At 67.3% G+C, this 52,283-nt stretch carries 52 protein-coding genes and 1 pseudogene; 12 read left to right on the top strand and 41 right to left on the bottom strand.

All coding sequences use genetic code 11. The annotated features are described in order from the left end of the window. Positions 1 to 152: 152 nt before the first annotated feature. The 3 genes from ACIA76_RS41615 to ACIA76_RS41605 form a co-directional block, all read right to left on the bottom strand. Positions 153 to 659 carry a putative quinol monooxygenase gene (locus ACIA76_RS41615; protein WP_397160780.1) on the bottom strand — a complete coding sequence of 169 codons (507 nt, stop codon included), beginning with the start codon at positions 657 to 659 and terminating at the stop codon, positions 153 to 155. Positions 660 to 739: 80 nt separating this feature from the next. Next, positions 740 to 1,198: a nitroreductase family deazaflavin-dependent oxidoreductase gene (locus tag ACIA76_RS41610; RefSeq protein WP_397160779.1), complete on the bottom strand. Its 459-nt coding sequence runs from the start codon at positions 1,196 to 1,198 to the stop codon at positions 740 to 742. A 40-nt stretch (positions 1,199 to 1,238) separates the two neighbouring features. Continuing rightward, positions 1,239 to 1,457: a hypothetical protein gene (locus tag ACIA76_RS41605; protein WP_397160777.1), complete on the bottom strand. Its 219-nt coding sequence runs from the start codon at positions 1,455 to 1,457 to the stop codon at positions 1,239 to 1,241. A 483-nt stretch (positions 1,458 to 1,940) separates the two neighbouring features. Between ACIA76_RS41605 and ACIA76_RS41600 the strand changes: the two genes are divergently transcribed. Continuing rightward, complete coding sequence (locus tag ACIA76_RS41600) at positions 1,941 to 2,507, top strand: CAP family protein (RefSeq protein WP_397160776.1); 567 nt, start codon at positions 1,941 to 1,943, stop codon at positions 2,505 to 2,507. Between the two features lie 400 nt (positions 2,508 to 2,907). Here the strand turns inward: ACIA76_RS41600 and dprA are convergent, their stop codons facing one another. The 24 genes from dprA to ACIA76_RS41480 all read right to left on the bottom strand — a co-directional run bounded on the left by dprA (position 2,908) and on the right by ACIA76_RS41480 (position 27,998). Beyond that, positions 2,908 to 4,068, bottom strand: coding sequence for a DNA-processing protein DprA (dprA, locus tag ACIA76_RS41595; protein ID WP_397160774.1), 1,161 nt, complete (start codon positions 4,066 to 4,068; stop codon positions 2,908 to 2,910). A 265-nt stretch (positions 4,069 to 4,333) separates the two neighbouring features. Continuing rightward, positions 4,334 to 5,842: a YifB family Mg chelatase-like AAA ATPase gene (locus ACIA76_RS41590; protein ID WP_397160772.1), complete on the bottom strand. Its 1,509-nt coding sequence runs from the start codon at positions 5,840 to 5,842 to the stop codon at positions 4,334 to 4,336. After that, a complete protein-coding gene (locus ACIA76_RS41585) occupies positions 5,842 to 6,198 on the bottom strand; it encodes a YraN family protein (protein ID WP_397160770.1) in 357 nt (118 codons plus the stop codon). Before ACIA76_RS41585 ends, ACIA76_RS41590 begins: the two co-directional genes overlap by 1 nt. Before the next feature lie 96 nt (positions 6,199 to 6,294). Further along, positions 6,295 to 6,600, bottom strand: a complete 306-nt coding sequence (locus ACIA76_RS41580; protein WP_011210678.1) for a DUF2469 domain-containing protein — start codon at positions 6,598 to 6,600, stop codon at positions 6,295 to 6,297. 110 nt (positions 6,601 to 6,710) lie between these two features. Next, positions 6,711 to 7,406 carry a ribonuclease HII gene (locus ACIA76_RS41575; protein ID WP_397160784.1) on the bottom strand — a complete coding sequence of 232 codons (696 nt, stop codon included), beginning with the start codon at positions 7,404 to 7,406 and terminating at the stop codon, positions 6,711 to 6,713. A 124-nt stretch (positions 7,407 to 7,530) separates the two neighbouring features. After that, a complete protein-coding gene (gene lepB, locus ACIA76_RS41570) occupies positions 7,531 to 8,337 on the bottom strand; it encodes a signal peptidase I (protein WP_397160769.1) in 807 nt (268 codons plus the stop codon). Between the two features lie 221 nt (positions 8,338 to 8,558). After that, positions 8,559 to 8,900, bottom strand: a complete 342-nt coding sequence (gene rplS, locus ACIA76_RS41565) for a 50S ribosomal protein L19 (RefSeq protein WP_397160767.1) — start codon at positions 8,898 to 8,900, stop codon at positions 8,559 to 8,561. A 162-nt stretch (positions 8,901 to 9,062) separates the two neighbouring features. Continuing rightward, positions 9,063 to 10,724: an alpha-keto acid decarboxylase family protein gene (locus tag ACIA76_RS41560; protein WP_397160765.1), complete on the bottom strand. Its 1,662-nt coding sequence runs from the start codon at positions 10,722 to 10,724 to the stop codon at positions 9,063 to 9,065. Positions 10,725 to 10,742: 18 nt separating this feature from the next. Further along, the gene (locus ACIA76_RS41555) at positions 10,743 to 11,612 is read right to left on the bottom strand and encodes a hypothetical protein (protein ID WP_397160763.1); all 870 of its coding nucleotides are present in this window, start codon (positions 11,610 to 11,612) and stop codon (positions 10,743 to 10,745) included. A gap of 292 nt (positions 11,613 to 11,904) precedes the next feature. Beyond that, complete coding sequence (locus ACIA76_RS41550; RefSeq protein WP_397160761.1) at positions 11,905 to 14,349, bottom strand: Tex family protein; 2,445 nt, start codon at positions 14,347 to 14,349, stop codon at positions 11,905 to 11,907. Positions 14,350 to 14,457: 108 nt separating this feature from the next. After that, a complete protein-coding gene (trmD, locus tag ACIA76_RS41545) occupies positions 14,458 to 15,141 on the bottom strand; it encodes a tRNA (guanosine(37)-N1)-methyltransferase TrmD (RefSeq protein WP_397160782.1) in 684 nt (227 codons plus the stop codon). A gap of 21 nt (positions 15,142 to 15,162) precedes the next feature. Next, positions 15,163 to 15,687 carry a ribosome maturation factor RimM gene (gene rimM / locus ACIA76_RS41540; protein WP_397160759.1) on the bottom strand — a complete coding sequence of 175 codons (525 nt, stop codon included), beginning with the start codon at positions 15,685 to 15,687 and terminating at the stop codon, positions 15,163 to 15,165. Then, complete coding sequence (locus tag ACIA76_RS41535) at positions 15,688 to 15,930, bottom strand: RNA-binding protein (RefSeq protein ID WP_397160758.1); 243 nt, start codon at positions 15,928 to 15,930, stop codon at positions 15,688 to 15,690. Further along, positions 15,930 to 16,367, bottom strand: a complete 438-nt coding sequence (gene rpsP, locus ACIA76_RS41530; RefSeq protein WP_397160756.1) for a 30S ribosomal protein S16 — start codon at positions 16,365 to 16,367, stop codon at positions 15,930 to 15,932. The genes ACIA76_RS41535 and rpsP overlap by 1 nt, the downstream gene beginning before the upstream one ends. A gap of 192 nt (positions 16,368 to 16,559) precedes the next feature. Then, positions 16,560 to 17,144 (bottom strand): Uma2 family endonuclease, encoded by a 585-nt coding sequence (locus tag ACIA76_RS41525; protein WP_397160754.1) that lies wholly within the window; start codon positions 17,142 to 17,144, stop codon positions 16,560 to 16,562. 100 nt (positions 17,145 to 17,244) lie between these two features. After that, on the bottom strand, positions 17,245 to 17,988 hold the full coding sequence (locus ACIA76_RS41520) for a class I SAM-dependent methyltransferase (RefSeq protein ID WP_397160752.1): 744 nt from the start codon (positions 17,986 to 17,988) through the stop codon (positions 17,245 to 17,247). 189 nt (positions 17,989 to 18,177) lie between these two features. Then, positions 18,178 to 19,278, bottom strand: a complete 1,101-nt coding sequence (locus ACIA76_RS41515) for an amidohydrolase family protein (RefSeq protein WP_397160750.1) — start codon at positions 19,276 to 19,278, stop codon at positions 18,178 to 18,180. Positions 19,279 to 19,305: 27 nt separating this feature from the next. After that, positions 19,306 to 20,880, bottom strand: a complete 1,575-nt coding sequence (ffh, locus tag ACIA76_RS41510; RefSeq protein ID WP_397160748.1) for a signal recognition particle protein — start codon at positions 20,878 to 20,880, stop codon at positions 19,306 to 19,308. Between the two features lie 56 nt (positions 20,881 to 20,936). Beyond that, positions 20,937 to 21,251, bottom strand: coding sequence for a hypothetical protein (locus tag ACIA76_RS41505; RefSeq protein ID WP_397160747.1), 315 nt, complete (start codon positions 21,249 to 21,251; stop codon positions 20,937 to 20,939). A 163-nt stretch (positions 21,252 to 21,414) separates the two neighbouring features. After that, on the bottom strand, positions 21,415 to 23,859 hold the full coding sequence (locus tag ACIA76_RS41500) for a [protein-PII] uridylyltransferase (protein WP_397160745.1): 2,445 nt from the start codon (positions 23,857 to 23,859) through the stop codon (positions 21,415 to 21,417). Positions 23,860 to 23,951: 92 nt separating this feature from the next. Further along, positions 23,952 to 24,290: a P-II family nitrogen regulator gene (locus ACIA76_RS41495; RefSeq protein WP_397160743.1), complete on the bottom strand. Its 339-nt coding sequence runs from the start codon at positions 24,288 to 24,290 to the stop codon at positions 23,952 to 23,954. A 5-nt stretch (positions 24,291 to 24,295) separates the two neighbouring features. Next, complete coding sequence (locus ACIA76_RS41490; RefSeq protein ID WP_397160741.1) at positions 24,296 to 25,711, bottom strand: ammonium transporter; 1,416 nt, start codon at positions 25,709 to 25,711, stop codon at positions 24,296 to 24,298. A gap of 211 nt (positions 25,712 to 25,922) precedes the next feature. After that, positions 25,923 to 27,326, bottom strand: a complete 1,404-nt coding sequence (ftsY, locus tag ACIA76_RS41485; RefSeq protein ID WP_397160739.1) for a signal recognition particle-docking protein FtsY — start codon at positions 27,324 to 27,326, stop codon at positions 25,923 to 25,925. Positions 27,327 to 27,590: 264 nt separating this feature from the next. Next, positions 27,591 to 27,998 carry an RpiB/LacA/LacB family sugar-phosphate isomerase gene (locus tag ACIA76_RS41480; RefSeq protein WP_397160738.1) on the bottom strand — a complete coding sequence of 136 codons (408 nt, stop codon included), beginning with the start codon at positions 27,996 to 27,998 and terminating at the stop codon, positions 27,591 to 27,593. An 86-nt stretch (positions 27,999 to 28,084) separates the two neighbouring features. On the opposite strand from ACIA76_RS41480, the gene ACIA76_RS41475 reads away from it, so the two are divergent. Continuing rightward, positions 28,085 to 28,474, top strand: coding sequence for a DUF2237 family protein (locus ACIA76_RS41475; RefSeq protein ID WP_067998201.1), 390 nt, complete (start codon positions 28,085 to 28,087; stop codon positions 28,472 to 28,474). A gap of 219 nt (positions 28,475 to 28,693) precedes the next feature. Here the strand turns inward: ACIA76_RS41475 and ACIA76_RS41470 are convergent, their stop codons facing one another. After that, positions 28,694 to 29,143: a putative glycolipid-binding domain-containing protein gene (locus ACIA76_RS41470; RefSeq protein WP_397160736.1), complete on the bottom strand. Its 450-nt coding sequence runs from the start codon at positions 29,141 to 29,143 to the stop codon at positions 28,694 to 28,696. A gap of 434 nt (positions 29,144 to 29,577) precedes the next feature. Here ACIA76_RS41470 and ACIA76_RS41465 point away from each other — a divergent pair, with 434 nt between their 5' ends. Next, positions 29,578 to 30,411 (top strand): SAM-dependent methyltransferase, encoded by an 834-nt coding sequence (locus ACIA76_RS41465; RefSeq protein WP_397160734.1) that lies wholly within the window; start codon positions 29,578 to 29,580, stop codon positions 30,409 to 30,411. A 138-nt stretch (positions 30,412 to 30,549) separates the two neighbouring features. Then, positions 30,550 to 31,506, top strand: a complete 957-nt coding sequence (locus ACIA76_RS41460; protein ID WP_397160733.1) for a glycoside hydrolase — start codon at positions 30,550 to 30,552, stop codon at positions 31,504 to 31,506. Between the two features lie 12 nt (positions 31,507 to 31,518). Here the strand turns inward: ACIA76_RS41460 and smc are convergent, their stop codons facing one another. The 3 genes from smc to ACIA76_RS41445 all read right to left on the bottom strand — a co-directional run bounded on the left by smc (position 31,519) and on the right by ACIA76_RS41445 (position 36,133). Next, positions 31,519 to 35,130: a chromosome segregation protein SMC gene (smc, locus tag ACIA76_RS41455; RefSeq protein ID WP_397160731.1), complete on the bottom strand. Its 3,612-nt coding sequence runs from the start codon at positions 35,128 to 35,130 to the stop codon at positions 31,519 to 31,521. A gap of 76 nt (positions 35,131 to 35,206) precedes the next feature. Beyond that, complete coding sequence (locus ACIA76_RS41450; protein WP_397160729.1) at positions 35,207 to 35,644, bottom strand: hypothetical protein; 438 nt, start codon at positions 35,642 to 35,644, stop codon at positions 35,207 to 35,209. A 54-nt stretch (positions 35,645 to 35,698) separates the two neighbouring features. Then, positions 35,699 to 36,133 (bottom strand): DUF1707 domain-containing protein, encoded by a 435-nt coding sequence (locus ACIA76_RS41445; RefSeq protein WP_397160728.1) that lies wholly within the window; start codon positions 36,131 to 36,133, stop codon positions 35,699 to 35,701. Positions 36,134 to 36,290: 157 nt separating this feature from the next. Between ACIA76_RS41445 and ACIA76_RS41440 the strand changes: the two genes are divergently transcribed. From ACIA76_RS41440 to ACIA76_RS41430, 3 genes are read left to right on the top strand one after another with little or no spacing between them, the layout of a single operon-like run. Next, complete coding sequence (locus tag ACIA76_RS41440; protein WP_397160726.1) at positions 36,291 to 37,523, top strand: acyl-CoA dehydrogenase family protein; 1,233 nt, start codon at positions 36,291 to 36,293, stop codon at positions 37,521 to 37,523. A 1-nt stretch (position 37,524) separates the two neighbouring features. After that, complete coding sequence (locus tag ACIA76_RS41435; RefSeq protein ID WP_397160724.1) at positions 37,525 to 38,658, top strand: acyl-CoA dehydrogenase family protein; 1,134 nt, start codon at positions 37,525 to 37,527, stop codon at positions 38,656 to 38,658. A gap of 9 nt (positions 38,659 to 38,667) precedes the next feature. Continuing rightward, complete coding sequence (locus tag ACIA76_RS41430; protein WP_397160722.1) at positions 38,668 to 39,855, top strand: serine hydrolase domain-containing protein; 1,188 nt, start codon at positions 38,668 to 38,670, stop codon at positions 39,853 to 39,855. 45 nt (positions 39,856 to 39,900) lie between these two features. Here ACIA76_RS41430 and thpD read toward each other — a convergent pair whose 3' ends face one another. The 6 genes from thpD to ACIA76_RS41400 form a co-directional block, all read right to left on the bottom strand. Continuing rightward, positions 39,901 to 40,782, bottom strand: a complete 882-nt coding sequence (gene thpD, locus ACIA76_RS41425; protein WP_397160720.1) for an ectoine hydroxylase — start codon at positions 40,780 to 40,782, stop codon at positions 39,901 to 39,903. 20 nt (positions 40,783 to 40,802) lie between these two features. Next, positions 40,803 to 41,195 carry an ectoine synthase gene (locus ACIA76_RS41420; protein ID WP_397160718.1) on the bottom strand — a complete coding sequence of 131 codons (393 nt, stop codon included), beginning with the start codon at positions 41,193 to 41,195 and terminating at the stop codon, positions 40,803 to 40,805. 4 nt (positions 41,196 to 41,199) lie between these two features. Beyond that, complete coding sequence (gene ectB, locus ACIA76_RS41415) at positions 41,200 to 42,462, bottom strand: diaminobutyrate--2-oxoglutarate transaminase (RefSeq protein WP_397160716.1); 1,263 nt, start codon at positions 42,460 to 42,462, stop codon at positions 41,200 to 41,202. Then, the gene (gene ectA / locus ACIA76_RS41410) at positions 42,459 to 42,899 is read right to left on the bottom strand and encodes a diaminobutyrate acetyltransferase (RefSeq protein WP_397160714.1); all 441 of its coding nucleotides are present in this window, start codon (positions 42,897 to 42,899) and stop codon (positions 42,459 to 42,461) included. The genes ectB and ectA overlap by 4 nt, the downstream gene beginning before the upstream one ends. A 182-nt stretch (positions 42,900 to 43,081) precedes the next feature. After that, positions 43,082 to 44,107 carry an ATP-binding protein gene (locus ACIA76_RS41405; RefSeq protein WP_397160712.1) on the bottom strand — a complete coding sequence of 342 codons (1,026 nt, stop codon included), beginning with the start codon at positions 44,105 to 44,107 and terminating at the stop codon, positions 43,082 to 43,084. After that, positions 44,094 to 44,804: a response regulator transcription factor gene (locus tag ACIA76_RS41400; protein WP_397160710.1), complete on the bottom strand. Its 711-nt coding sequence runs from the start codon at positions 44,802 to 44,804 to the stop codon at positions 44,094 to 44,096. Before ACIA76_RS41400 ends, ACIA76_RS41405 begins: the two co-directional genes overlap by 14 nt. A gap of 187 nt (positions 44,805 to 44,991) precedes the next feature. Between ACIA76_RS41400 and ACIA76_RS41395 the strand changes: the two genes are divergently transcribed. Beyond that, the gene (locus tag ACIA76_RS41395) at positions 44,992 to 46,218 is read left to right on the top strand and encodes an Ig-like domain-containing protein (RefSeq protein ID WP_397160708.1); all 1,227 of its coding nucleotides are present in this window, start codon (positions 44,992 to 44,994) and stop codon (positions 46,216 to 46,218) included. 1 nt (position 46,219) lies between these two features. On the opposite strand, the gene ACIA76_RS41390 is transcribed toward ACIA76_RS41395, so the two are convergent. From ACIA76_RS41390 to ACIA76_RS41375, 4 genes are all read right to left on the bottom strand, one after another. Next, positions 46,220 to 46,702 (bottom strand): hypothetical protein, encoded by a 483-nt coding sequence (locus tag ACIA76_RS41390; protein ID WP_397160706.1) that lies wholly within the window; start codon positions 46,700 to 46,702, stop codon positions 46,220 to 46,222. A 1-nt stretch (position 46,703) separates the two neighbouring features. Further along, positions 46,704 to 47,237 carry a hypothetical protein gene (locus ACIA76_RS41385; RefSeq protein WP_397160704.1) on the bottom strand — a complete coding sequence of 178 codons (534 nt, stop codon included), beginning with the start codon at positions 47,235 to 47,237 and terminating at the stop codon, positions 46,704 to 46,706. Between the two features lie 38 nt (positions 47,238 to 47,275). Then, entirely contained in the window at positions 47,276 to 48,778 is a 1,503-nt protein-coding gene (locus tag ACIA76_RS41380; protein WP_397160702.1) for a CAP domain-containing protein, read from the bottom strand. A gap of 168 nt (positions 48,779 to 48,946) precedes the next feature. Beyond that, entirely contained in the window at positions 48,947 to 50,107 is a 1,161-nt protein-coding gene (locus ACIA76_RS41375) for a DUF5925 domain-containing protein (RefSeq protein ID WP_397160700.1), read from the bottom strand. Between the two features lie 270 nt (positions 50,108 to 50,377). Between ACIA76_RS41375 and ACIA76_RS41370 the strand changes: the two genes are divergently transcribed. The 4 genes and pseudogenes from ACIA76_RS41370 to ACIA76_RS41355 form a co-directional block, all read left to right on the top strand. After that, entirely contained in the window at positions 50,378 to 50,683 is a 306-nt protein-coding gene (locus tag ACIA76_RS41370) for a hypothetical protein (protein ID WP_397160698.1), read from the top strand. Positions 50,684 to 50,812: 129 nt separating this feature from the next. Continuing rightward, positions 50,813 to 51,268 (top strand): peptide-methionine (R)-S-oxide reductase MsrB, encoded by a 456-nt coding sequence (msrB, locus tag ACIA76_RS41365; protein ID WP_397160696.1) that lies wholly within the window; start codon positions 50,813 to 50,815, stop codon positions 51,266 to 51,268. Continuing rightward, positions 51,265 to 51,792 (top strand): peptide-methionine (S)-S-oxide reductase MsrA, encoded by a 528-nt coding sequence (gene msrA, locus ACIA76_RS41360; RefSeq protein ID WP_397160694.1) that lies wholly within the window; start codon positions 51,265 to 51,267, stop codon positions 51,790 to 51,792. Before msrB ends, msrA begins: the two co-directional genes overlap by 4 nt. A gap of 114 nt (positions 51,793 to 51,906) precedes the next feature. Further along, positions 51,907 to 52,212: pseudogene (locus ACIA76_RS41355) on the top strand (beta-class carbonic anhydrase); the annotation flags it as partial. Between the last annotated feature and the right edge of the window lie 71 nt (positions 52,213 to 52,283).

Here is a 52,283-nt window from a genome sequence, read left to right as displayed (position 1 = left end):
CTGGCGTCGCAGACACCAACACCGCGCCCGCACCAGCCACTACCAGCGACGATCAAACCAACTCACACGAACGTGAAGTCCGGCTGGAGTACTAGCGCGGCCGAGCAGTCACGGAGCGCACTCTGGATGCAACGCACCGAAGATCGCGGCACTCACCGGCGAAGCGGCACCGCTGCCAGCCAGTCGAATGCACCACGCGTCGCGGTAAAGGCCGCCCAGTTCAGGCTCGCGCCGGAAGCACATCCGCCCTCGGAGCAGTTCCGGCCCGGTAACCCGATCACGGCGCCGTCTCGGAATCCTTGGGGTGGAAGGTCTTTCGGCCGAATGAACTCGATCGAAGTCGCTCGCGAGTCAATCCTCGACGTACCCCCGGGCATCGACAATGCGGCCATAGGAACTCGCCAGTGGGCGGCGAGCAGCAGGCGGCGCGTCACCGCGCGGACCGGTTCGCTGTGGGTCGCATTGTCGTGAGCTGCCTTGTTGATCCACAGCTGGGTCGCCCAGAGGGCGTCCGGATTATCGAGGGACGTGCCGATGCTGTAGGCGAGCAGTCCGCTGGTTTCGGCCGCCGCGTCGCCAATCAGCCCGACGACCGCGTCACGCTGACCCGGCTGAGCCGTTGAGTGCACGTAGACGCCGAACCTGGCGTCGTCGGACATCGTCCCTCCGATGGTGGAACTTCCGAACCCCACTGTAATGCTATGAGGCGCACCATTATCCAGCTCGCAGTGCGCAACCATTATCGCGGAGTGAGCCGGACCACCGGATATTCCCGGTCCGATTTGGTTTGATACTTCCCGTAGCGAGGCTGGTCGGCGGCGATGTGCTGCCATGCCTGTTCGCGATCGGCGCCGTCGAGCCGATGCGGCGTGACCGGCACGGTGCCCCGGCCCGGCAATTCGATCGACGCCCGATCGGGGTGCGCCATCAGATTGATGTACCAGTCCGGATTTCGTTTCCCGCCGCCCGACGCGACGAGCAGCCACGCATCCTCACCATCGGCGAACCAGGTAACCGGCGTCTCCCGTGCCTGCCCGCTGCGGCGTCCCACGGTCTGCAGGATCAGCACGTCCATCCCCATGAACTTGCCGCCTCTACGCCGGATACGGGAACTCGTCCACGCATTCATCTTCCGCTGCACCCATCGCGACAGCGCCCCGGGCCCCTGTCGATTTCCGGCCTTCCGATTCTGTGCCATTCCTACCTCCAGTCATGCCCCCGTGACCGAGCCGAATTCCTCAGCCCTCGACGGTATCCCCAGCGATGACGCTAATCGCGGACCCTCGCCCGGCGCTTCTCCATTCCTGATCGTTGCGATGCTCCGGCTCGCCGCGACCGAATGCGGTCAGCGCCTCGGCGACGGTGGCTATCGCGTGGACCTGCACGCTCTCCGGCAGCCCAGCCAGCACCCGCCCAGCGTTCCGGACGGGTGTCGACAACCACCACTTCCTCCTCATCGCACGGACGGTGGGATCACACTTCTGGATCGGACCATTCGCGATGACGGTCGGGCGCGGAGCCATCCAGGACTGTCGAGAGTCCGAATAACACTCCGTGCGGTTGATCAGACTGACTGGTCTCCCCTGTGGCGCGGCGCCTCCCCGACTGGGGGCAGCAACGATATCCGCGGCTGCGTTATTTTGTCCTACTGATCACGCTTCAACCGACCCTACGACCTGACAATCTGCTGATCCGCACAGTGCGGATGCATCCCCGCGCGGATCGTCACACCGATCGAGATGGCATCGAAAAGGGCAGCAACCCACCGTTGCTGTCCCTTCCCCTTCCTCAGTTGGCTCACGATCAAGTCCTCGCTTCCCCTTCGTAACGCATCATCTGCAAGATGTCGAACCACCGCGACAGCTCGAGAACGGAGATGAACCATGGCTATATCTCGACCGGGTGTGCCGAACCGCCGCGTCGCGGCAGTGGCGGGAAGCATGATCGCGCTGGGCCTCGCGGTCGGACCTGCTGGCCCAGCCTGGGCCGACGATGTTCCCCCCGGCGCTACCCGTAATCCGCTCCCCGACCACACGGATACGGCCTTCGAGCGTGCGTGTCTCAACGCCCTCAATGCGGACCGCACGGTCCATCACGCGGCGCCGCTGCACATCAGTCCGAATCTCGTCACCTACGCCAAGCACCGCGCCGACTACATCAGCCGAGCAGCAGGTCTGAGCGCCGGGCACCATGGCCTCGATACGCATTATGGGGAAACCCTGTACTGGGCCGGCAGCAGTCAACCGAAGGCGGCCGCCTGCTCCGAAGCCGTACGCTCCTGGTACGCCGAAGGCAGCCAATACGATTACAACAACCCGGGCTTCTCCTCGGATACGGGTCACTTCACCCAAGTGGTCTGGGCCAGCACGACCGAGGTCGGATGCGCCCGGGCCGCTGGACAGGACTCGAACATCTACGAGACCTACGTAGTGTGCGTTTACTCTCCCGCCGGCAACATAACCGGCAAGTTCCCGCAGAACGTTGCTCCGAAGGAAATGCAGCCGTAATTCATTGGAGCGCAGGGCATCGGCAGCACGCGTCGATCAGGGTAGCGCCAGGGAACGTCGTCGACGTCGATGCCGCGTGACCGAGATGTTTTCGGCCATTCCTACACCCCAGCGGTGTCCCTGTCGCGAGTTATATGAGCCACAAGACCGCGGTGAAGGCGGCGGTCGATCTCGTGGACTCCGTTGGCCTGTAGAAGATTTCAGGCTTACGTGCCGTCGACAAGGTCTCACCGTCGGGCACCACGACGTTTGGGTCGCAGGAGACCCAGAGCGGCAAGTGTCCGCGCCACCTCCGGCTCGGCGAGGACGGCCGCCGCCGCGGGCAGCCCCCGTGCACATCCGATATCGCAGCGATCCTCGAACATCTCATGAGCTCGATCCTGTTCTGTCATAGGTGCTTTCACCGCGGTTTCCTGACGATGCGGAACCAGCCCGAGGCATCGCATCCGACCAGACCGGCCAGTTCCAGCGCGGGAAGGGTGGCTCGGACGGCGGGGAGGGGCAGGCCGGATTGGCCGGCCAGGTCGGCGGGCTGGCGGGAGCCGATCTTGGGGAGCGCCGCATAGACCAAAGCTTCGTCGCCGCACAGATTTTCGTCGTCGGATCGGGTCTCGGGCAGAGACAGGCGTAGCGGGCCCGCCTCGTCGAGGACCTCCTCGGCGCGGGTGACCAGCAGGGCCTCACCCTCGCGGATCATGCGATGGCAGCCGACCGAGGAGGCGGAGGTGACCGGACCGGGCACCGCCAGCGCCGGGCGGCCCAGGCGGCGCGCCCATTTCACCGTGTTGCGAGTGCCGCTGCGCAGGCCCGCCTCGACGACGAGGACACCATCGGCGAGGGCGGCCACGAGACGGTTGCGCGCCAGGAAATGGTGTTTGTGGGCGCTGGTGCCGGGCGGGTATTCGCTGACCACCAAACCGGTTTCGGCAATCTGCGTCAGCAGCCTGTCGTGCTGGGCGGGATAGGGGCGATCCACCCCGCAGGCCAGCACGGCGATCGTGGCGCCGCCGGTGGCGAGGGCGGCGCGATGCGCCGCACCGTCGATGCCGAAGGCCGCACCCGAAACGATCGTCCAGCCCCGTGCCGCCAGATCGCTCACGATCTCCCCCGTCACCCGCTCGCCGTACCCGCTGCTGCATCGCGCGCCCACCACGGCCACGGCCTGCTCGGTGGCGGCCAGCAGACACAGTGGTCCGCGCACCCACAACACCAGCGGCACGGCCGCGTCCGCGTCCCGCCCGGGATCCAGCTGACCCAATCCGAGCATCCGCCACGCGGGCCATTCGTCGTCGTCGGGTGTCACCACGCGCCCGCCCAGGCGGGTGATCGTGTCGAGATCCTCGTCCGGACAATATGTTCCGCGCCGTTTCTCGGTGGGCCCGCGCAACGACTCCGGCAGCTCGCGTTCCCGCACCGCTCGTGCCGCCTCCACCACTCCCACCTGCTCGATCAAGGCCGACAGCGCCGCACACGGTCCCGCCACTACCCGCGACAAGTACACCCACGCCAACCGCCGCTCGTCCGCGTCGAGCATCACCACATCCTCTGTACGCCCGAACATTTCGACCTCCCCTCCGGTCACCATCGACGTCCATCCGCTCCCCCGCCACGCGGTACCGCCGGGCTGCCCGCGCATCCCCCTCTCTATGCTTCCGGTACCGAAAACAGCGCGTTCCCAGGCGTATCCGCTCTCCGCCGCTCGCCCCACGCAGCGATACGGCCGCAATCGGCCAGCCCCGAAATCCGCACTCGCCCGGGCCGCCACAGCAGGTCTACGATGTCGCAGGCATCTCGCAGGCGCATCGGCCGACCTGCGCGGCCGGGCCTCATTGCGTCCCTCGCTGGCGAAAGTTCAACGCCTGCATGACATCCTGTGCGCTCGGCAGATCGCCGCCACGCAAGTCGCAGATCGTCCACGCGACTCGGATCGCGCGATCGGCTCCGCGCGCGGACATCCGTCCCTGACGGAGCGCGTTCTCCACCGGCGTGAGCGATTCCCGCGGCAGTCGGAAGCGCTGGCGCAGAACATGTCCCGGAACCTCGGCATTGGTGGCCCAGCCGTATTCCTGCCAACGCGCGGCCGCCGCACCGCGGGCGAGGGTGACCCGGCCGCGCACGGTCTCGCTGCTCTCGGTCTCGGTGGCGGCGAAGGCTCCGGAGGCCTGGCCGTGCATCTGGACCCAGATATCGATGCGGTCCATCAGCGGCCCGGACAACTTGCCGAGATAACGTCGCCGGGCCAGCGGTGCGCAGATGCAGTCCACATCGCGGGCCGGAGCACATGGACAGGGATTGGCCGCCAGGATCAGCTGGAAGCGCGCCGGATATCGAGCCACCCCATCGCGGCGGGCGATGCGAACCTCGCCCTCCTCCAAGGGAGTTCGCAGCGCCTCGAGCACCTTCGTGCCGATCTCGGCGCATTCGTCGAGGAACAACACGCCCCGATGCGCCCGGCTCACCGCGCCCGGGCGAGCCGAGCCCGAGCCGCCGCCCACGATGGCGCTGACCGATGTCGAATGATGCGGCGCCACGAACGGTGCGGCGGTGATCAACGGATGGTCGTCCGGCAGCGTTCCGGCCACCGAATGGATCGCCGTCACCTCCAGCGCCTCGCGCTCGGTCAACGGCGGCAACAGGCCCGGGAGCCGTTGTGCCAGCATGGTTTTGCCGATTCCGGGCGGACCGGTCAGCAAGAGGTGATGGCCGCCCGCGGCCGCCACCTCCAGCGCCCAGCGCGCCTCGTCCTGGCCCACCACCTCGTCGAGGTCACCGCAGGTGCGATCCGCCGGCGGCAGAAGACCGTCGGGAGAACGCAATTCGCCCTCGCCGCGCAGCCAGTCGATGAGCGCGCGCAGTGTATCGGCGCCCAGCACCCGGATGCCGTCGACCAGACCGGCCTCGGTCAGGCCCGATTCGGGCACCACCACCGTCGTGCGGCCCGCCTGCCGGGCGGCCAGCACCGCGGGCAGAATCCCTCGCACCCGCCGGATCCGGCCGTCGAGCGCGAGCTCGCCGAGCAGTACCGTGTCGGTCAGCCGCTCCCCCGGAATCGCATCGCCCGCATCGAGCACCGCTATCGCGAGGGCCAGGTCGTATACGCTGCCGACCTTGGGAAGGGTCGCCGGGGACAGCGCGAGGATCACCCGGCCGTCGGGCCATTTCTCGCCGGAATTGGTGACCGCCGCGCGCACCCTGTCGCGGGACTCCTGCAGGGTCGTATCGGGCAGGCCGACCAGATGTACCGACGGCAGCCCCTGCCCGACATCGGCCTCGATCTCGACGAGCTGGCCCTCCACACCGGTGACCGCCACCGAATACGCCCGTCCGAGCGCCATCAGAACACCGCCTCGAGATGTTCGATGACGGGCTCACGGTCGGGCAGCAGTAGCACCGACACCACATCGAATCGGATCCGTCGCCACGGCCCGGGGTGTTCCCTGAGCCACAGCACGGCCAGCTGTCTGATCCGTTGTTGTTTGATCCAGGTGACCGCCTCCGCGGGACGCCCGAACGACAATCCCGAGCGGGTCTTCACCTCTACGAACGCGGTCACCGCCGCGTCGCGGGCGATCAGATCCAGCTCACCGTAGCGGCAGCGCCAATTCCGATCGACGATCCGCATTCCGGCGTCACGCAGATATCGCGCCGCCAGTTCCTCACCGTGTGCGCCCAGCGCCAGATTGTCTGCCACCCGCCCAGCATGTCTCGGCGGATCGCGCGGGCCGGGGGGCCGACCTGGGGAAACAGATAGTCTGTGGACAATCGGAAAGCTGTGGACAACCTCGGATCACTCCGGCAGGCGCAGATCCGGTTTCTCCAGCTCCTCGATGTTCACATCCTTGAACGTGATGACCCGGACATGCTTGACGAAGCGGGCCGGCCGATACATGTCCCACACCCACGCGTCGGACATGCGCACCTCGAAGTACACCTCGCCGTCGGCGTTCTGCGGGCGCAGCTCGACGGAGTTGGCGAGGTAGAACCGACGCTCGGTCTCCACCACATACGAGAACTGGCCGACGATGTCCTTGTACTCGCGGTACAGCGAGAGTTCCATCTCGGTTTCGTACTTCTCGAGGTCCTCGGCGCTCATGCCTGTACCTCGCTAGCGCTAGGCTCCGGCATGACTGCCATGGTTCGCTCGCTCCGCTCGCTCATCGGGTGGAACGTCCTCCTTCTCGCCACTGATGCGGGTATCGACAATCATCCCGCATGCGCGGCATCGGCAGCCACTCGCGTCCCGTCCGGCATGTCCGGCTCGATCTCCACCGGGTCGATCGAATCGGTCAGCCGGACATTGCGCCAGGAACGGCGGTGCTCACTCGTGGGGCCGAGCTCCTTCAGCGCGGCCATATGTTCGGGCGTGTTGTAGCCCTTGTGCGCGGCGAATCCGTATCCGGGCAGCCGCCGGTCCATCTCGACCATCATGCGGTCGCGCGTCACCTTCGCCAGGATGCTCGCCGCGGCGATACAGGCGGCCGACGCATCCCCGCCGATCACCGGTAGCGACGGGACCGGGATGCCGGGCACGCGGAACCCGTCGGTCAGCACATATCCGGGTTCGGCGTCCAAACCCATGACCGCGCGACGCATTCCCTCGATATTGGCGACATGGATACCGATCCGATCGATCTCCCAGGCCGGAACGACGACCACCTTCCAGGCCAGTGCCCGGCGCTGGATCACCGGGAACAGCCGCTCCCGGGTCGCCTCGGTCAGTTTCTTGGAGTCGTCGAGTTCGGCCAGGGAGTCGTAGGCCTTGGGCGCCAGCAGGCAGGCAGCCACCACGAGCGGACCCGCGCAGCATCCGCGCCCGGCCTCGTCGACACCCGCCACTGGTCCGAGACCACCGCGGATCAGCGCCGCCTCGAGCGTGCGCAGACCACCGGCCCGCCGCATCACCACGCGCGGCGGCCAGTCGCCGCTGCGCGCGACGATGGTCGGAATCCGTGTGCCGCCCTTACCGTTCCGAGCGATGCGCTGCTGATTGCGCCCCACTGCACCCACCGTTCGATTATGCGATCTACTGCGGGTTCTGCGCGCGCACGGGTCCGATCCGGCTCGGCGGCCAGATCTTGAACACGGCCTTCCCGCGTACGTCCTTGATCGGAACCGTGCCCTGGTACTGGTCGTCCATATGAGCGCGGGAGTCGGCGGAACGGTTGCGGTTGTCACCCATGACCCAGAGATTGCCTTCGGGAACCTTCACCGGGCCGAACTCGCGGCCTGCCGCGTTCGAGCTGGCATAGGGGACTCCGGGGGTGTATTTGCCACCGTCATAAAGATATTGGGCGTACGGCTCGTCGAGCGGCTTGCCGTCGACCATGACCCGGCCCTGCGCATCGCAGCACTGCACGGTCTGGCCGCCAGTCGCGATCACCCGCTTGACCAGGTCGTTCTCATCCGGCGGGACGAGCCCGAAGAAGGAGAAGAATTCCTGGATGCCGCGCACCACGGTGTTGCTCGACCGGTTCGAGTGATAGGTCCGATTCCACGAATCGCTCGGCCCGACGAAGACCACCACGTCACCGGGCTTGGGATCGCCGAAGTCGTAGCTCAGCTTCTCGACGTAGATGCGATCGCCGGTGCAGCCGGTGCAGCCGTGCAGGGTCGGTTCCATCGACTCCGACGGGATCACATATGGGCGGCCGATGAAGTTCACCACCAGCGCCGCGATCACGGCGGCGATGACGATCAGGATCGGGAGCTCCTGCCAAAACGGGCGATTCTTCTTCTTATCGCCTCGGCCGCGTCGCCGCTTCGGCGAGGGATCGCCCGCGCGTTCGTCGCCAGGTTCCGGCACCGTCACCGACTCACTCTCCTCTGCCACGCCGAACAGACTAGCCCAGCGCACCCCCGACGGGCGTGCCACAGCCTGAGCGTATGCCATGAAAACCGCACGGTCGCATCCATGAAACGCTACGGAGCAAGCCTAGAGGCCCCTGGCCGGACAACACCGGAGACCCCCTGCGGCGCAGACAAAGAACCCCTACCCCGCACATCGAAGACCCCCGGCCGCCGGGCCGGGGGTCTTCGATCACAGTCTGACGCTCAGCGCTTTTCCTTGATCTTGGCGGCCTTGCCGCGCAGATCGCGCAGGTAGTACAGCTTGGCCCGGCGGACATCGCCGCGGGTCGCGACATCGATGTGGTCGATGTTCGGGCTGTGCACCGGGAAGGTGCGCTCGACGCCGACACCGAAGGAGACCTTGCGGACCGTGAAGGTCTCGCGGATGCCGCCACCCTGACGTCGGATGACGACGCCCTTGAAGACCTGGATGCGCTCCTTGTTACCTTCGATGACCTTCACGTGCACGTTGATCGTGTCGCCCGCGCGGAAGGCGGGGACATCGGTGCGCAGCGACTTTTCGTCGACGAAGTCGAGGGTGTTCATTTCCGTCCTTTGGAAGTTTCGCGTGAACAGAGGAACCTGGCGGCTCGAGACTCAACCGGTTCGTGCTCCGGATATGGGCGGTGCGCCGAGCCGTGAGCCCAGGGCAACTCGGCCATTCTGCCAGATCACGCGACCGCACCGTTAATCGGGCCCGGCTCGCGCTCACGACCTCGAATTCGCGGCGGTGATCGACGCGGATACCTCGATCATGAAGGGCGGATAGTCGAGGGTGTCGGTGAACACCTCGAGCAGCACCAGCCGGTCCCGGGCCGCCGCGGCGGCGCTCAGGCTATCGCGCAGCTCGGCGATCGTGCGGGCCCGCAGGACCGCGACCGCCTCCGGATCGGCGCCGAAGGCATGCGGCAGCGCATCCCAGCGCCAGGGCACGATGTCGTTGTAGGGGGCGTGCTCGCCGTGGATCGCGCGCTCGACGGCGTAGCCGTTGTTGTTGACCAGCACGATCACCCCGGGCACCCGCTCGCGGATCCAGACGCCGAGTTCCTGGATGGTCAGCTGCGCGGCACCGTCGCCGATCACCAGCACAGGCCGCCGATCCGGACAGGCCAGTCCGGCGCCCAGCGCCGCGGGCAGGGTGTATCCGATCGAACCCCACAGCGGCTGGCCGAGGAAGGTGATGCCCGAGGGCATCCGCTGGGTGGCCAGCCCGAAGAAGGCGGTGCCCTGTTCGGCGACCACGATGTTGTTGTCGCCCAGGGCATCCGCGACCAGCGGCCACAGCGCGGCCTGGGTCAGCGGGCCGTCGGCGGGCGGATACTCTCCCGCGGCCTGGGCGATCTCGATCGTCTCGGCGGGCGCGAATTCGCCCGCGATCTCGGTGAGCACCTGCAGCGCCGTGGGCAGTGACAGCGGGGCGTAGGCGTCGACCCCGCCGATGACGACCCGATCGGGGCCGATATCGATGGTGCGCCGCGGATCCACGCGCTGACTGAATCCGGCGGTGATGGTGTCGGTGTACTGCACGCCGACGGTCACGAGACGCTCGGCCTCCTCGACGGCGTGGCGCACACCGGCCTCGGAAGCCGCGCCGGAGTACACGCCCAGGAAGTTGGCCGCGGACTCGTCGACAACTGTCTTACCCCAGGCCAGCGTGGCATGCGGCAGGTTCGCGCCGGCCACCAGTGTGCGCAGCCGCTCGGTCGCGCCGACCCGGTCGACGAACACATCGGCCAGCACGGTGACCCGCTTGCCGCCTAGGAACTCTCGCGCGGCCTGTTCGAAGGCCGCCCGGGCGCCGGGACTGGAGAAGTCGGCCGGTGGGGCCAACGGTGCACTCGGCGGCGCGACCTCGACCTGGGCCACATCGGTGGCGAGCATGAGGTAGCCGGGCCGCCGATGTACGCGCACCGCGCGCAGCACGCGATCGATTTCGGCGCAGGCGTCGGCCGCGCCGAGATCGGCCTGCGCACAGGTGATCTCCGCGGCGATCCGGCGGAAGTGATGGAAGTCACCGTCACCGAGGGTGTGGTGGGTGATGCGGTGATTGACCTGGATGTCCTTGGCCGGGACGCCGACGATATGCACCACCGGCACCCGCTCGGCGTAGCTGCCCGCGATCGCGTTGGCCGCGCTCAGCTCGCCGACACCGTAGGTGGTCACCACCGCGCCGATGCCACGCAGCCGGGCGTATCCGTCGGCGGCGTATCCGGCGTTGAGTTCATTGGCGCCGCCGACCCATCGCACGCCCTCGTGGGCGACGACGTGATCGAGGAAGCGGAGATTGAAATCGCCCGGCACACCGAAGATTTCGGTGACACCCAATTCACGCAACCGATCGAGCAGATAATCCCCGACTACATAAACCATACTTCCACAGTGGCACCCCTATCCGGTGCCAGCAACGTGTCTGCTACCACGGTTTGGATGCGGCGGCGCCGGAGCGGGGACCACCGTCCTGGCCAATTCCTCCTCGGCGGCGCGATATATGTGCGCTACGTCCGGTTTGCCCGCTATCAGGTCTTGAACGAAGATCTTGGCGCGAATCACCGGTCGGCGATATCGCCGTTCGCGGCGGATCGCGCGCTGCATGAGCCGGGCTCGTCCCGCGTAGCGCCAGCGCGCCCAGGGCGCTCCCGGGCGACTCAACCGCAACGCGCCAACAATCAGCAACGGCAGGAAGAACATTCCGAACAGACCCGTCCAGATCTTGCCTTTGGCGATGACTACCGCGGCCAGCCCCAGATTCACGATCGCGAACGCGGTGACCAGGATTCGCCCCGGCACGCTGTCATCGTGGCGAATGTCATTGAAGTCCAGCAGCCACAACGGATGGAATCCGAGCAACAGCAGTCCGGTCACCGCGAGCGCGACGAACACCGCGTCGACCGAGGTGCGGCCCTGCTCCTCCCAATAGACGTCGCGCAGGTAATAGATGAGCGCGAACTCGTCGAGCACCAGCGCCGCCCCGACCCCGAAGGCCGCGGCCAGCACGCTGACCGTGCCGACGCCGCTCTGATACATCGTGACCAGCCCGATGCCCGACAGCAACACCATCACCACCCCGAACACCATGTGGTGGATGTGCACATTCCCCGCGCGCAGATTGCCCGGCCACCAGCGGACCCGCTTACGGATCAGCCGAACGCTGAGCCGAATCAGCAAGAACCCCACAATGAATCCGAGCAAGAAGCACATCAGCGGCAGCCGGCCCGCGGCCAGCACGGAATCGTCGAGCCACCGTCGAAAGTCCGCCATACTCCAGTCGTCTCCGCCTGTCCGGTGTCGGGATCGGTCCGCCCAGCCACATTGTGCAGCAAACACACCACCGCCGGCCGAACCCCACCCGTCAACCGCATGCCGATCAGCCGTCCGACCACCACCTTCGCACAGCCGGGCCGAACATCGACAGCGACGATCCCCGTCCGCGCGCGATGGTTGCCGTAGGGCATCCGCCCCCGGATCGGCTCGCGCCGTTGATGTTTCGCCTACACCAATCTAGTCGGTCGGCCGACCGGGAGAGCCCGGGCGGCCGATCCGAGGGGAGTTCTCAGCGGCCGAATCCCGCGCGACGCAGGGCATCGGCCATGGAGCCGGTGGGCTCGGGGGCGTTGCGGCGCTGGCCACCGCGGTTCTGGTTACCCCGGCCTTGACCCTGGCCCTGGCTCTGGTTGCCGCGACCCTGGCCTTGGCCCTGGTTTTGGTCCTGGGCGCGTTGGCGCTGGTTGCCGCCGCCGCGCTGGCCCTGGCCGCGGCCCTCGCCCTTCTCGGGCTTACCACCCGCGCCGGGCTCGTCGTCCAGGCGCAGGGACAGGCCGATGCGCTGGCGGGCCACGTCGACCTCGAGCACCTTGACCTTGACCACATCGCCGGACTTCACGACCTCGCGCGGATCGCGAACGAAGTTGTGGGACATGGCCGATACGTGCACCAGGCCGTCCTGGTGGACACCGATGTCGACGAACGCGCCGAAGGCGGCGACATTGGTGACCACACCCTCGAGCACCATGCCGGGCTCGAGGTCGGCGACCTTCTCGATGCCCGCGGCGAATTCGGCGGTCTTGAACTCCGGACGCGGGTCGCGGCCCGGCTTCTCGAGCTCGGCGATGATGTCGGTGACGGTCGGCACACCGAACTTCTCGTCGGTGAACTTGTCCGCACGCAGCGAACGCAGCACCGTGGTGTTACCGATGAGCTCGTGCACCCCGCGACCGGTGTCGTCGAGAATGCGCCGAACCACCGGATAGGCCTCCGGATGCACCGCCGAGGTGTCGAGCGGATCGTCACCGCCGCGGATGCGCAGGAAGCCCGCGCACTGCTCGAACGCCTTGGGCCCCAGCCGCGGAACGCTCAGCAGCGCCGTGCGGCTCTGGAACGGCCCGTTCTGATCGCGGTGCGCCACAATGGCTTCCGCCACCGAGGACGAGATACCCGACACTCGCGACAGCAGCGGCACCGAGGCGGTGTTCACATCGACGCCGACCGCGTTCACCGCATCCTCGACGACCGCGCCCAGCGAGCGGGCCAGCAGCGTCTCGGACACATCGTGCTGATACTGGCCGACGCCGATCGACTTCGGATCGATCTTCACCAGTTCGGCCAGCGGATCCTGCAGGCGGCGCGCGATCGACACCGCACCGCGCAGCGATACGTCCATCTCCGGCAGTTCGGCCGAGGCATAGGCCGAGGCCGAATACACCGACGCGCCCGCCTCCGACACCACGATCTTGGTCGGCTTGTTCTCCGGAATCCGCGAGATCAGCTCGGTGGCAAGGGCATCGGTCTCACGGGAGGCGGTGCCGTTGCCGATGGCGATGAGCTCGACGTTGAAGCGGGCGACCAGCGCGGCCAGCACGGCCAGCGACTTCTCGGTCTGGCCCTGCGGCTTGTGCGGGTAGATGACCTCGGTCGCGACGGCCTTACCGGTGCCGTCGACGACGGCGACCTTGACGCCGGTGCGGTAGCCCGGATCCAGGCCCATTGTCGCGCGGGTCCCGGCGGGGGCGGCCAGCAGCAGATCGCGCAGGTTGGTCGCGAAGACGTCGACGGCATCCTTCTCCGCGGACTGCCGCAGCCGCATCCGCACATCGATGCCCAGGCTCACCTGCAGCTTGGTACGCCAGGCCCAGCGCACGGTGTCCAGCAGCCAGGTGTCGGCGGTGCGGCCCTGTTCGGCGATGCCGAACTTCAACGCGATGCGGCCCTCGTAGATGGTGCGCTCGGTGGGCTCGGATACCGCCTCGGTATCGGGCTCGAGGTGCAGTGTGAGGATCTCTTCCTTCTCACCGCGCAGCAGGGCGAGGATGCGGTGCGAGGGGAGCTTGCTGAACGGCTCGTTGAATTCGAAGTAGTCGGCGAACTTGGCACCCGCCTCCTCCTTGCCGGCACGCACCCGCGAGGAGATCTGCCCGCGGTTCCACATCAGCTCACGCAGCTCGCCGACCAGGTCGGCGTCCTCGGCGAAGCGTTCCACCAGGATCGCGCGGGCGCCGTCGAGCTGTTCGGCGGTGTACTGGGCCGGATCGGTGGTCGGATCGCCGATCAGCGCGTCGGCGACCGGCTCGTGACCCGCCTCGCGGGCGATCTGGGCCTTGGTGCGGCGCTTGGGCTTATAGGGCAGGTAGATGTCCTCGAGGCGGGCCTTGGTCTCGGCGAGCATGATCTGCTGCTCCAGCGCGGTATCCAATTTGCCCTGGCCGCGGATGGATTCGAGGATCGACGTCCGGCGCTCGTCCAGTTCGCGCAGATAGTGCAGCCGCTCCTCCAGCTGCCGCAGCTGCGCGTCGTCGAGTCCGCCGGTGATCTCCTTGCGGTAGCGGGCGATGAACGGCACCGTCGACCCGCCGTCGAGCAGTTCGACGGCGGCGCGGACCTGTTCGTCGCGCACGCTCAGCTCGTCGGCGATGCGACGGCCGACACTGGCGAGGCGAACGGTGCCGGCGGGCTGCGCGGAATCAGCGGCTGCGGTGCTGACGGGTTCGGAGGCTGTCGTCACGCCCGCAGACACTACCGGCGACCCCTGACACTGGACCACAGCTGGACCCCTTTGCGGATGACGTGCCGCTCACACCTGGTGGAAGAACGCGCGAACGGATGCGCGAATTCACTGCGGCGGCAACAGATCCGGGCGGCGAGTGCGGGTGCGGTCCAGGGACTGCTCGCGACGCCACGCCTCGATCTTGGCGTGATTGCCCGAGAGCAGGATTTCGGGGACGTCCAGGCCGCGCCAACTGACCGGGCGGGTGTAGCTGGGGCCCTCGAGCAGGCCGTCGGAGAACGAATCCTGTTGATGGGACTGCTGATTGCCCAGAACGCCCGGAATGAGGCGTACGAGAGCCTCGGCCATCACCAGCACCGCGGCCTCGCCGCCGATGAGGACATAATCGCCGATGCTGACCTCTTCGACGCGCACCCGGCGCGCCGCATCGTCGAAGACGCGTTGATCGATACCTTCGTATCGGCCGCAGGCGAAGACCAGATGCCGCTCCGAAGACCAGCGCTGCGCGGTGTCCTGGGTGAACGGCACGCCCGCGGGCGTGGGCACGATCAGCAGCGCGTCGTCGGGGCACACCTCGTCCAGCGCGTCGCCCCAGACGGTCGGTCTCATCACCATGCCGGGGCCGCCGCCGTAGGGCGAATCGTCCACGGCCTGGTGCACATCATGGGTCCAGCGGCGCAGATTGTGCACGCCGACCTCGACGATGCCCTTATCGATCGCCTTGCCCAGCAACGCCGTTCGCAGCGGTTCGAGGTATTCGGGGAAGATCGTGATCACATCGATCCGCAGCGCGGAGTCGGTGCCCATCGTTCACTCCTCGTCGAGCAGGCCCTCGGGCGGATCGATGACGATCAGGCCCTCGGTGATCGATACGGTCGGCACGATCGCGGTGACGAACGGGATGAGAATCTCCCGCCCGTTATCGGCGGCGCGCACCGAAAGCAGTTCTCCCGCTGCCGAATGCAGCACCTCGGTGACCTCGCCGACCACGGTGCCGTCGCCGAGCCGAACGGTCAGGCCCTCGAGTTCGTGATCGTAGTATTCGTCCGGATCCCGCGAGGGCGGCAGTTCGGCGGTATCGATCAGAAAGATGGTGCCGCGCAACGCATCCGCGGCGCCGCGATCGGCGATACCGTCCAGGCGCACGAGAAGCCGGCCCGAGTGTTCCCGGGCCGACTCCACCGTGAATTGCTGTGTCGATGTCGAGCGGGGCGCGCGCCCGCGCAGGACGGCACCGGGCGCGAACCTCAGTTCGGGCTCGTCGGTGCGCACGTCGACCACGAGTTCGCCCCGCACACCATGGGATTTGGCGACCCGCCCGACAATCAGTTCCATCTACTGATCGGTATCGACCACGTCGACCCGGATGCCCCGGCCGCCGATACCGGCGACGAGGGTGCGCAGCGCGGTCGCGGTGCGACCGCCACGACCGATCACCTTGCCCAGATCCTCCGGGTGCACATGCACCTCGACGGTGCGCCCGCGCCGGCTGGTGATCAGCTCGACGCGGACGTCATCGGGATTGGCGACGATGCCGCGCACCAGGTGCTCGACGGCATCGGCGACGACGGCGGTCATTACGCGCCAGCCTCGGTCTCGGCAGCAGCCTCGGCCTCGTCGGCCTTCTTGGCGGCCTTCTTCTTCGGGGTGACCGCCTCGCCGGCCGGCTCGCTGTCCATGGCGGCCAGCGCGGCGTTGAACAGGTCCAGCTTGGACGGCTTGGCCGCCTTGACCTTCAGGGTGCCCTCGGCGCCCGGCAGACCCTTGAACTTCTGCCAGTCGCCGGTGACCTCCAGCAGGCGCTTGACCGGCTCGGTCGGCTGCGCGCCGACGCCCAGCCAGTACTGCACGCGCTCGGAGTCGACCTGGATCAGCGAGGGCTCTTCCTTCGGGTGGTACAGGCCGATCGACTCGATGGCCCGGCCGTCGCGGCGGGTCCGCGCGTCGGCGACGACGATGCGGTACTGCGGGTTGCGGATCTTGCCGAGCCGGGTGAGCTTGATCTTGACAGCCATGTGCTGTTGATGCCTTTCGGTATGTGGTCACGGTCGCAATTCAGCGACCCACGCGGCGTGCGGGCCCGGTTTTGCGTCAGGTGCTTGTGACCGCCGCGCGGTACGTGACCGGAGACGGGCTGACACCGTCCTCGACGAGGACGATCGACCATTCTGCCAGATGGGCAGCACCCGATGAAATCGGACCCGGGCTCAGCTCAGATCAGCGGTCGGCACATCGACCGGAATCGGCGACGGAGGCGTCACCACTTCCCCGGATTCGGCATAGACGACCTGGTCATAGCCCTTCTCACCGAGCCGATAGCCCCAGAATCTCACCGGTTTGCGGTCCGGCAACTCCACGAGCCAGAGATACGGAACGCCAGCACCCGCATAAGCGGCAGTTTTGGTGTCCCGCTCTGCCCGGCTGTTACCCGGCGACCACACTTCCACCGCAAGCACGATGTTCTCCGGAGCAAAGCTGGTCTGCTTGACATCGACGTCCACGACGACGATATCCGGGATGACCCCTGTACGGAATGCTGTGCTCAGCCGAACACCAACCCCGGGCAGAACATGGAGATCTCCACGACCAGCAGCTTTGAGCGCATCGTCGAGTCGGACCGCGAGCCTGAACGTGGCATGCTGATGCGAGCCCGTAGGCGGTGGTGTCATGTAGAGGTACCCCAGGATTAGCTCGAGTCGAGATCCATCGGCAGGCTGATCTTCGATCAGCCACTCTTCCACAGTCGTAGGCCCCAATGGGTGAATCGTCGAAACCTGGGCGCTCATCGTCATGTCCCGTCCGATCACGTCGGTGGTGAGTGCGCTGCTCCTCTAACAGAACCCATTCTGACATGCCCCGCTGTAAGTCAACTTTCGAAGCGGTACCGCGATCTCACGCCGCTGTGGCCGAGACCGCTTTCGTCGGCAGCCATGGACCACCCCACCACACGCGCCAGCCGAGCGAGCGGCTGGTCACGTCGTGCGCGCCCGCCTCGGCGAGGATCTCGCGGTATTCGCGGGCCTTGAAGATGTCGGCGAGGAGGAGGTGGCCGCCGGGGCGGAGGACTCGCAGGGATTCGCGGACGGCGGCGGCGCGGCCTTCGGGGGATTTGATGTTGTGGATCGCCAGGCTGGAGACGACCACGTCGAAGCTGTGGTCGGGGAAGGGGAGGGCGGTCATATCGCCGGTGTGCAGTTCGATGCGGTCGGCGACGGTCTCGGCGGCGGCGTTGGCCTCGGTGGCCTCCTGGGCGTTGCCGGACTGGTCGACCGAGCGCCACAGATCGACGCCGACGGCCCTGCCGCGCGGCAGGCGGCGGGCCGCGGCGAGGAGCACCGCGCCGCGGCCGCAACCCATGTCGAGCAGCCGTTCGTCACCGCGCAGGGACAGCCCGTCGAGCAGTTCCGCCCAGACCGCGAACTTGCCGCGCAGCGTGGCATGCAGGTACAGGGCGAACTGCGCGGCCATCGCCAGGCCGAGTGCCAGGAAGAACCAGCCCACCGCGGGGCTGAAGGCCGGGCCGATGATCGCGGCGAGCACCAGGTACAGCGCGGCGAATCCGCCGAGGGTCAGCACCGCGGGTGGCGCGTCCACGCCATAAGACCCCCGCCGCTCGACGGCCGAGACCGCACTCATGGGTTCCCCTCTCGTCGATCCCCGGGGGCGCGTTCGGAATCGTTGGACCGCAGCGATTACCGAACCGGCCACAGCCGGGACACCCCTCAACTATCTGCCCAACCCGCGCGGCAGTCCAGTAACCCCGATCGCCGAATCCTATCGACCGCGTCCGCGGGCTCGCACGACCACAGTTGTGCGGGGGCGCGCTCAGCGATGCCCGGTCACCGGATCCCGCCGCGGCCGGACACGACCGCGCAGAATCACATGCGACGGCGCGGCGAGCACATCGCGGCCGCCGCGCGGATCCGACTCGTAGACAACGAGATCCGCGGGTGCGCCCGCCTCGATTCCGGGGCGGCCGAGCCAGGAGCGGGCCTGCCATGCGGCCGCGCCCAGCGCCTCGTGCCACGACAATCCGGCGCCGTGCAGGGCCTCGATCTCGTCGGCGATGCGGCCGTGCCGGATGGAACCGCCCGCATCGGTTCCGGCGTAGATCGCGACCCCGGCGGCGTGGGCTCTGCCGACGGTGTCGCGCACCCGAGCGTGCAGATCGCGCATATGGGCCGCGTAGACGGGGAATTTCGTTGCGCCGTCGGCGATTCCGGGAAAGGTGTCGATATTGATCAGCGTCGGCACGAGCGCGGTCCCGTGCCGCACCATCATCTCGATGGTCTCGTCGGTCAACCCGGTGCCGTGTTCGAGGCAGTCGATCCCTGCCTCGATCAATCCCGGCAGCGCGTCCTCGCCGAAGACGTGCGCGGTGACCCGGGCGCCCTCGCGATGGGCGGCGTCGATGGCCTCCTTCAGCACCGCATCGCTCCACAGCGGGCGCAGATCGCCGACCGATCGATCGATCCAATCGCCGACGATCTTCACCCAGCCGTCGCCGCGACGTGCCTGTTCGGCGACGAGGCGCGGTAATTCTCGCTCATCGTCGAGTTCGATGCCGAGTTCGCGGATGTAGCGCTTGGGCCGGGCGATGTGGCGACCCGCCCGGATGATCCTCGGCAGATCTTCGCGCTCATCGATGAATCGGGTGTCGATCGGCGAGCCCGCGTCGCGCAGTAGCAGCGCGCCCGCGTCCCGCTCGATCTCCGCCTGAGCGATCGCGTCCTCGCGATCGGAATGCCCACCGCCGTACCGGATTCCGACATGGCAGTGGGCATCGACCAGCCCGGGCACGATCCACCCTGTGTCACACAGGGTTTCGGCGTCGCGCACGGGTTCGAAGGAGATCAGCCCGTCATGCACCCAGACGTCGCGAACCTCGTCGCCCGGAAGGATTACGCCCCGCAGATGCAGTCGCATGATCACAACCTACTGCGGGGATCGGACCTAGTTCTTCGGGAACTTCAGCTTCGAGATATCGATACCGTCGAGCCCCGGCGGCAATTCGTTGAGACCCGCGGGCATATTCGACAGATCCGGGAATCCGGCGGGCATACCGCCCGGCACGCCGGGCATACCCGGCATTCCCGGGAATCCGCCGCGCATCTTCGGCTGGGTCGGACCGCGTCCGCCCTTCTTGCCCTTCTTCCCCTTCTTGTTCTTGGCATTGCGACCGCCGGGCAGGCCCATTTGCCGGCCCATCATCGCCATCATCTTCTTGGCCTCGAAGAACCGGTCGACCAGCTGGTTGACCTCCGAGACCGCCACGCCCGAACCGTTGGCGATGCGCAGGCGGCGAGAGGCGTTGATGATCTTCGGATTATCGCGTTCGGCGGGGGTCATGCCGCGGATGATGGCCTGCACCCGGTCCAGCTGCTTATCGTCGACCGCGGCCAGGGCGTCCTTCATCTGATTCGCGCCGGGCAGCATGCCGAGCAGATTCGCGATCGGGCCCATCTTGCGAATGGCGAGCATCTGCTCGAGGAAGTCCTCGAGGGTCATCTCCCCCGAGCCGATCTTGCGCGCGGCCTCCTCGGCCTGCTGCTGGTCGTAGACCTGCTCGGCCTGCTCGATCAGGGTGAGCAGATCACCCATGCCGAGGATCCGGCTGGACATGCGGTCCGGATGGAAGACGTCGAAGTCCTCGAGCTTCTCACCGGTCGAGGCGAACAGGATCGGCACGCCGGTGACCTCGCGCACGCTCAGCGCCGCGCCGCCGCGGGCGTCGCCGTCGAGCTTGGTCAGCACCACGCCGGTGAAGCCGACGCCGTCGCGGAAGGATTCGGCGGTGGTGACCGCGTCCTGACCGATCATCGCGTCGAGCACGAACAGCGTCTCGTCCGGCTGCACCGCATCGCGGATGCCCGCGGCCTGACGCATCAGTTCCTCGTCGATGCCGAGGCGTCCGGCGGTGTCGACGATGACCACGTCGTACTGCTTCTGCCGAGCCTCCTCGACGCCCGCCTCGGCGACCTCGACCGGATCGGCTGCCGTGACGCCCAGCGGATTCTCGCCGCCACCAACGGAGGTGCCCGGATGCGGTGCGAACACCGGCACCCCGGCCCGCTCGCCGACCACCTGCAGCTGGGTCACCGCGCCCGGACGCTGCAGGTCGCAGGCCACCAGCAACGGCGTATGTCCCTGATCCTTCAGCCATTTCGCGAGCTTGCCCGCCAGCGTGGTCTTACCCGCGCCCTGCAGACCGGCGAGCATGACGACCGTGGGCGGATTCTTCGCGAACTGCAGCCGCCGGGTCTCGCCGCCGAGGATGCCGACGAGCTCCTCGTTGACGATCTTGACGACCTGCTGCGCCGGGTTGAGGGCCCCCGACACCTCGGCGCCCTTGGCGCGCTCCTTGATTCGGGCGATGAACTGACGCACCACCGGCAGCGCGACGTCGGCCTCGAGCAGGGCGAGTCGAATCTCCCGTGCGGTCGCATCGATATCGGCCGGTGACAGGCGCCCTTTCCCGCGCAGATCCTGCAGGGCACCGGTCAACCGGTCGGACAGGGATTCGAACACCGATCGCGCTCCTGGTTTCTCGAGGGAATGTCACTCGATATACCAGGGTACGGGGCCTACTCCAGCACGCGCCGCCGAGGCCGGGGCGCCTGGCGAATATCGCGGTTCTCCGAGGCCACCATTCCCACCGCCTCGCGCGCGGTGAGCCCCAATTCCAGCGCCATGCCGTCCAGGCGCGACCACTCCACCTCGCTGATCTCCTCGTGATCGCCGACCGTCGAGGCGATGGTCATCGCGGTGACCGCCTGCCGTCCGGAAAGGGTCCGCCCGGGTAGCCAGGACACCACCCAGCGATCGCCCCCGACACAGCGCGCGATATGTTCGGTCCTATCGCTGGTCATGATCGACGAGGCGACGACTTCGATGGCCACCGATCCCGCTCCCTCACGCTCTACCAGCACTGCGAAGCTCGGACGAATCTGATATTAGAGTGGGGAACAGTGCACGCGACATATGTAATCGCAGATCACTCGCAACGATCTGGTTAACCAGCAAACGACAGGTTTGCCAGCAACTATGCGCCGGGGCTACCGATCAGTAATTCTCATCGGACCCTGTTCGACTGTCCGTTTCGGTCGGTTTCTTCGGCTCGGGATGCGGAACCACCGCCAGCAGCGCCGCCTCGATCTCGGCCCGTCGCTCGAGGGTATCGGTCGCGCCGAAATCCAGGCAGAACGAGTCGACCACGGCCGCGCCCATGGTCACGACCCGGGCCCAGCGGACATCGGCGCCGGCCCCGGCCAATATGGCCGCGAGCCGGCTCAGCAGTCCGATGCGATCCTCGGCGCGCAACTCCAACAGCACCTGACCCCGAATCGTGGTGTCGCTCCACTTGATTCGCGGCGCGGCCTGGGCGTAGGGGCTGGGCCGCGACGCGGCGTCACGTTCCTTCTTGGCCAGCACGGCCGCCAGATCCAGATCACCGTTGATCGCCCTGATCAGCTCCTGACGCAGCAGGCCCGCATCCGGTGGATCGCCGAATTTCGGTGTGACGACGAAGGTATCGATCGCCGAGGGCCCTGCGGCGCCCAGCGAGGCCGACAGCACCCGCAGTGAGTGCAGCGCCAGCACGCCCGCCGCATCCGACAGCAGGCCCGGGGTGTCGGGCGCGATCACCGTGACGATATGGGTGTAGCGCCCCTCGCCGGGCCGCAGTTCCACATGCACCCCGCCCGCCTCGGCCTTCTCCAGCAGTTCCGGATCGATCGGATCCGGTTGCGGCAGTTGCTCACCCGCCATCGCCAGGCCGCAGCGGCGCACCAGATCCCGGATCAGCGAGGCCTTCCAATCACCCCATACGCCCGGGCCCGTGGCCAGCGAATCGGCCTCGGCCAGGGTGTGCAGCAGCTCGAGCAGCTGCGCATCGCCTTCGAGGGTGTCGACGACCATCCGCACGGTCTGCGGATCGGCCAGATCGCGACGGGTCGCGGTGTCGGGCAACAGCAGATGATGCCGGACGATGGCGCTGAGGGTGAGCACATCCGAGGGCCACAGCCCCAGCCGGCGGCCGATCCGGGTGGCCAGCTCCGCGCCCACGACGCTGTGATCCTCCGGGCGCCCCTTGCCGATATCGTGCAGCAGCGCGCCCAGCAGCAGCAGATCCGGCCGGGCCACCCGCGTGCTGAGCGCACTGGCGTAGGCCACCGTCTCCACCAGATGCCGGTCCACGGTCCAGATGTGCATCGGATCGCGCGGCGGCAGATCGCGCACCGCGCCCCATTCCGGAAACAGCCTGCCCCACAGGCCCGTTCGATCCAGCGCCTCGACCGCGGCGATGGCGCTACGACCCGTGCCCAGCAGCACGAGCAGATCGTTGAGCGCCTCGCGCGGCCACGGTTCGCGCAGTTCGGGCGCGTCCTCGGACAGGCGATTGAGCGTGGTCGCGGCCATCGGCAGTCCGCTCTGCGCCGAGGCCGAGGCCACCCGCAGGATCAGTCCGGGATCCTTCTGCGGTCGTGCGTCGCGGGCCAGCACGACCTCACCGCCGTGTTCGACCACGCCCTCGTCGAGCGGTCGCCGCACCGGCATGCGGCGCAGCCGCGCCAGCCCGCGCCGGGGCAGAGCGTTTGCGGCCGTGCGCAATCCGACATCGACCGAATAGCCGACCGTGCGCGCGGCATCGCTGAGGGTGCGGGCCAGATCGAACCGATCGCCGATGCGCAGGGCCGAGCCGATCTCGTCGGCGTCCTGCGCGCGCAGCTGATCGCGGGCGCGCCCGGCGACGCGATGCAGTTCGGTGCGCACGTCGAGCAGTCGCCGGTGCGCGTGTTCGAGGCCGCCGCCCGGCACATCCGGTCCGAGACCGGGCATGGCATCGGTCAGCTGGGCGATGGCCAGGGCGTCGAGCAGCTGGATATCGCGCAGGCCGCCGCGCCCATACTTCAGATCGGGTTCGGCGCGGTGCGCGATCTCGCCGTTGCGCTTCCAGCGCGTTTCGGCCTGTTCCACCAATTCGCCGAAGCGCGAACGGATTCCGGTGCGCCATTCCCGGCGCACGCCGCCGATCAGCAGGTTGCTCAGTTCGGCGTCGCCCACGATATGACGGGCCTCAAGCATGGCGAGTCCTGCGGTCAGATCCCCCGCGGCCACCCGCAGCGCCTGCGGGACCGTGCGCACGCTGTGGTCGAGTTTGATGTGCGCGTCCCAGAGCGGATACCACAGCTTGTCGGCGACCTCCGCGACCCGCTCGGGATCGATATCGTCGTGCAGCAGCATCAGATCCAGATCCGAATACGGCAACATCTCCCTGCGGCCCAGCCCGCCGACCGCGACCACGGCCAATCCGCTGTCGCGGGTGATACCGAACTCGGCCCCCTTGGTGGTGAGCCACAGCTCGTACAGATCGACCAGGGCCTGGCGCAGGGCCTCGGCGTCCAACCGCGGATGGCGGGTATCCCCACCCTTCAGCAGTTGATCCCGCGCGCGCACCAGATCCTTTGCCCCGCCCAATGATTCGTCTTTCGCCTGCTGCTTGCCCACAACCCACCACCCATGAAATGTGGGCGGCCCCGCCCCCGACCGGACTCCGGTCGGGGGCGGGGCCGCCGCTCGACTTGTTCTGCTGTTCTCTCCTACAGAGCGTCGGCACCGCGTTCACCGGTGCGAACCCGGATGACCGAGTCGACCGGGGTGACCCAGACCTTGCCGTCACCGATCTTGCCGGTACGGGCGGCCTCGACGATGACCTCGACCACCTTCTCCACGGAGGCATCGTCCACGACCACCTCGACCCGGACCTTGGGCACGAAATCGACGGAGTACTCGGCGCCGCGGTAGACCTCGGTGTGGCCCTTCTGCCGTCCGTAGCCCTGAACCTCGCTGACCGTCATGCCCAGCACACCCGCCTGCTCGAGACCGGACTTGACGTCCTCGAGCGTGAACGGTTTGACGATCGCAGTGATGAGTTTCATGTTCGTCATGCCTCCTTGACGGCGGTACGTGCCGTGCCACCCACAGCAGCGAAATCGTATGCCGTTTCAGCATGCGCCGATTCGTCCATACCCTCGAACTCCTCCTCCTCGGAGGGGCGTACACCGACGGTGAACTTGATGACGTAAGCGATGATCAACGACATGATGAACGAGAAGGCCAGCACGGTGAACGCGCCGACCGCCTGCTTACCCAACTGACTGAAGCCGCCGCCGTAGAACAGGCCCTTGGCTCCATTCAGGGCCGCCGACGCACCGGACTCCGGCGTGAGGAACAGACCGATCATGAGGGTACCGATGACACCGCCGACCAGGTGCACACCGACCACGTCGAGCGAGTCGTCGAAGCCGAGCTTGAATTTCAGCCCGACCGCCAGCGCGCACAGGGCCCCGGCGACCGCGCCGATCACCAACGCGCCCAGCACATTCACCGACGAACAGGACGGGGTGATGGCGACCAGACCCGCCACGATGCCCGAGGCCGCGCCGAGGCTGGTCGCGTGTCCGTCGCGGAGCTTCTCCACCAGCAGCCAGCCCAGCATGGCGGCGGCGGTGGCGAAGGTGGTGGTGAGGAAGGTGGAACCGGCCAGGCCGTTGGAGCTGACCGCGGATCCGGCGTTGAATCCGAACCAGCCGAACCACAGCAGACCGGCGCCGAGCATGACGAAGGGCAGGTTGTGCGGACGCATCGCGGTGGTCGGCCAGCCCTTGCGCCGACCGAGCACCAGACAGAGCGCCAGGCCCGCGGCGCCGGCGTTGATATGCACCGCGGTGCCGCCCGCGAAGTCGATGGCCTGCAGCTTGTTGGCGATCCAGCCGCCGGTGTGCACGACGTTGCCCGCGGCGTCCTTGACGTCGAAGTCGAAGACCCAGTGCGCCACCGGGAAGTACACGAGGGTCGCCCAGACCGCGGCGAAGATCAGCCAGGCGCGGAACTTGAGGCGGTCGGCGACCGCACCCGAGATGAGGGCCACCGTGATGATGGCGAACATCAGCTGGAAGGCGACGAAGACCGTCATCGGGATCGTGCCCGCCAGCGGAATGTCGGTTCCGGGGACGGCCGCGACGCCGGTGGATGGATCGGCCGCCACCGCCTTGGCGGCGTTGCCGCCCATCAGGCCCTTCAGTCCGAAGAACTGCGCGGGGTTACCGATGACCCCGAACTTGTTGTTGCCGAAGGCCTCGGAGAATCCGTAGATCGCCCAGAGCACGCCCACGATACCCATCGCGGAGATGGACATCATGATCATGTTGAGCACGTTCTTCGAGCGAACCATGCCGCCGTAGAAGAACGCCAGCCCTGGTGTCATCAGCAGGACGAGCGCGGAGCTCGCCAGCATCCATGCGGTATCACCGGTGTCCGGGACACCGACCAAGGGATACGCCACCTTGTTCCTCCTCATCTCGGGCCCGCCCAGAACTACGGCGACGAGCCTGCACAGAAGGTTCGCGATTCGGTGTTTCGTCCGTGCCGCTGCGATGTTTCACCTGCGTGAACGGATTTGACCTCGGTGTTGCATCCTTGTTTCCCCGCTCTCCCGAGCGGTTTGTATTTCCTGGTGAGAATACTGCCCGGATGCGGATATACCGTGAACGTCCGCTGTGGAACGGTGGTCAGCCCAGCAGCGCGTCGACGAACGCGCCCGGTTCGAACGGCGCCAGATCGTCGGCGCCCTCGCCCAGACCGACCAGTTTCACCGGCACGCCGAGTTCGTGCTGAACCTGGAAGACGATGCCGCCCTTGGCCGTTCCGTCGAGTTTGGTCAGCACCACACCGGTGATGTCGACGACCTCGGCGAAGACCCGGGCCTGAGTGAGACCGTTCTGGCCGACGGTCGCGTCGAGGACCAGCAGCACCTCGTCCACGGCCGCCTTCTTCTCCACCACCCGCTTGACCTTGCCCAGCTCGTCCATCAGGCCGGTCTTGGTGTGCAGGCGCCCCGCGGTATCAATGAGTACGACGTCGACGCCGTCGGTGATTCCGGTGCTGACCGCGTCGAAGGCGACCGACGCCGGATCGGCGGCCTCGCGCCCGCGCACGGTCTCCGCGCCGACCCGCTCGCCCCAGGTCTGCAGCTGATCTGCCGCCGCGGCGCGGAAGGTGTCGGCCGCGCCCAGCAGCACGCGGCGGCCGTCGGCGACCAGCACGCGCGCCAATTTGCCCGTGGTCGTGGTCTTTCCGGTGCCGTTGACGCCGACGACCAGCAGGATCGATGGGTGATCGTCATGCGGCAACGCCCGGATCGATCGATCCAGTTCCGGCCGCAGCGCCTCGATCAGCACATCGCGCAGCACCTGGCGGGCCTGTTCGGGGGTGCGCACCGTGCGCGCGGCCAGCTCCTCGCGGAGTCGATCGACGACCGCGGTGGTACTCGCCGTGCCGAGATCGGCCATGACGAGGGTGTCCTCGATCTCCTCCCACGAATCCTCGTCCAGATCGCCGCCGCCGAGCAGGCCGAGCAGGCTCTTGCCGACGGCGTTCTGGGAGCGGGCCAGCCGCCCGCGCAGGCGGATCAGGCGGCCGCTGGTGGGCTCGATCTCCTCGAGTCGCGGTGCGGGAGTAGCGGTTTCGGCGGGGACCTCGACCGGAGCCGATTCCGCGGGCGCGGCGGGCACTTCCGCTTCGGCGGGCGCGGCCTCCTCGACGGGTGCGGCCTCGGCCGGGACCTCCTCGATATCGGCCTCGGGCAGCCGGACATCGGTGATGGTCCGCCGCGTCGAATCCCGCGGGATCGCCGCATCGTCGCCGATATGCGGCTGACCCTCGTCGTCGGTCCGCTCGATCGGGACCGGTTCGGGTTCCTTCGGCGGGGTCAGCGTCGACGTCGCGGCCCCGCCCTGACTGAAGTTGAATCCTCCGGCCGCCGAATACCCGCCCGACCGGTCGGTCAGCTCCTTATCGGGAGCGGCCGGAGTCAGGGTGACCCGGCGGCGTTTGTACAGAACGAATCCGGATACGAACGCCACCACCAGCACGGCGGCGATCGCGGCGATCAGAATCCAAGCTTGCGCAGTCACGGCCCCATCCTGTCAGAACCACCCGACGTGGTCTGCGGCACGCCGCGCTGCGGCGTCCCGGCGAAAAGCATGCCGGGAACAGAGGTCGGAAGATGTCGGGAACAGAGGTCGGAAGATGTCGGGAGCAGAGGTAGGAAGCACGCCGGGAACAGAGGTAGGAAGCACGCCGGGAACAGAAGGAAGGACGAAGCCTGCCGGGGAACAGAAAAAGGGAGCACGCCAAGGAACAGAGGAGGGAGGCATGCCGGGAATAGCGGGAGGAAGTCAGGCGAGCCGACCGAAGTTGGCGGCCTCGGATTCGTCGGGGGCGGTGGTGAGGAAGGCGTCGAGCATCTCCTCGGCGACCGTCGGTGAGGTCAGGCGCAGGCCGAAGGCCAGGACATTGGCGTCGTTCCATTTGCGGGCGCCCTCGGCGGTGAATCGGTCGGTGCACAGCGCGGCCCGTACGCCGGCGACCTTGTTGGCCGCGATCGAGACGCCGGTGCCGGTCCAGCAGCACGCCACGCCGCGGTCGGCGTGCCCGCCGGCGACGGCCTCGCCGACCCCGCGGCCGACCTCCGGCCAGGCGATGTCCTCGCCGATGATCACCAGTTCATGACCCTGTTCGCTCAGCCATCGGCGAACATGCCGGGTCAGCTCGGTCGACTCGTCGGTTCCGAAGGCAATCCGCATGGCTTCGAGCGTAGTTTTCCCGCCCTCTGGACACCACGCTGCCCAAGGCGCGGCGAATCCAACACAGAGACAATAGGATCGGCGACGTGACCGATCGAAATGTGCTTGGGGGACCGTTAGAGGAGTGTGGCACCGATCCTCTCACCGGCTTCTATCGGGACGGATGCTGCAGCACCGGCCCGGAGGACCTGGGCAGCCACACGGTGTGCACGGTCGTGACCCAGGAGTTCCTGGAGCACCAGAAGTCGATCGGCAACGATCTGATCACCCCGCGCCCGGAGAACAACTTCCCCGGCCTGCAGCCCGGTGACCGATGGTGTGTGGTGGCGGTGCGGTGGTTGCACGCGCACGAGGACGGCGTGGCCGCGCCGGTGGTCCTGGCGGCGACCCACGAGAACGCGCTCGAGGTGATTCCGATGGAGACGCTGCGCAAATACGCGGTGGATGTCCCCGACGACGTCAGCGACCTGCTCTGATCCGCTGCGGGCGTACCTTCGATGAGGTGAGTTTTCGGCGGGGGCGAAGACCCCGGGAGCCGGGCGTTCGGCCGAGTGTGATCGACGAGCTGTTCGCCCCGTCCCGCAGGCATGTACACGAACACAAGGAATGGATCGCGATCGCCAAGGTCGACGACCGCATCTCCGGCGACGACCCGATCGTGGACCTCACCTCGGGCGTGGTCCGGATGCCCGCGATCAGGGATGCAATCGACGCAGATAGTCGTGATACAACACCACGAAACCCTCGTGATCGAAGTCGATCCGCGCCTGATAGTCCCCCGTGCTGAAGTGCACCGTCCCGTCCCCGTCGGCCCGATACCGCTGCGGCGCAAGGCGTGCGGTCGTGCCCGGGACGGTGACGAAGCGCATCGTGTAGTCCCGGGTTTCTCGCGTACGCAACAGCCCGTCCCGCAACACGGGCAACGAGTTGAAGTACGCGCTGTGCTGTAGATCGAAGAAGTCCGCGCCGTCCAGTTCGTGCCGCACCGCCCCGTCACCGACGTCCACGGTCAGCTCCGAACCCTCCAGCCACCAACGCAATTCGTAGACGAGCCCGATCTGGGCACCGCGCGCACGACCCACCCCGTCGACATGCACGATCTCCATCCGCGGCTCGTCGATCCCCTCCCACACGAACGTTCGCACGGCCGCCAGCCTAGCGCGGCGACGCCTCCGCCACGGCGGCGTCGAGCGGATCGTGTCCAGTGACATCGCCTCGTTCGAACGCGAAAGCCACTGGGGCGCAGAGGGTCCGGGGCCGGTCGCGTCAGGATAGGGGGTGGCATGCCGATATTCCGGCGATCCGCGCAATCCGTCCCGGCCCGCGCACGTTCGCGGCCCGGCCCACCGAAACCGGTGCCGCGCAGCCGAAGACGCTGCTCGTCGAATGACACGATTCGGACACCACACCCGTCCGTGGACCACCGCGACGCCGAATCACGAATGTCGGTTCCGCACCGTGCCGGATCGGCGCCCGCGGTTGGTTCCGGACGGAATGGACATTTGACCATCAGCGGGTAGGGTAAGCCTGCCGCATAGTCGGCCTGTGTACGACGAATTCCCGTGGAGTGGTTGGCCCCATGTCCGAAATCTTCGATACCCCACCGCTGCTACCGGATTGGGCCAGCGACGATATCGACCCTACCGTGCCGAGCATCGCTCGCATCTACGACTACGCCCTGGGCGGCTCACACAACTTCAGTGTCGACCGTGAGCTGGCCGAACAGGGCCGCAGGCGATGGCCGCACAGCCTGCGCTCCGCCTGGACCAACCGGGCCTTCCTGCGGCGCGCGGTCATCTTCTGCGCCGAACGGGGTATCGACCAGTTCCTCGATATCGGTTCGGGCATCCCGACCGCCGGCAATGTGCACGAGATCCTGGCCGATCTCGATATCGATGCCCGCGTGGTGTACACCGATATCGATCCGGTGGCGGTCGTCATGAGCCGGCGCATCCTCGCCGAGATCCCCTGGGCCACGGCCATTCGCGCCGACGCCCGCGACCTGGACGCCATCATCGCCGATCCCGAGGTGTACGAACGGCTCGACTTCGGCAAGCCGGTGGCCGTGCTGCTCGTCGCGCTGCTGCACTACATTCCCGACACCGCCGATCCGCATGCGATGCTGGCCGCCCTGCGCGATCGGCTCGCCCCGGGCAGCGTGCTGGTGATCTCGCATATGACCAGCGCCGATTGGCCCGAACAGGAACTCGCCGACACCCTCGAGATGAGTAAGCAGACGCCCACGCCGCTGGTCATGCGGGCCCTCGACGAAATCACCGAGCTGTTCGACGGTTTCGAGCTCGTCGAGCCGGGGCTGGTCCGGGTGCCGTGCTGGCGGCCCGATCCGGAGGAGGACACCTCGGCGACCTACTTCGATACGGTCGGCGCGATCGGCGTGAAGCCCGGATCGTAGTCACGGTCGGCTTCTCGACCGGGCATCGCGTGTCAGCAACCCTTCAGCGTTGCCGCACTGTTTAATCGGCGGATGAGGTCGAGCCTGCTGTCCCGCAGATCCATGCTCGCCATCGCGGCGGGGTTACCGTTGAGTGTTATGACATCCGGGAACGCGGGGGCCACTGGTACGCCGTTGCGGTACACGATGACGGCCTTCACCAACAGCAGCCAGATCGACATGTACGTCTATCAGTCGACGGATGGGGTGAACTTCACCGAGCTCCCGGGTGCGCACTATCGGCCGCCGAACGCGGACCTGACGGCGTCGCCGAACGAGCCACCCCCACCCGGCACAACGGAGCCGCCCGGCAAGAGTCTGTGCCGCGACCCCAGCGTCTTCCGCCACGTCGACGGCACGTACTACCTGACGTACACCACCGGATGGAATCGCGACACCATCGGATTCGCGCGCAGCACCGATCGAATCACCTGGAATTGGATGTACGACTACACGATTCCCATCGACGACGTCCAGAACGCGTGGGCTCCGACGTGGTTCATCGACGGCAAACGCAATGTGAACGTCCTGCTGGCGATCAACGTCGGCCCGAACTTCCAGCCGCACATCATGACCGCGACGAGGCAGACACTGACCCAGGATCAGTGGAGGGCACCGACGCCACTGCGTGGGATCACCCCCGCCGACGGAACGCTCGGGTACATCGACATCACCATCAAGCTGTCCCAGAACCGTTACTACGCGTTCCTCAAGAACGAATCGACCAAGAACGTCGAGGTCGCGACCGCCGAATCCCCCGAGGGTCCCTACACGTTCCAGCGGACCGGCAACTGGGCGGGCTGGGGCGGACCGGATAAGGACGCCGGGGAACCACGCGAGGGGCAGTGCGTGATCCAACTCCCCGACGGCCGGTGGCGGATCTACCTGGACGCCTACGATCTCACCGATCCCACCCAGGGCAGCTATCTCTACAGCGACAGCGTCACCGCCGACCTGCTCGGCGGGTGGACGAAACCCGTACCGCTGCCCGGCGTATCCGGAACCGTCCGGCACTGCACCGTACTTCCCGAACAGCTGCCCGCACCCAAGCGCTGACCGCGCGGCGCCTCAGCGCGGGGCGCCCACCAGATTCTCACCGCGCAGTCGCTGCGAGATGACCTGAGTGATGCCGTCACCGCGCATGCTCACCCCGTAGAGCGCGTCGGCGATCTCCATGGTCGGCTTCTGATGGGTGATGACGATCAGCTGTGACTTCTCGCGCAGCTGCTCGAACAGGCCGATGAGCCGACGCAGGTTGGTATCGTCGAGCGCCGCTTCGACCTCGTCCATCACGTAGAACGGGGAGGGGCGGGCGCGGAAGATCGCCACCAGCAGGGCCACCGCGGTCAGCGACTTCTCCCCACCCGACAGCAGCGACAGCCGCTTGACCTTCTTACCCGGCGGTCGCGCCTCCACCTCGATACCGGTGGTGAGCATGTCACTCGGATCGGTCAGCAGCAGCCGGCCCTCGCCGCCGGGGAACAGCTTCTCGAAGACCCCGACGAATTCGCGTTCCACATCCTCGTAGGCCTCGGTGAACACCTGCAGGATGCGCGCGTCCACCTCCGAGACCACGTCCAGCAGATCCTGGCGGGCCTTCTTGACGTCCTCGAGCTGGGTCGACAGGAAGGTGTAGCGCTCCTCGAGGGCCGAGAACTCCTCCAGCGCAAGGGGATTGACCTTGCCGAGGGTGGTGAGATCCTTCTCGGCGCGCTTGGCCCGGCGCTCCTGGGTGGCGCGGTCGTAGGGCATCGGGCGCGGTTCGCTGACCTCATCGCCGCGCTCGCGGGCCTGCTCGTATTCCTGAATCTCCAGGGCGGACGGCGGCATCGGCACATCCGGGCCGTATTCGGCGATCAGATCGTCGAGCGCGAGGCCGAACTGCTCGCTGATGGTGTGCTCGAGCTGTTCGATGCGCAGCGCCGCCTCGGCGCGGGCCACCTCGTCGCGGTGCACCGCATCGGTCAGCTGCGTCAGCTGAGCGGTCAGCGCGCGCGCCCGCTCCTTGACCTGATCGACCTGTGCGGCGCATTCGGTGCGACGGCGAACCAGTTCGTCGCGGCGGGTCGCGGCCTGGGCGACCACCCCGTGCAATTCGGCGGCGACGCGTTCGGCCGAATCGGCAACGGCCGCAGCCACTTCCGCGGCCCTGCGGCGCGCGGACTGGGCGCGCTCGGCGCGGGCGCGGGATTCGCGCTCGGCCCGGGCGGCGCGGCGCAGCGAATCCGCCTTGCCCCGAACCGATTCCGCGCGTTCCTCGGAGGTGCGCACCGTCAGCCGCGCCTCCACCTCCATGGAGCGGGCCTCCGCGAGTGCGGCCGCGGCCTCCTCGCGCTCCTGTCCGGCGGTCTCGGTCCCGGCGTCGGAGTCCGAATCCAGTTGCGACTGTTCGGATTCGATATGCCGCAGCCGATCCTCGAGTTCGGCCAGCTTCGCCAGATTCTCGTCGCGGGCGATCTCCGCGTCGGACCGCTGGCCGATCAGCCGCTCACATTCCTTCTGCGCGGTGCGCGCGGTATCGCCGACGCGGCCGAGCCGGTCGTAGATGCCCACCAACGCCTGATCGGATTCGTGCAGCGCCAGCAGCGCCTGATCGGCGGCATCCTTGCGATCGGTCTGCTCGGCCAGCGCCCCGGCCAGTGCCGCCTCGAGCTCCTCGGCTCGGCGCTGCCACGAATCCAGTTCCGCCTTCGCGGCATCGATATCGGCCTGGATCTCGAGCTGACTGGGCGCGCGATCGGAGCCGCCGAGCAGCCAGCCGGTGCCGGTCAGATCGCCGTCGCGGGTGACGATGCGCAGATCGGGTTGGGCCGCGAGAACCTCCGCCGCGGTGGACAGATCCTCGACCACGGCCGTCGCGCCGGTCAGCGCGGTGATGGCGCCCCGCAGATTCTCCGGACAGTCGACGACATCGGCCAGCCAGCGCGCGCCCCCCGGCAGCGCGGCCCGCCCGCCCCGATCCATGCGATCGGCGCCGCCGAAGACCAGCGCCGCGCGACCGCCGTCGGCCTCCTTGATGGCCAGCATCGCCGCCCGCGCGGTCGAATCCGATTCGGCGGCAATGGCATCCGCGAGCGGACCCAGCGCCGCGGCGGCCGCGGCCTCATAGCCCGGATGCACGCGCAGCAGCCCCGACAGCGGGCCGAGCAGACCGTCCGCGCGATGTTCGAGCAGCCACGCACCGCCGTCCTTGCGGGCCAGGCCCATGGTCAGCGCCTCGATGCGGGCGGTCAGCGAGGCGACCTTCTTACTGGCCTCGCGGTCGCGCTCGCGCAGTTCGGTGACCCGCTCGTCGGCCAGCTGCAATGCCTGGGCGGCGTGTTCGTAGGCCTCGTCGAGGCTCTCCTCGCCCGCGTCGAGTTCGTTCAATTCCGTTTGGACGGACTCGAATTCGGCCTCGGCGGCCTCGCCGCGCTGCCGGGCCTCGGCCAACGAGGTCGACAGCCGGGCGATCTCGGTATCCGCCGACTGGGCGCGGTGGCGCAGATTGTCGACCTGACCCGAGAGCCGGGCCAAACCCTCGCGGCGATCGGCGATGGCCCGCACCGCCGCCAAATGCGCCTGTTCGGCCGCCTTGGCCGCGTGCTCGCGCTCGTACAGCTGCTCGCGCGCGGCCTCGAGTGTGGCCGTGGCGATCTCGACGGCCTCGAGCAGTTCGGCCTCCTCGGCCTCCACCCGCGCGGCCTCGGCCTCGAGCTGTTCGGGATCGCGGCCGGTGCCGGTGGGTTGCTCGATGGTCAGGTTGCGGGCGCGGTCGCGCGCGATCCGGATGGTGGCATTGACGCGCTCCACCAGTGCCGACAGCTGGAACCAGGTCTGCGCGGCGGCCTCGGCGCTCGGCGTCAGGCGCGAGAGCTGGAATTCCTGTTGCGCCAGCGCGGCATTGGCCGCGTCGAGTTCGGTGTGGACAGTGATCTGCTGCTCACGCGCGTAGGCCTCCTTGCTCTGCTGGCTCTCCAGCTCGCGGCGGCGGCCGACCAGATCATCGGCGGCCAGGCGCAGCCGGGCATCGCGCAGATCGGCCTGGACGGTCGCGGCGCGGCGGGCCACCTCGGCCTGGCGGCCCAGCGGTTTGAGCTGGCGGCGCAGTTCGGTGGTGAGGTCGGTGAGGCGAGCCAGATTGGCCTGCATGGCCTCCAGCTTGCGGACCGCCTTCTCCTTGCGCTTGCGATGCTTGAGCACACCGGCGGCCTCTTCGATGAAGGCGCGACGGTCCTCGGGACGCGATTCCAGAATCGCCGACAGCTGCCCCTGGCCGACGATGACGTGCATCTCCCGGCCGATGCCCGAATCCGATAGCAACTCCTGCACATCCATGAGGCGGCAGGTGTTGCCGTTGATCTCGTATTCGCCCGCGCCATCGCGGAACATGCGCCGGGTGATCGACACCTCGGCGTAGTCGATGGGCAATGCGCCGTCGGAGTTATCGATGGTCAGCGTCACCTCGGCACGACCGAGCGGCGCGCGGCCCGCGGTACCGGCGAAGATGACGTCCTGCATCTTGCCGCCGCGCAAGGCCTTCGCGCCCTGCTCACCCATCACCCAGGTGAGGGCGTCGACGACGTTCGATTTGCCCGAACCGTTGGGGCCCACCACACAGGTGATGCCCGGTTCCAGGCGCAGTGTCGTCGCGGACGCGAAGGATTTGAAGCCCTTCAGCGTCAGACTCTTCAGGTGCACAGTCCGCCAGGCTACCTCGTCCAGGGGCGTTGCCCCGAGTATGCCGGGCGAACCTGTTCACCCGGCGGGTTCGCGCTCAGGCGGCCGGGTCGGCCTTGACGGTCAGGGTGTAGTCGGCGGCGCTGCCGTCGGCGGAGACCACCTGCACCTGATAATCCGTGCCGTTGGTGAGGAAATCGGCGGTGGGCGCCTCGGTCGCGATCATCGGTCCGATCAGCGGGGCGACCGAGAGCCGGGCGTTGTTGTTCGGCGAGGCGACCTCGAGATGCAGGTTCAGCCCGCCCCCGGCCGCGATGGCGTAGCCGTCGGTCTTGCCCTCGGTGACGCTGCCGGTGTACTGGCTCTGGCCGGGCTGGATCTCCAGGCGGTGCGAGAAGCTGGGCAGCCCGGGGATACCCGGCGCCTGGGCGCTCGCGACCCCGCCGGCCACGGCGAAGGTGGCCGCGGCGATCACGGCGATGAGCACCGCGGGCGCGGCGCGCAACAACGAACGGAACACTCGGGATGCGGTCATGGGCCACTATTGTTCCGCACAGACCGCCCCAGTTCGCAAGCGGCTACGGCAGATTCATCGGTAATGTGCCCGAATTGGGCGTGTCGCACGCGTTTCCCAGCCCGCGACCATGCGGAACACCAGCACCGCACCCCACGGGCCGATGACCCAGACGGGCCAGAAGTAGACGAGTTCGCCCACACCGAGCGAGACGGCCGCCCAGATCAGCAGATTCACCACCCCCACCGCCAGCCACGCGCCGCCCTCGATGCGCTGCCAGAGCGGGATGCGTGCCGTGGTGGTCGTCGAATTCCGGGTCGGCACAGCCGCTTTCGGCAGATCCGCGACGACGATGCGCAGATCGTCCTGTGTCACAGCGGCATACACCCGCGTCAGGCGCTCGTCGTACTCCCCCAGATCGATCCGCCCCTCACCCACACTGCGGGCCAACAGATCCGCCACGCGCTGCCGCTCGGCGTCGGAGACCCGGGTACCGGTCGAGATGTCCATGATCACGTCCTGTCGACACTCCACTATAGAATTCGATAACAAGGTTATACCTCCAATGTGGAATGTCAATCCTCGGACCTCTAAGTTAACGACCATTTGCGTTCATGCATGAGTGAATGAGAAGGTAGAGCCCAAATAACCCCACAAGGAGTTTCCCGTGGATCTGGACTGGTCGCCCACCGATCTGGCGTTTCGCGATGAGGTTCGGCGCTTCCTGGACGAGAACCTGACCCCCGAACTGCGCCGCGCCGGGCGACTCGCCACGAGCGTGTATCCCGATCACGAGGCGAGCATGGAATGGCAGCGGATCCTGCACGCGCGCGGCTGGGCGGCGCCCGCCTGGCCGGTCGAGCACGGCGGCTGCGACTGGAGCATGGCCCAGCACTACATCTTCGATCGGGAGTCCACGCGCGCGGGCGCTCCGATGCTGTCGCCGATGGGGATTCGGATGGTCGCACACGCCATCATCGCCTTCGGCACCGACGAACAGAAGGCGTCCTTCCTGCCGCGCATCCTCACCGGCGAGGTGTTCTTCTGCCAGGGCTATTCCGAACCGGAGGCCGGATCGGATCTGGCCTCGCTGAGCATGGCGGCCGTCGACGACGGTGACGATCTGGTCTGCACCGGCAGTAAGATCTGGACAACCCATGCGACGGAAGCGAATTGGATCTTCTGCCTGGTCCGCACGTCGCGGCTGGCCCGCAAGCAGCAGGGCATCACGTTCGTGTTGATTCCGATGGACACGCCCGGCATCGGTGTCCGTCCGCTGGTCATGACCTCCGGCGAGCAGGTACAGAATCAGGTCTTCTTCGATCAGGTGCGCGTGCCCAAGGCCAATGTCCTGGGCCGCATCGACGACGGCTGGACCGTCGCGAAGTATCTGCTGAACTTCGAACGCGGCGGCGCCGCATACGGTCCCACGCTGCAGGTCATGGCCGAGGCCCTCGCGACCCAGGCGGGCGAGGTGGCGGGCCCGAACGGCCGTGCGCTGCTGGATGATCCGGCCTTCTCGGCCAAACTCGCCGACGCCCGTATCCGCGCCGATGTGCTGGAGATCCTGGAATACCGCACCATGTCGGCGATCTCGCACGGCCGCGATCCCGGCCCGGCGGCCTCGACGCTGAAGATCCTCGGCACCGAATTGAGCCAGCGGCTCACCGAACTCACCCTCGAGGCGGCCGGTCCGCGCGGCCGGATGTATCAGCCGCATGCCGCCATGCCCGGCGGCCCCGTCGCCGATCACCGCCCGCCCGCCGACGGCTACCTCGGCGGCGCGGACTGGCAGGCGGTCGCCCCGCTGCGCTACCTCAACGATCGCGCGGGCTCGATCTACGCCGGTAGCAACGAGATTCAGCGCAACATCATCGCCAAGGCAACCCTGGGACTGTGAGATGGACTTCGAACCGACCGCCGAACAACAGCTGCTGCGCGCCACCGTCACCGACTTCCTGGCGGCCCGCTACGACCTGGAGAAGAGCCGCGCCGCGGCCCGCGTGGGCGCGGGCTGGCAACCGGAGATCTGGCGCGCCTTCGCCGAGGAGGTGGGCATCCTCGGCGCGAGCCTGCCCGAAAGCGCCGGAGGATTCGGCGGTGGCGCGGTCGAGACGATGATCATCGCCGAGGCGCTGGGCGGTGCGCTGGTGGTCGAGCCGTATATCGACACCGTCGTGGTGGGCGCCGGTCTGCTGCGCCGCGCCGGTGGCGCGCGGGCCGAAACACTGGTGCGGGGCATCACATCCGGCACGGTGATCACGGCTCTGGCCGCGCTGGAGGCGGATTCGGGCTACGACCTGACCCGCGTCGCGACCACCGCACGGCGCGAGGGTGATTCGTGGGTGCTCGACGGCACGAAGATCGTCGTGACGAGCGCGCCGCTGGCGACGCATCTGCTGATCACCGCCCGGACCCCCGAGGGCCTGTCGCTGTTCGTCGTCGACGCCGATACCGCGGGCCTGACCCAGCACCCGTATCGCACCATCGACGAGCGCCGGGCCGCCGATATCGTCCTCGACTCCGTGCGCCTGCCCGCGGACGCGCTGCTGGGAACCGAAGGGGCGGCCCAGGACTCGCTCGCCGCCGCCACCGACGAGGCGATCGCCGCCCTGGCCGCCGAGGCGGTCGGCGCGATGCGCCGGGTGCTGGCCGACACCGTCGACTATGCCAAGCAGCGCCAGCAGTTCGGTGTTCCGATCGCGAGCTTCCAGATCCTGCAGCACCGCATGGTCGATATGCATCTGGAACTCGAACAGGCGATCGCCGCAACCTATCTCGTCACGCTGAAACTGGACGCGGCACCCGCGGACCGGGCCCGCGCCGCGGCCGCCGCCAAGGCCACCATCGGCCGCGCGGCCCGCTTCCTCGGCCAGCACGCGGTCCAGCTACACGGCGCGATGGGTATGACCGAGGAGCTGGCCGTCGGCCACTACTTCAAACGCCTCACCGCCATCGAGAACGAATGGGGCCCAACCGATCTCCACATCGCCCGCTACGCCGCTCTCACCAGGCCATCCGGCGCCACGCAGTAGCTTCGGGGCATGGGTTCGCAATCACACCATGATGTTCTCGCACCTGCCGACCCCGAGGACGTGGGCCTGTCCTCGGCCCGGCTGCGTATCCTCGACGAGGCCCTGACCGACGAAGTCACCGCAGGCCGGATGCCCGGCGCGGTGGTGGCGATCGCCCGCGCGGGCAGACTCGCCCATCTGCGGGCCGTCGGATACCGCGATGCCGCGGCGGGTGTCCCGATGACGACCGACACGCTGTTCTGGATCGCGTCGATGACCAAACCGGTCGTGGCCGCCGGTGCATTGACCCTGTACGAGCAGGGCAGGCTGCTGCTGACCGATCCGCTGGCCGAGCACTTACCCGAATTCGCCGATCAGCAGGTCGCCGTCGTCGACCCCGTCACCGACGCGATGAAGCTGGTCGATCCGGCGCGCCCGCCGCAGGTGTACGACCTGTTGCGGCACACCAGCGGCATCATCGAGGGCCTGCTGGGCACGACGCCGGTGCATCGGCTCTATGCCGAGGCCGTCGGCGACGGCGTATCCGGCCACACCGGCCAGGAGTTCATCGATCGGCTCGCTCGCCTGCCCCTGCTCCACCAGCCCGGTGCCGAGTGGCATTACGGCCTGGGGTTCGACCTCACCGGATTGATCATCGAACGCCTCTGCGGCACAACCCTGCACGCCTTCCTGCGCGAACGGATTCTCGACCCGCTGGGCATGCACGACACCACATTCGCTGTGCCCGAAGGGCATTCCGATCGCCTCGCGCGGCCGCGGATACGGGATCGGTCGCATGTGCGCTTCGATCACGGCGGTTCCGGACTGTACGGCACCGCCACCGATTATCTGCGCTTCGCCCAGATGCTGCTCGGTGCGGGGCAATTGGGTGCCACGCGGGTGCTCGGGCGCAAGACGGTGGAGCTGATGACCACCGATCAGCTCGACCCGCGGACGGATACGCAACGCCTGGAGACCATGGCGGACTGGTCGCGCGGCTACGGCTTCGGTCTCGGACTGGCCGTGCGCGGGCCGGGCGGGGCTCCGGCGGTGGGCAGCCCGGGCGAGGTCACATGGCCGGGCGCGCCGGGCACCTACTGGTGGGCCGATCCGCGGGAGGATCTCGCGGTGGTCCTGCTCAACCATATCGAGGATCGGGCGGCGAGAGCGCGTCAATTCCAACTGATCCGGACGCTGGTGCTGCGGTCGCTGACGTAGCCGGGGCGCCACCCGCTTCCGGCACAGTGGGTGGCGCCCCGGTCCTCATCGCACGGGATCGAAGTCCCGGGCGGCGATGTGGGTCGGCCGCGGCATGGGCGCCGCATACGGCTCCCCCAGCGCGTTCTCGACGCTGTTGAACACCAGGAAGATGTTCGAGCGCGGGAACGGGGTGATGTTGTCGGCCGAGCCGTGCATGACATTCGAGTCGAACAGCAGCGCCGACCCACGCGCACCGGTGAACTGGGCGATGCCGTGGGTGTTGGCCAGCTCGGTGATGTGCGCATGCGACGGCACGCCGATCTGCTGCTCCTGCAACGATTCCCGATAGTGGTCGGCCGGGGTCTCCCCCTGGCACGGCACGAAGGTGCGGTGCGAACCGGGCATCACCATCAGGCTGCCGTTGAACGGATAGTTGTCGGTCAGCGCGATCGACAGGCTCACCGCCCGCGGCGCCGGCATGCCGTCCTCGGCATGCCAGGTCTCGAAGTCGGAGTGCCAATAGAATCCGGTGCCCTCGAATCCGGGCATGTAGTTCACCCGACTCTGATGCAGGTACACCTCCGAGCCCAGTACCTGCCGGGCCAGGCCGACCACCCGCTCGTCGCGCACCAGTTCCGCGACGACCGTACTGATGCGGTGCACCTCGAAGATCGACCGCACCCGGTTCGACTTCTTCTCGATGATCACCCGCTCGTCCAGCCGCAGCTCGGGATCGCTTGCCAGCCGGTCGATCTCGGCGGAGAAGCCGGCGACCTCGGTCGGACTCAGCAGCTCGTCGATGATCGCGTACCCGTCGGCATCGAAGCTCGCCATCGCGGGCGATTCGATCCGCCCCCAGACGGTGTGATCCGTCCGCTCGATAAGCGGTGCGGCACCGGGGGTTCGAGTCGGGTATCGGTCGATTCGACTCTCGGCCAACGTCATCGGAGTGTTCTCCTCCTCACCTACTGGGGTACGGCGACCAAGGGATAGACGCCGTTCTCGTCGTGCACCTCCTGGCCGGTGACCGGCGGGTTGAACACGCACAGCATCCGCATCCGGCTGCGCGTCTCCAGGCGGTGCCGCTCATGCCCGTTCAACAGGTACATCGAGCCCGGGCCCAGCTCGTAGCGCACGTCGTTGTCCAGGTCGTACAGCGTGCCCTCGCCCTCGATGAGCCACACCGCCTCGACATGGTTGGCGTAGTGGAACTCATGGGTGGTCCGGGCCTGGATCGTGGTCTCGTGGAAGGAGAATCCCACTCCGTCCCCGCCCAGGATGATGCGCTTACTGCGCCAGCCCTCGGCCGCGACATCGCGGTCGGTGCCGGTGATCTCGTCGGTGGTCCGCACGATCATGGGTTCAGTGTCCTCCTTGGACCATATCGACCGCACGCCCCAGAATCCCCAGGCCGTGGTCGAGTTCGTCGGTGGTGATGGTCAGCGGCGGCAGTAACTTCACGACCTCGTCCTCGGCGCCGGAGGTCTCCACCAGCAGGCCCTTTTCGAACGCGATGCGGCTGACTTTGCCCGCCTGCGACGCGTCGTCGAACACCAGGCCGTGCACCAGACCGCGACCGCGGGTGGATACGCCGGTGTAGTTGGCCGACAGCTCGGTGAACGACTGCCGGATGCGCTCGCCCTTGACCGCCGTCGCCTCCTCCAGCCGCTGATCGCTCCAGAAGTGCTCGAGCGCGGCCGTCGCGGTGACGAAGGCCGGGTTGTTACCGCGGAAGGTGCCGTTGTGCTCGCCGGGCGCCCACTGGTCCAGATCCCGGCGCATCAGCACCAGCGCCAGCGGAAGGCCATAGCCGCCAATGGATTTCGACAGCGTCACGATATCGGGTGTGATGCCCGCGGCCTCGAAGGAGAAGAACGGGCCGGTGCGGCCGCAGCCCATCTGCACATCGTCGACGATCAGCAGAATCCCGCGCGCCGAGCACAATTCGGACAGTCTGCGCAGCCACTCCGGCCGCGACACGTTCACCCCGCCCTCGCCCTGCACGGTCTCCACGATCACCGCGGCGGGCTTGTCCACGCCGGAGGAGCTGTCGTCGAGCACCTTCTCCATCCACGCCAGCTCGTCGGCGCCCTCGAGGTAGCCGTCGTAGGGCATCGGATTGACGTGCACCAGCGGCACGCCCGCCCCGGCACGCTTGGCGGCGTTACCGGTGACCGACAGCGCGCCCAGCGTCATGCCGTGAAACGCGTTCGTAAAGTTCAGGATCGTGGTGCGGCCGGTCACCTTGCGGGCCAGCTTCAGCGCCGCCTCGACGGCATTCGCGCCCGTCGGGCCCGGGAACTGCACCTTGTAATCGAGGCCGCGCGGGTCGAGCAGCACCGTATTGATGGTCTCCAGTAAATGCTGTTTGGCGACCGTCGACATATCCAGTCCGTGGGTGATGCCGTCGCGGGCAATGTAATCCAGCAGCGCCTGCTTGAGCACGGGGTTGTTATGCCCGTAGTTCAGCGCACCCGCGCCCGCGAAGAAGTCCAGATAATCACGGCCACCGCCGTCGCGCAGCCAGGCACCCTGCGCGGTATCGAACAGTGTCGGCCATGACCGGCAATAGCCGCGCACATTCGATTCCAAGTTTTCGAAAACGGTCATCTCAGCCGTGGTCATCGATGATCCCTTCCTGAGGTGTGGGCCACACTTGTCAACGGCCCGATCCGGTACAGGTCCTCTGATTCGTGCCCGTCCGGGAAATCCTGTGGTTCGAACAGCACCTGGCGTGTCAGTTGCGCTTCCCGGCGTCGTGCCAGGGAGGCGAACATCGCCAGCGATGCCTCATTATCCGGCGACACCGTTGTCTCCAGTGTCGAAATCCCTTGCGCTGCAAGATTATTCACCAAATGGTCCAACATCGCAACGCCGAGCCCCCGGCCGCGGTAGGCATGGTCGACCGCGACCTGCCAGATGAACAGCACATCGGGAGCCTGCGGGCGCAGATATCCGGTGGTGAACCCTGCGATATCCCCTCCGATTTCGACGACGACCGAGGTGGCGCGAAAGTCGCGACACCACAGCAGATACGCGTAGCTCGAATTCGCATCGAGCACCCGCGATTCCATCGCGATTCGCCACATGGCCGCCCCGTCACCGAGGCGTGGTGCGCGAATCACGGTCGGAACCGAGGACTCGATCGGCATACTCCGTGTTCGGGTCTGCATGTATTCAGATTTGCCAATCAAGTTTGAGGGCAACCTGTCGGCTTCATTACAGTCGTGTTACGTCCGTGTTTTCAGTGAGTTGCCTCACTGATCGGCAGCGATACGGTGAAACGCGCTCCACCCCCGTGACGTTCGCCACATTCCACCCGCCCGCCATGGGCCGCAACGGTTTCCGCGACCAGGGCCAGACCGATTCCGGTGCCCGTACCCGATCGACGCCCGCGGCGCACGGTGACGAACCGGTCGAAGATGCGTTCACGATCCTCCGCCGCTACGCCGGGACCGGCGTCGTCGACCGTGATCACCACCTCGCCGCCGATCCGCCGCACACCCACGGCAATCACCCCGCCGCCGTGCCGGTCGCCGTTCTCGAGCAGATTCACCACGGCCCGTTCCAGTTCGAGCTTGCGCCCCAGTACCGTCGCGTCGACATCGGATCGCAATAGATCGGGCGGATAGCGCAGCTCCGCGAGCGTGTGGGTGAGCAGATCGTGCACCGACAGCGGTTCGGCGTCCGCGCCGTGCATGCGCGCCTCCGCGCGCGCCAGCGCCAGCAGATCGTCGAGTAGCCGCCGCAGGTGGTCCAATTCGGCGCGCACCAGATCCAGCGCACGGCGGGAGCGCTCGGGCAGTTCATCCTTGTGCCGGTTCATCACCGCGACGCTGGTGGTCAATGTGGTGAGCGGCGTGCGCAGTTCGTGACTCACATCACCGACGAGTCGCCGCTCGCGTTCGATGCGGCGCTGCAGCGAATCCACCATGGCGTTGAACGCGTCCACGGTCGGCGCGAGATCGGGATCGTCGGTATCGGGCAGCCGGGTGCCCAACCGGCCCGAGGCGATACTGGCCGCCGTACCGGTCACCTGACGCAACGGTTCCAGCAGCCGCCGCGACAGCCACAGTCCGAATATCGCGCCGATTCCGGTGCCAGCGAGCGCGCAGCCGATCAGCGTCTCCCAGAAGCCGCGATGGAACAGGGCGACCGTCGCCGCGAGCAGCGCCGAGACCAGTCCGGCCGTCACCGCGAAGGCGACAATCGTCCGGGCCCGCAGGCTGTGCCCGCGGCCGAACGCACGACGTACGTTAACGCTGCACATCCAGTCGATAACCCAGCCCACGCACCGTCACCACGATCACCGGATCCGACGGATCCCTCTCGATCTTGGTGCGCAGCCGGCGCACATGCACGTCGACAATGCGCTCGTCACCGAAAAACCCTCGGTCCCAGACCCTTTCGAGCAGCGCGGTGCGTGAGAGCACCCGGCCGGGGGTCTCGGCCAACTCGCACAGCAGCCGGAACTCGGTGAGGGTCAGATGTAATTCCTCCTCGCCGCGGCGCACGATCCCCGACTCCGGCGAAAGCACCAGCGGCACTTCGGGATCCGCGTCCAGCACCACGCCCTGCGGTGCGGGCGGCTCGGCGAACTGCTGCGCGCGCCGGCGCAGCGCGCGCATCCGCGCGGTGATCTCCTTGATCTCGAAGGGTTTGGTGACGAAATCATCGGCGCCGGCCTCGAGCGCGGCCACCACGTCGTGGGTATCGTCGCGCGCGCTCACCACGATGATCGGCACATCGTGATCGCGACGGATCTCACGGATACAGGAGAAGCCGTCCATATCGCCCAGCATCAGATCGACGATCATCACGTCCGGCGCCCCGTTGTCGCGCAGATGCTCGAGCGCGTCCTCAGCCTCCTCGGCCTCGGCGACGTCGTAACCCTCATCCTCCATGGCCAGCCGCAGGGCGCTCCGAACTCGGTCGTCGTCCTCCACGATCATCAGGTTTGCAGTCATGCCTCCACCTCGCTTCAGACACACACCGGTAGCTGGGGTACCCCACTGACCACCGCGTAAACCTGGGGCAACACCTCGGGGTGCCGGGCGTTCGGCTCGACCCGTAAACTAGCCGTCAAGACAGTTAGGCGATTGGTGCGCTGCAGGGGTCGGGCCCACCAGGCGCACGGCGAGCGCAGGAGACAGCATGTCAGGTCGCCGCTGCCGATTCGGTGTCGCCACTGGGTTCGCCCTGGTGACGATACTGTTGGCCGCGTGCTCATCTTCATCGGGAACCGCGCCGAAGCCGGCGCCGGGAACCGCAGGTCCGGCGGCACCGATCATCACGGTGACGCCCGGGAACGGCAGCAAGAATGTCGACCCGCTGGGCAAGATCGAAGTGAGCGCCTCCGATGGCATCCTGACCGACGTCGCGATGACGAACGAGCAGGGCAAACCCGTGGACGGCATCCTGACGCCGGATCACACCGCCTGGAAACCGACCGGTCCGCTCGGGTACGACCATACCTATTCCGTGACGGCGCAGGGCATTTCGATCACGGGGCCGACCGGGCCGTTCAAGGCGTCGTTCGCGACGCTCACCCCGAGCAATCAGACCAAGCTGTATCTGACGACCACGGGCGGCCAGCCGCTGGCCGACGGCGGCACCTACGGCGTGGGCACCGTGATCGTCGCGCATTTCGACGAGAGCATTCCCGATAGGGCGGCCGCCGAGAAGCGGCTGAACGTCACCACCGATCCGCCGGTGCCGGGCTCGTGGTACTGGATGGACGATCGCAACGCGCACTGGCGGCCCGAAAAGTATTGGGCCCCGGGCACGAAGGTCTCGGTGAACGCCAGTATCTATGGCGCCCAACTGGGTCAGGGCCTCTACGGCCAGGAGGATTCCAAGACCTCGTTCGTCATCGGCCCGTCGCACGTCTCGATCGCCGACGACAACACCCATCAGGTCAAGGTCTTCGAGAACGGCAACCTGATTCGCACCATGCCCACCTCGATGGGCCGCGGCGGCAGCGAGCAGATCGGTAACAAGACCATCTACTTCAACACCCCCGCGGGCGTCTATACCGTGATGGACAAGGGCAATCCGGTCATCATGGACTCCTCCACCTACGGCCTGCCGGTCAACTCCCGGCTCGGCTACAAGGAGGCCATCGGCTGGGCCACCCGCATCAGCGGTGACGGTATCTATCTGCATCAGCTCGACTCCACCGTCTGGGCCCAGGGCAATACCGATACCTCACACGGCTGCCTGAACCTCAATCTCGACAATGCCCAGTGGTTCTTCAATTGGTCCATGCCCGGCGATGTCGTGGAGATCCGCGACACTCCCGGCCCGGTCCAGCAGTCCTGGAACAACGGCGACTGGACGGTCCCGTGGGATCAGTGGCAGGCCGGCAGCGCGCTGCACTGAATCACGCCTCGCAGACCGAACCCTGAATCGCGTAGTAGGGCACCGGTTCCGATTCGATCAGCGCGATCGGATCGAATCGGTAGATCGTGACTGCGCCGGTCTCGGGGTCGGGGACCTCGAGCGGTGCGCCCTCGGAGAAGACGACCTCCACCTCGTCGGCGTCGGTATCGCCCAGCAGTGATCGCACGGCCCGGTTCGTCGTCGCCAGCGGGCGCAGCCGGGCCAGGGCCCGTCCGTCGCCGCCGTGTTGCAGCTGAGCGTCCACATACCAGAGCAGCATGTGCCGCGCCGTACGCCGCCACTCCGGGAACTGCCGCGCGTGCGGGCTGGCGAACAGCCATTCCAGCAGATTCTCACCGGTACGCAGACCCGTGAATATCGCACGCCATTGTTCGTTGCAGGCCAACAGATCCCAGTCGAGGGTCAGGCCGGCGGCAGGTCCCGGATGGGCGTCGAGCGGACCGATATCGGTCGGGTGGGACACGTCAGGCGGAGCCGAGGGCGAGCAGCGGCATCAGCGCGCTGCTGCCGGTGCCCGCGCTGCCGAGGGCGCCCTCGCTGCTGCCCATGCCCGCGCTGCCGGTGCCCAGGACCTTCGCGAGCCCGCCGGCGGCGGAGCTGCCGGTGCTCAGGGTCTTGGCCAGCCCGCTCAGCACCTTGCCGAGATCGGGGGCGGCGGGCTCGGACTTCTTCTTCTTGGCCTTCTTCGCCGCGGCGACCTTCTTGACCGGAGCCTTCTTCGCGGCGGCGACGCGGGTCACATGCTTGGCCGCGGACACCGGGGCCTCTGTCTTGTCCGCGACGGTCATCGGCCGTGTGACGGGGAGGGATTCGACGTTGCTCGCCAGTCGCACGGAGGTCGCGGCATCGGCGGTGCCGGTGGTCGCGTGCGCCGCCTGGCTGTCCTGCGAGGGCGCATGGAGTTCGGCGATGCCCGCGGTGGTGACCAGTGCGGTCATCGACAGCATGGCCAATCGGACCGAGCCTACGGAGTTTCGTTTCGCGCTGTGCTTACCCATGAGATGTCTTCCTTCTACGAATTGTCTTGTGTCACTGGTTAGAACAGACCGCCGCCGCCGAGACCGCCGCCGACGCCGGCGAGGTCGCCGAATCCGCCGCCGAACAGGTCCCCGCCGCCACCGCCGAACAGATCGCCCGCGCCGCCCAAGAGGTCGCCGCCGCCGAACAAGTCGCCGCCATCGCCGCCGCCGAACAGATCGCCGCCGTCACCGCCGCCGAACAGGCCGCCGCCGTCACCGCCGCCGAACAAGTCGCCACCGTCGCCGCCGCCGAACAGGCCGCCGCCATCGGACGCGTCGTCGCCCGCACCGCCGCCGAACAGGCCGCCACCGTCGGAGGCGTCGTCGCCACCGAACAGGCCACCGCCATCGGAAGATTCGTCATCACCGGACTGGTCGCCACCATCCGACGCGTCGTCACCGCCGGATGTGTCGCCACCGTCGGAAGAGTCGTCACCACCGTCGGACTGGTCACCACCGTCAGAAGAGTCACCGCCACCGTCGGACTGGTCACCACCATCGGAAGAGTCGCCACCGCCGTCGGACTGGTCACCACCATCGGAAGAGTCACCGCCACCGTCGGACTGGTCACCACCATCGGAAGAGTCGCCACCGCCGTCGGACTGGTCACCACCATCGGAAGAGTCGCCACCGCCGTCGGACTCATCGCCGCCGCCCGGCTTATCGCCGCCGTCGGACTCGTCACCGCCGCCCGGCTTATCGCCACCGTCGGAAGAGTCACCCCCGCCGGACTCGTCGCCGCCGCCGGGCTTGTCCTCGTCGCCACCGCCGCCGGGCTTGTCCTTGTCGTCGCCGCCGGGCTTGTCCTTGTCGTCGCCGCCAGGCTTCTTGTCGTCGCCGCCGCCGGGCTTCTTGTCGTCCCCGCCGCCGGGCTTCTTATCGTCCCCGCCGCCGGGCTTCTTATCGTCCCCGCCGCCCGGCTTCTTATCGTCCCCGCCGCCCGGCTTCTTCTTATCGTCGCCGCCGGGCTTGTCCTTTCCTTTGTCCTTATCCTTGTCTTTGTCTTTAGCCTTGTCGTCGGCCTTCCCATTGGACGTGCCGAAATCCTGTGTCCAATAAGGGCTTCCATCCGAACCCTTGGCGTAGCCGACGCCGATGTCCTTCAGTCCACAGTTCAGGATATTGGCGCGATGACCCGCACTGTTCATCCACGCGTCGACTACCTCGGCCGCGCTCTGCTGGCCCATCGCGATATTCTCGGCCCAGGTTTGGGCCTTGTAACCCGCGGCGCCGATCCGGTCGCCCGGATCGCCCTTCGAGGAGTTGTGATCGAAGTTCCCAGTGGACGCCATGTCCTTGCTGTGGGCCTGAGCAGCATCGGTGAGGTGACTCTCCGATTTCAGATCCGAACAACCGGCCTTGGCACGTTCCTTGTTGGTGAGGCTGACAACGTCGTCGGCCGGGGACTTGGAGTCGGGAGCCGCCAGTGCGGACGGAGCTCCGGCAATAGCCAGGGCAGCGATTGCCGAAACACCGACGGACGCGGATAAGGACCGAAATGTAATCGAATGAGAAGTCATGTTTTCTCTCGAAGCCGGAGCATAACGTTCGCATAACGATAACAGCCTCATTCGAGGGGCGATACGAAACTCCGTGAGACTGAATAGCTTTGAAGCCCCGCCTTAAGACCCCCTGTACGGCAGCAAGATCAAACTGCCGAATTACGGCCGCCGCAGCGCCCCAACCGTTTACAGATAGCCCCCGTCACCGGCCATCGGACCGGCCGGCACGGCCCGGATCCGGGAGGTGTCCTCCCGCGCCTCGATCAACTCGGCCAACGTCATGCCGTCCGCACCCACCACCGGCCGAGGCCGATCACCGAGTTCGCGATCCAGCCAGCCCGTCGCCTCGGCGTAGGACAACCGACCCATCTCGAGCTGAGCCAGGCATCGCCCGGGCCGCACCACCGCCGGATGCAGATGGGACAGATTCTCGTTGGTGGTGATCGCGACCAGAACATCGCGCCCCTGCCCCAACATCCCGTCGGTGAGATTCAACAGACGGGAAAGCCCCTGCCCCGTGGACTCCTTCGCGGAGCCACGGATGAGTTCGTCGCAGTCCTCGAGAACCAGCAGACGCCAGCGGCGCTTGGTCTCGTCATAGGTGTCGACGCCGATGGCGACCTCCATGAGGTAACCCGAATTGGCGAAGAGAACCTCGGGATCGAGCACGCAGTCGACCTGGCACCAGTCCGCCCACTCCCGGGCCAGCGCGCGCAGCGCAGAGGTCTTGCCGGTGCCCGGCGGACCGTGCAGCAACAGCAATCGCCCGCGGATCTCCTCGGCGCGCACCGCCATCAACCGGTGCAGGGACGCGCCGACCGCCACGCCGTAGTTCCCCTCGATCTCCGACCAGGCCGCCGCCGTGATGGTGCGCTCACGCCGCTGTCCCCCGTGCGGCCCGATATGCCAGAAACCCATCGGAATCCGACTGTCCTCGGGCTCCGGTTCCGTCGTGGCGCCGGCAGAACACGCCTCGATCACCTCCCGCGCGAGCGCCTCGGTCACAGCACAGACAATCAACTCCGCCGTGCCGTTGGGCCGCCGCCGCACGTTCAACGTCCACCCGTCCCCCACCGAGAGCATGGCCCGCATCCCGTCACCCTCGCTGGTGCGCAACACCCGCCCGGCCTCCGGCAGTAACGGCGCATTCGGCTTCACATGCTCGAGCTCCACCGAAATCGCATGCGGCTGTTCACCACTGATATAGGGCGCGATTCCGATCGCATCGATGACATCACGAGGCGAGTCGGCATCATCGAGATTCATCACCCACGAGAGCTCACCGGCCACCGCGGTCGCGGGGTCCCCGCGACCGATGAGCCTGAGGTGTTCCTGGGGCGAGGTCATCCGACGATGATCCGGCCCCCCACCGCCCCAGGTCCAGCCATTTTCCGACAATCGCCCCGTTTCGGGTCCCACCGACAGCTCCTATATCGGGCCCTCCACTTCGACGACGGCGATATCGCGGCCATCGCCTGACGGAGTGCCCGGCAAGATTCCGGAAATACCGCAGGGTATGGGGGTAAGGGAACCGTTAGTGAGCCGCGTTCGGGGGCGGGTCGGGCGTCGAATGGGGATCGTAGGAACAAATCCCTAGCAGGAGGCGGTGAGTTGGCCATGGCGGCCGATCCCGACATAGTGTGGCTGCGCGAACTGGTGGATCACCACCACGCCGAAGCGGTCCTCCGCGCCCTCGCGGCGCATCCCCGGACCACCGTCGAATTGGCGGCCGCGCGGCCCGGTCCCGAGCTGGGCAGCACCGTGCGCATGCTGCTGGCCGAGGGGTTGATCCATTCCGAGACGTCCGGGAGCTGGGACAGCATCACCGCGGTTCCCCGCGTGCTGCGCCTGACCCTGCGCGGCGCCTGCGTGGTGCACTCCCTCGCCAAATCGCCGGTCCGGCAGGCGCTCAACGACCGCTAGCCGATCGGATTCCGCCCGCGCGGCGCCCGACCTCGCCGAGAACATATGACCGAAGTGTGACAGCCCGCCCGGGTGGAACTTTCCGGGCCGGGCCCGGGGTTGTACCCGGCGTCGATATGAGGAGGTCATATGGCACGGGAAATCAACCGCAATCCCGCGGCGGTCGCCGCGCTGTCGCCCGAGCAGTATCACGTCACGCAGAAGAACGGGACCGAACGAGCGTTCACCGGGGAATACTGGGACAACCACGAGCCGGGTATCTACGTGGATGTGGTGTCCGGTGAGCCGTTGTTCGCCTCGGTCGACAAGTTCGACAGCGGCAGCGGATGGCCGAGCTTCACCAAGCCCATCGATGCCGAAAACGTCATCGAGAAAAGGGATTTCAGTCATCTGATGATCCGCACCGAGGTGCGTTCGTCCCACGGCGACAGCCATCTCGGACATCTGTTCACCGACGGCCCCGCGGACGCCGGCGGCCTGCGGTACTGCATCAATTCGGCGGCGCTGCGCTTCATCCACCTCGACGACCTCGAGGCGGAGGGCTACGGTCCGTATCGAAGCTTGTTCACGAAGGAGGACGCGTGACCGAAACACGGAAGGCGATTCTGGCGGGCGGATGCTTCTGGGGGGTGCAGGATCTGATCCGTAGGCAGCCGGGCGTGCTGTCCACCCGGGTCGGCTACACCGGCGGACGCAACGACCGCCCCACCTATCGCAACCATCCGGGCCATGCCGAGGCCGTGGAGATCGTCTACGACCCCGCGCGGACCGACTATCGGGCGTTGCTCGAGTTCTTCTTCCAGATCCACGATCCGACGACGAAGGACCGGCAGGGCAACGATATCGGTAGCAGCTACCGATCGGCGATCTTCTATCTGGACGACGAGCAGAAGCGCGTCGCACTGGACACCATCGCCGATGTCGACGCCTCGGGCCTGTGGCCCGGCACGGTCGTGACCGAGCTCACCCCGGCGGTCGAGTTCTGGGAGGCCGAGCCGGAGCATCAGGACTACCTCGAGCGCTATCCGGACGGTTACACCTGCCACTTCCCCCGACCGGGCTGGAAGCTGCCCAAGCGGCAGACCGCCACGCTCGGCGACAAGGGCTGACGCCGTCCATCGTTAATCTCACCGTGCGCCGATACCTCGCGTTCGGGGCCACGATCCGTCACTGTCGATGCATACCTGTGAATGTCCTCATTCCACCTCGACGAAGGCGCGATCATGACCGTGACCGACGAGTACCTGGCCAACAACGCCGACTACGCCGCCCACTTCGGCGGACCGCTGCCGCTGCCCCCGAGCAAGCATGTCGCCGTGGTGGCGTGCATGGACGCCCGGCTGGACGTCTATCGCATCCTCGGCCTGAAAGACGGTGAGGCGCACGTCATTCGGAATGCGGGCGGGGTGATCACCGACGACGAGATCCGGTCGCTGGCCATCAGCCAGCGGCTGCTCGGCACGACGGAGATCATCCTGATCCACCACACCGACTGCGGCATGCTGGACGGATTCAATCGGTCGTCGCAACACCGGGTTGTTGGAGCGATCGTAGGTGTTCGTCGAGGGCTTCGGCGGGAGTGCGCCATCCCAGCGTCTTG

The sequence above is a fragment of the Nocardia sp. NPDC051570 genome, from assembly GCF_044454005.1.
Lineage (GTDB): Bacteria > Actinomycetota > Actinomycetes > Mycobacteriales > Mycobacteriaceae > Nocardia.
This window is presented reverse-complemented; position numbering and strand designations above follow the sequence as displayed.

Excerpts from the sequence above, each read along its gene's own strand:
- ACIA76_RS41525 (WP_397160754.1), bottom strand. The coding sequence starts at position 17,144 with ATGACGATGAGCGCCCAGGTTTCGACGATTCACCCATTGGGGCCTACG.
- ACIA76_RS41370 (WP_397160698.1), top strand. The coding sequence starts at position 50,378 with ATGGCGGCCGATCCCGACATAGTGTGGCTGCGCGAACTGGTGGATCAC.
- ACIA76_RS41490 (WP_397160741.1), bottom strand. The coding sequence starts at position 25,711 with ATGAGGAGGAACAAGGTGGCGTATCCCTTGGTCGGTGTCCCGGACACC.
- ACIA76_RS41375 (WP_397160700.1), bottom strand. The coding sequence starts at position 50,107 with ATGACCTCGCCCCAGGAACACCTCAGGCTCATCGGTCGCGGGGACCCC.
- ACIA76_RS41460 (WP_397160733.1), top strand. The coding sequence starts at position 30,550 with ATGACATCCGGGAACGCGGGGGCCACTGGTACGCCGTTGCGGTACACG.
- ACIA76_RS41480 (WP_397160738.1), bottom strand. The coding sequence starts at position 27,998 with ATGCGGATTGCCTTCGGAACCGACGAGTCGACCGAGCTGACCCGGCAT.
- ACIA76_RS41495 (WP_397160743.1), bottom strand. The coding sequence starts at position 24,290 with ATGAAACTCATCACTGCGATCGTCAAACCGTTCACGCTCGAGGACGTC.
- dprA (WP_397160774.1), bottom strand. The coding sequence starts at position 4,068 with ATGTTCGGGCGTACAGAGGATGTGGTGATGCTCGACGCGGACGAGCGG.
- ACIA76_RS41465 (WP_397160734.1), top strand. The coding sequence starts at position 29,578 with ATGTCCGAAATCTTCGATACCCCACCGCTGCTACCGGATTGGGCCAGC.
- ACIA76_RS41435 (WP_397160724.1), top strand. The coding sequence starts at position 37,525 with ATGGACTTCGAACCGACCGCCGAACAACAGCTGCTGCGCGCCACCGTC.
- ACIA76_RS41515 (WP_397160750.1), bottom strand. The coding sequence starts at position 19,278 with ATGCGACTGCATCTGCGGGGCGTAATCCTTCCGGGCGACGAGGTTCGC.
- ACIA76_RS41575 (WP_397160784.1), bottom strand. The coding sequence starts at position 7,406 with ATGCGGCGGGCCGGTGGTCTGCGCACGCTCGAGGCGGCGCTGATCCGC.
- ACIA76_RS41400 (WP_397160710.1), bottom strand. The coding sequence starts at position 44,804 with ATGACTGCAAACCTGATGATCGTGGAGGACGACGACCGAGTTCGGAGC.
- ACIA76_RS41600 (WP_397160776.1), top strand. The coding sequence starts at position 1,941 with ATGATCGCGCTGGGCCTCGCGGTCGGACCTGCTGGCCCAGCCTGGGCC.
- ACIA76_RS41430 (WP_397160722.1), top strand. The coding sequence starts at position 38,668 with ATGGGTTCGCAATCACACCATGATGTTCTCGCACCTGCCGACCCCGAG.
- ACIA76_RS41615 (WP_397160780.1), bottom strand. The coding sequence starts at position 659 with ATGTCCGACGACGCCAGGTTCGGCGTCTACGTGCACTCAACGGCTCAG.
- ectB (WP_397160716.1), bottom strand. The coding sequence starts at position 42,462 with ATGACCACGGCTGAGATGACCGTTTTCGAAAACTTGGAATCGAATGTG.
- ACIA76_RS41520 (WP_397160752.1), bottom strand. The coding sequence starts at position 17,988 with ATGAGTGCGGTCTCGGCCGTCGAGCGGCGGGGGTCTTATGGCGTGGAC.
- ACIA76_RS41450 (WP_397160729.1), bottom strand. The coding sequence starts at position 35,644 with ATGACCGCATCCCGAGTGTTCCGTTCGTTGTTGCGCGCCGCGCCCGCG.
- ACIA76_RS41560 (WP_397160765.1), bottom strand. The coding sequence starts at position 10,724 with ATGGTTTATGTAGTCGGGGATTATCTGCTCGATCGGTTGCGTGAATTG.
- ACIA76_RS41580 (WP_011210678.1), bottom strand. The coding sequence starts at position 6,600 with ATGAGCGCCGAGGACCTCGAGAAGTACGAAACCGAGATGGAACTCTCG.
- ACIA76_RS41590 (WP_397160772.1), bottom strand. The coding sequence starts at position 5,842 with ATGGCGCTCGGACGGGCGTATTCGGTGGCGGTCACCGGTGTGGAGGGC.
- ACIA76_RS41395 (WP_397160708.1), top strand. The coding sequence starts at position 44,992 with ATGTCAGGTCGCCGCTGCCGATTCGGTGTCGCCACTGGGTTCGCCCTG.
- msrB (WP_397160696.1), top strand. The coding sequence starts at position 50,813 with ATGGCACGGGAAATCAACCGCAATCCCGCGGCGGTCGCCGCGCTGTCG.
- ACIA76_RS41445 (WP_397160728.1), bottom strand. The coding sequence starts at position 36,133 with ATGGACATCTCGACCGGTACCCGGGTCTCCGACGCCGAGCGGCAGCGC.
- ACIA76_RS41605 (WP_397160777.1), bottom strand. The coding sequence starts at position 1,457 with ATGAGGAGGAAGTGGTGGTTGTCGACACCCGTCCGGAACGCTGGGCGG.
- ACIA76_RS41405 (WP_397160712.1), bottom strand. The coding sequence starts at position 44,107 with ATGTGCAGCGTTAACGTACGTCGTGCGTTCGGCCGCGGGCACAGCCTG.
- rpsP (WP_397160756.1), bottom strand. The coding sequence starts at position 16,367 with ATGGCTGTCAAGATCAAGCTCACCCGGCTCGGCAAGATCCGCAACCCG.
- rplS (WP_397160767.1), bottom strand. The coding sequence starts at position 8,900 with ATGAACACCCTCGACTTCGTCGACGAAAAGTCGCTGCGCACCGATGTC.
- rimM (WP_397160759.1), bottom strand. The coding sequence starts at position 15,687 with ATGGAACTGATTGTCGGGCGGGTCGCCAAATCCCATGGTGTGCGGGGC.
- thpD (WP_397160720.1), bottom strand. The coding sequence starts at position 40,782 with ATGACGTTGGCCGAGAGTCGAATCGACCGATACCCGACTCGAACCCCC.
- ACIA76_RS41380 (WP_397160702.1), bottom strand. The coding sequence starts at position 48,778 with ATGACTTCTCATTCGATTACATTTCGGTCCTTATCCGCGTCCGTCGGT.
- ACIA76_RS41610 (WP_397160779.1), bottom strand. The coding sequence starts at position 1,198 with ATGGCACAGAATCGGAAGGCCGGAAATCGACAGGGGCCCGGGGCGCTG.
- ACIA76_RS41385 (WP_397160704.1), bottom strand. The coding sequence starts at position 47,237 with ATGGGTAAGCACAGCGCGAAACGAAACTCCGTAGGCTCGGTCCGATTG.
- ACIA76_RS41555 (WP_397160763.1), bottom strand. The coding sequence starts at position 11,612 with ATGGCGGACTTTCGACGGTGGCTCGACGATTCCGTGCTGGCCGCGGGC.
- ACIA76_RS41535 (WP_397160758.1), bottom strand. The coding sequence starts at position 15,930 with ATGACCGCCGTCGTCGCCGATGCCGTCGAGCACCTGGTGCGCGGCATC.
- ACIA76_RS41420 (WP_397160718.1), bottom strand. The coding sequence starts at position 41,195 with ATGATCGTGCGGACCACCGACGAGATCACCGGCACCGACCGCGATGTC.